The organism is Streptomyces sp. NPDC052107 (assembly GCF_040680215.1).
Lineage (GTDB): Bacteria > Actinomycetota > Actinomycetes > Streptomycetales > Streptomycetaceae > Streptomyces.
The window spans coordinates 1-52653 of the sequence record NZ_JBFAWG010000005.1 but is presented as its reverse complement, the minus strand read 5'-3'; the positions used below and the strand labels follow the sequence as shown (position 1 = coordinate 52653).

Annotated in this window: 30 protein-coding genes and 1 pseudogene; 6 read left to right on the top strand and 25 right to left on the bottom strand. The window is 71.5% G+C overall.

Annotation, left to right across the window (positions count from 1 at the left end):
• The coding region (locus tag AB0M27_RS07175) for an ROK family protein (RefSeq protein ID WP_365718811.1) at nucleotides 1–445 on the top strand (445 nt) is incomplete at its 5' end.
• 268 nt (nucleotides 446–713) lie between these two features.
• Here AB0M27_RS07175 and fusA read toward each other — a convergent pair.
• The 19 genes and pseudogenes from fusA to AB0M27_RS07080 form a co-directional block, all read right to left on the bottom strand.
• Nucleotides 714–2771 carry an elongation factor G gene (gene fusA, locus AB0M27_RS07170; RefSeq protein WP_365718809.1) on the bottom strand — a complete coding sequence of 686 codons (2058 nt, stop codon included), beginning with the start codon at nucleotides 2769–2771 and terminating at the stop codon, nucleotides 714–716.
• Nucleotides 2772–3087: 316 nt separating this feature from the next.
• Nucleotides 3088–4080: a nucleotidyl transferase AbiEii/AbiGii toxin family protein gene (locus tag AB0M27_RS07165; protein ID WP_365718807.1), complete on the bottom strand. Its 993-nt coding sequence runs from the start codon at nucleotides 4078–4080 to the stop codon at nucleotides 3088–3090.
• A 105-nt stretch (nucleotides 4081–4185) separates the two neighbouring features.
• Nucleotides 4186–4956 (bottom strand): annotated as a pseudogene (locus AB0M27_RS07160) (substrate-binding domain-containing protein).
• Between the two features lie 90 nt (nucleotides 4957–5046).
• Entirely contained in the window at nucleotides 5047–6054 is a 1008-nt protein-coding gene (locus AB0M27_RS07155; protein ID WP_365718805.1) for a sugar phosphate isomerase/epimerase family protein, read from the bottom strand.
• A 45-nt stretch (nucleotides 6055–6099) separates the two neighbouring features.
• Nucleotides 6100–7497, bottom strand: coding sequence for a nucleotide pyrophosphatase/phosphodiesterase family protein (locus AB0M27_RS07150; RefSeq protein WP_365718803.1), 1398 nt, complete (start codon nucleotides 7495–7497; stop codon nucleotides 6100–6102).
• Nucleotides 7494–8660 (bottom strand): metabolite traffic protein EboE, encoded by a 1167-nt coding sequence (gene eboE / locus AB0M27_RS07145; protein WP_365718801.1) that lies wholly within the window; start codon nucleotides 8658–8660, stop codon nucleotides 7494–7496. The genes AB0M27_RS07150 and eboE overlap by 4 nt, the downstream gene beginning before the upstream one ends.
• A gap of 2 nt (nucleotides 8661–8662) precedes the next feature.
• Nucleotides 8663–9529: a TatD family hydrolase gene (locus AB0M27_RS07140; protein ID WP_365718799.1), complete on the bottom strand. Its 867-nt coding sequence runs from the start codon at nucleotides 9527–9529 to the stop codon at nucleotides 8663–8665.
• A complete protein-coding gene (locus tag AB0M27_RS07135; RefSeq protein ID WP_365718797.1) occupies nucleotides 9529–10221 on the bottom strand; it encodes an EboA domain-containing protein in 693 nt (230 codons plus the stop codon). Before AB0M27_RS07135 ends, AB0M27_RS07140 begins: the two co-directional genes overlap by 1 nt.
• The gene (locus tag AB0M27_RS07130) at nucleotides 10218–11117 is read right to left on the bottom strand and encodes a sugar phosphate isomerase/epimerase family protein (RefSeq protein ID WP_365718795.1); all 900 of its coding nucleotides are present in this window, start codon (nucleotides 11115–11117) and stop codon (nucleotides 10218–10220) included. The genes AB0M27_RS07135 and AB0M27_RS07130 overlap by 4 nt, the downstream gene beginning before the upstream one ends.
• Nucleotides 11114–12028, bottom strand: coding sequence for an SCO3242 family prenyltransferase (locus tag AB0M27_RS07125; protein ID WP_365718793.1), 915 nt, complete (start codon nucleotides 12026–12028; stop codon nucleotides 11114–11116). Before AB0M27_RS07125 ends, AB0M27_RS07130 begins: the two co-directional genes overlap by 4 nt.
• Before the next feature lie 101 nt (nucleotides 12029–12129).
• Nucleotides 12130–13296, bottom strand: coding sequence for an inositol-3-phosphate synthase (locus AB0M27_RS07120; RefSeq protein ID WP_365718791.1), 1167 nt, complete (start codon nucleotides 13294–13296; stop codon nucleotides 12130–12132).
• A 74-nt stretch (nucleotides 13297–13370) separates the two neighbouring features.
• Nucleotides 13371–13934 carry a hypothetical protein gene (locus tag AB0M27_RS07115; RefSeq protein ID WP_365718789.1) on the bottom strand — a complete coding sequence of 188 codons (564 nt, stop codon included), beginning with the start codon at nucleotides 13932–13934 and terminating at the stop codon, nucleotides 13371–13373.
• A 103-nt stretch (nucleotides 13935–14037) separates the two neighbouring features.
• Nucleotides 14038–14841, bottom strand: a complete 804-nt coding sequence (locus tag AB0M27_RS07110) for a ThuA domain-containing protein (RefSeq protein ID WP_365718787.1) — start codon at nucleotides 14839–14841, stop codon at nucleotides 14038–14040.
• 41 nt (nucleotides 14842–14882) lie between these two features.
• The gene (locus AB0M27_RS07105; protein WP_365718785.1) at nucleotides 14883–15947 is read right to left on the bottom strand and encodes a substrate-binding domain-containing protein; all 1065 of its coding nucleotides are present in this window, start codon (nucleotides 15945–15947) and stop codon (nucleotides 14883–14885) included.
• A gap of 132 nt (nucleotides 15948–16079) precedes the next feature.
• Nucleotides 16080–17141, bottom strand: a complete 1062-nt coding sequence (locus AB0M27_RS07100) for an ABC transporter permease (protein ID WP_365718783.1) — start codon at nucleotides 17139–17141, stop codon at nucleotides 16080–16082.
• On the bottom strand, nucleotides 17138–18649 hold the full coding sequence (locus AB0M27_RS07095; RefSeq protein WP_365718781.1) for a sugar ABC transporter ATP-binding protein: 1512 nt from the start codon (nucleotides 18647–18649) through the stop codon (nucleotides 17138–17140). Before AB0M27_RS07095 ends, AB0M27_RS07100 begins: the two co-directional genes overlap by 4 nt.
• Nucleotides 18650–19370: 721 nt before the next feature.
• Nucleotides 19371–20627, bottom strand: a complete 1257-nt coding sequence (locus AB0M27_RS07090; RefSeq protein WP_365718779.1) for a Gfo/Idh/MocA family oxidoreductase — start codon at nucleotides 20625–20627, stop codon at nucleotides 19371–19373.
• A 92-nt stretch (nucleotides 20628–20719) separates the two neighbouring features.
• Nucleotides 20720–21901 carry an ROK family protein gene (locus AB0M27_RS07085; protein WP_365718777.1) on the bottom strand — a complete coding sequence of 394 codons (1182 nt, stop codon included), beginning with the start codon at nucleotides 21899–21901 and terminating at the stop codon, nucleotides 20720–20722.
• A gap of 234 nt (nucleotides 21902–22135) precedes the next feature.
• Nucleotides 22136–24049, bottom strand: a complete 1914-nt coding sequence (locus AB0M27_RS07080; RefSeq protein ID WP_365718775.1) for an Ig-like domain repeat protein — start codon at nucleotides 24047–24049, stop codon at nucleotides 22136–22138.
• A gap of 688 nt (nucleotides 24050–24737) precedes the next feature.
• Between AB0M27_RS07080 and AB0M27_RS07075 the strand changes: the two genes are divergently transcribed.
• From AB0M27_RS07075 to AB0M27_RS07065, 3 genes are all read left to right on the top strand, one after another.
• Entirely contained in the window at nucleotides 24738–25706 is a 969-nt protein-coding gene (locus AB0M27_RS07075; protein WP_365718773.1) for a multicopper oxidase domain-containing protein, read from the top strand.
• Between the two features lie 288 nt (nucleotides 25707–25994).
• Nucleotides 25995–30047, top strand: a complete 4053-nt coding sequence (locus AB0M27_RS07070) for a ThuA domain-containing protein (RefSeq protein WP_365718771.1) — start codon at nucleotides 25995–25997, stop codon at nucleotides 30045–30047.
• Nucleotides 30048–30308: 261 nt separating this feature from the next.
• The gene (locus tag AB0M27_RS07065) at nucleotides 30309–30542 is read left to right on the top strand and encodes a helix-turn-helix transcriptional regulator (protein WP_351807834.1); all 234 of its coding nucleotides are present in this window, start codon (nucleotides 30309–30311) and stop codon (nucleotides 30540–30542) included.
• Nucleotides 30543–30655: 113 nt separating this feature from the next.
• On the opposite strand, the gene AB0M27_RS07060 is transcribed toward AB0M27_RS07065, so the two are convergent.
• Complete coding sequence (locus tag AB0M27_RS07060) at nucleotides 30656–31648, bottom strand: TIM barrel protein (RefSeq protein ID WP_365718769.1); 993 nt, start codon at nucleotides 31646–31648, stop codon at nucleotides 30656–30658.
• Nucleotides 31649–32236: 588 nt separating this feature from the next.
• Between AB0M27_RS07060 and AB0M27_RS07055 the strand changes: the two genes are divergently transcribed.
• Both AB0M27_RS07055 and AB0M27_RS07050 read left to right on the top strand, forming a co-directional pair.
• Nucleotides 32237–34714 carry a PQQ-dependent sugar dehydrogenase gene (locus tag AB0M27_RS07055; RefSeq protein ID WP_365718767.1) on the top strand — a complete coding sequence of 826 codons (2478 nt, stop codon included), beginning with the start codon at nucleotides 32237–32239 and terminating at the stop codon, nucleotides 34712–34714.
• A gap of 305 nt (nucleotides 34715–35019) precedes the next feature.
• Nucleotides 35020–36015 (top strand): hypothetical protein, encoded by a 996-nt coding sequence (locus tag AB0M27_RS07050; protein WP_365718765.1) that lies wholly within the window; start codon nucleotides 35020–35022, stop codon nucleotides 36013–36015.
• Between the two features lie 88 nt (nucleotides 36016–36103).
• On the opposite strand, the gene AB0M27_RS07045 is transcribed toward AB0M27_RS07050, so the two are convergent.
• From AB0M27_RS07045 to AB0M27_RS07025, 5 genes are all read right to left on the bottom strand, one after another.
• Nucleotides 36104–36973, bottom strand: coding sequence for a GNAT family N-acetyltransferase (locus tag AB0M27_RS07045; RefSeq protein ID WP_365718763.1), 870 nt, complete (start codon nucleotides 36971–36973; stop codon nucleotides 36104–36106).
• A gap of 30 nt (nucleotides 36974–37003) precedes the next feature.
• On the bottom strand, nucleotides 37004–37843 hold the full coding sequence (locus AB0M27_RS07040) for a lipase (RefSeq protein WP_365718761.1): 840 nt from the start codon (nucleotides 37841–37843) through the stop codon (nucleotides 37004–37006).
• A gap of 379 nt (nucleotides 37844–38222) precedes the next feature.
• Nucleotides 38223–38996 carry an alpha/beta fold hydrolase gene (locus AB0M27_RS07035; RefSeq protein WP_365718759.1) on the bottom strand — a complete coding sequence of 258 codons (774 nt, stop codon included), beginning with the start codon at nucleotides 38994–38996 and terminating at the stop codon, nucleotides 38223–38225.
• A gap of 25 nt (nucleotides 38997–39021) precedes the next feature.
• Complete coding sequence (locus AB0M27_RS07030; protein WP_365718756.1) at nucleotides 39022–40254, bottom strand: cytochrome P450; 1233 nt, start codon at nucleotides 40252–40254, stop codon at nucleotides 39022–39024.
• A gap of 285 nt (nucleotides 40255–40539) precedes the next feature.
• Nucleotides 40540–52653, bottom strand: a 12114-nt coding sequence (locus AB0M27_RS07025; RefSeq protein ID WP_365718754.1) for an SDR family NAD(P)-dependent oxidoreductase, incomplete at its 5' end; no start/stop codon positions are given.

Below are 52653 nucleotides of genomic sequence, written 5' to 3'. Positions count from 1 at the left end.
AACCGACCCAACGACCACAACCGGCCCCGACCACGGCAACGCAGTCGGCCCAACGGCCACAACCGATCCGCACCGCAACCGAAAACCCGACCCGGTGGCCGCGGCCGTGCTCGCCGAGACCGCCGAGTACCTCGGCGCCGGCCTGTCCGACCTGATCAACCTCTTCCAGCCCGAGCGCGTTCTGATCGGAGGCTGGGCCGGACTGCAACTCGGCGGCGCCTTCCTGGAACAGGTCCGCACCCACGCCCTGGCCCGAGCACTGCGCCACCCCGCGGGCCGCGTCCGCATCGAACTGGGCCGGCTGGGCCCGGACGCGGTGACCGTGGGCGCGGCGGTCCTCCCTCTCGCCGCGTTCTTCTCGTCCGGCGGCCAACGCCCACGGCCGACGCCGGACGGAGAGACGGCACCGGCCTGGCGGGCGGCGGTGGAGGGGAGGTTGGTGTGAGGGTGGGCGCGTGAGGAGTTGGTGGTGGAGGAGGAGCCCGTCGGCATGCCGTTCAGTACCGGTACACGGTTCGGTATCCACCAGCCCGCGGTTCGAGCCCCAGCCGGTGTTCCGGCCCCGGCCCCGCCCATCCGCTTCCCGCACCTCCATGTCGTACCTCCGCCACCCCGAACGCCCCGCTCCCCCGCCACGACCGAGCGGAGCCGGAGCGCCGCCATGGGGCCCGCACCACCGGCCGACCCCGGCGGGTGGTGCGGGCCCCGGTCTGCTACCGGACCGGCATCGGTCGAGGTGCCGGGGCGTAGCCGGTGGACCGGGTCGTGAAGGTGCCGCGGCCCTGGGTGCGGCTGCGCAACCGGGTCGCGTAGCCGAACAGTTCGGCCAGCGGAACGGTCGCGGTCAGGACCGCCGCGCCGCCCCGGGTCTCGGAGCCGCCGACCCGGCCACGCCGGGCCGCCAGGTCGCCGAGGACCGAGCCGACGGCTTCCTCCGGCGCGGTCACCGTGACCTCGGCGACCGGTTCCAGCAGAGCCGTCGTACAGACGCGCAGGGCCGCGCGGAGCCCGAGCCGGCCGGCGGTGCGGAAGGCCGTGTCGGAGGAGTCCTTCACGTGGGTGGAGCCGTCGGTGAGCGTGACGCGGAGCCCGGTCACCGGGTGCCCGTCCCGCGGGCCCTCGGCGAGCGCGTCCCGGCATCCCGCCTCCACCGCGCGCACGTACTCCTGCGGCACCGCTCCGCCGACCACGGTGGAGCGGAACTCGAAGCCGGTGGCGCCGACTTCGGGCCCGAGTGGCTCCACGTCGAGCACGACGTGGGCGAACTGCCCGGCCCCACCGTCCTGTTTGACGTGCCGGAACACGAACCCGGTCACTCCCTCGACGACGGTCTCGCGGTAGGCGACCCGAGGCCGGCCCACGGCCACCTCCGGTCCCCCGTCGCGGCGGATCTTCTCCACCGCTACCTCCAGGTGCAGTTCGCCCATGCCGGACAGCACGGTCTGCCCGGTCTCGGCGTCGGTGCGCACCACCAGCGAGGGATCCTCCTCGGCCAGCCGTGCCAGCGCCGCCGCCAGCCGGCCGGTGTCCGTGGCGCGCCGGGCCTCGACCGCGACGGACACCACGGGCTCGGCGGCCACCGGCGGTTCCAGGAGCAGTGGGGCGCCGGGGTCGCACAGCGTGGAGCCGGCCCGCGCCGACTTCACCCCGGCGAGCGCGACGATGTCCCCGGCGACCGCCCGGTCGAGCCGGTCGTGCCGGTCCGCCATGACGCGCACGATGCGCGCCACGCGCTCGGTGCGACCAGTGCCCGGGTCCCACACGGTGTCTCCCTTCTCGATCGTGCCCGAGTACACGCGCACGTAGGCCAGCCGCCCGGTGGTGCTCGCGTTCACCTTGAACACGAGCCCCGCGAACGGCACTTCGGGATCGGCGGGGCGTTCCTGCCCGGTCCCCTCGTGGTCGCCGCGTACGGCGGGGACGTCCAGCGGCGAGGGCAGGTAGGCCACGACCGCGTCGAGCAACGGTTCGATGCCGCGGTCGCGGTAGGCGGAGCCGCACAGGACGACCACGCCGTCCCCGGTGCGGGTGAGGTCCCGCAGGGTGGCGGCGAGGGTGCCGGCGCTCAGCGTCTCCCGGTCGCAGAACTCCTCCAGGGCGGCCGGGTGCAGCTCCGCCACGGTCTCCTCCAGCGCCCGGCGCCGCCGTACCGCCTCCTCGCGCAGCGACTCGGGCACGGGCCCCTCCACGGCCGTACCCGCGCCGTCGGGCCAGACCAGCGAGCGCATCCGTACGAGGTCCACCACACCCGTGAACTCGTCCTCCGCGCCGATGGGAAGCTGGACGACGAGCGGTACGGGATGCAGTCGCTGCCGGATGGACGCGACGGCCCGGTCGAGGTCGGCGCCCGCCCGGTCCATCTTGTTGACGAACGCGATCCTCGGCACGCCGTGCCGGTCGGCCTGCCGCCACACCGACTCGCTCTGCGGCTCGACCCCGGCGACGGCGTCGAACACGGCGACCGCCCCGTCGAGGACGCGCAGGGAGCGCTCGACCTCGTCGGCGAAGTCGACGTGGCCCGGGGTGTCGATGAGGTTGATGCGGTGCCCGTCCCAGGCGCAGCTCACGGCGGCGGCGAAGATGGTGATGCCACGGTCGCGTTCCTGCGGGTCGAAGTCGGTGACGGTGGTGCCGTCGTGCACCTCGCCCCGCTTGTGGGTGGTGCCCGTCGCGAACAGGATCCGCTCGGTGACGGTGGTCTTGCCCGCGTCGACGTGGGCGAGGATGCCGAGGTTGCGGACGGCGGCGAGGGTGGTGGTGTTGGTGCGCACGGCCCAGGGCCTTTCTGGGGATCAGGCCTGACATTGAGGCCCGAATCGGGAAAAGGGCAGCGCGATTACCCGTGCGTCCGAGATCAGCGGGACGTCACGGGCGTCCGGTGCCGGCCGCGCAGCGGGCACCGGCACCACCGGGACACGAGGATCACCTCGTACCGGGAACGGGGAGCGACGACAGCGGTGCGTGCGCGCACGGCCGGGCTCCCCTCTGTGTCGGACGACAGGCGCCGCCGTACGGTCGTGGCGGCGCTCGGTACGGGACGACGGTACGAGAGGCAGGCGACCGGGGGCACGTGATTTTTGTGGCGCGTCAGCGAGCGTGACGTATCCCAGGCGTGCGGAAGGCCCGCTTCCCGGTGAGCGGTGCCAGCGCCTCCGACAGGCGACGGAGCCAGTCCTCCGCCGTCCCCCGCACGGTGGGGTGCCGCTCCTGGAACGCGGTCCAGTCCACGTCCCACCGGAGCACCGCGGCCGGGTCGAGGGCGTGTGGGTCCGCGGGTGTCGCCGCCCGGTCGAAGACCTTCCGCAGCAGGCGCGGCGGGAGCGGCAAGGTGCCCTCGGCCTCGGCGAGGAGGACGGCGTCGTACAGGTCCTTGCCCTGGGCGCGGCGTCCGTCCCGGCTGTCGGTGTGCAGCCACAGCAGTTTCCATGCCAGGGACAGCTCGCGGCTCGCCGTGCGCACCGGGACGGGACTTCCGCCGTCGCCGCGCGGTATCAGGGTCCACACCGGGGGTTCGGGCAGCCGTTCGTCGCGGGCGAAGTCCAGGCGCACCTCGCCGGGCGGCAGGCCGTCCGCACGCCAGGGGATGAGCAGACGCACGCCCGGGGTGTCGTAGTACGCGTACGTCCAGGTGCCGTCGACGCGCGCGGTCTCCGTGTCGAGGAAGAGACCCGGGGCGGCCTCCGGGTGCCGGGCCACGCGTTCGAGCAGGTCGGCGTACGGCGGTCCCATCTCCGTCGCGTTCTCCTCGTGCAGCCAGTGCAGCCCTTCGGGCGGGAGCAGCGGCCGCTGCCCGCCTGTGTCGAACTCCTCGTACGTCCACATCTCGTACTGCGCCGCGCCGTAGGCGGCCTCGGGCCACTGCTGCACGATCTCCAGCCGGTCGACGTACGGGTACGGGTCCAGCGCGTCGACCCCGACGGGGTCCTCCAGCACCACCCAGTCCAGATCGGCGGGTTGGCGCGCCGCATCCCCCACCCAGGCCGGCATGGCCATGCTGCCGCGCAGGACCAGGCTCGCGCTCCAGGGAGCGTCCGCGATGAGGCCCAGCACGTGATCGAGCGCCGCCCGTACTCCGTCCACGGGGCAGACCGTAGCGCCCGCCACCGACAACGGCGGCACGGCCGACGCCAAGAACCCATGGCCGGAGCCATAGGTTCTTGCCGCTGTCCCGGGGGACGGCCCGGGTCAGCCGAGGTTGGCCGACATGTCGTACAGCTTGTAGACGGCCGCGGCGTTGTCCTTGGTGATCTGGGTGGTCTGCAGGGTCTGCTTCTTGCCGACGGTCTTTCCGTGCACGATGGCCTCGGCGGTGGCCGCCGCCTGCTGGGCACCGGTCGGGTAGATGAAGGTGGTGTACATCTGGCCGAGCTGTACGGCGCGGATGCCTCCGGTCGGGATGGCGAGGCCGTCGATGCCGATGACCTTGATGCCGTCGGCCTTGCCGGCGCCGCGGGCGGCGAGGACGGCGCCGAGGGCCATGTCGTCGTTCTCGCCGTAGACGAGGTCGATCTTCTTGTCCTGGTCGAGCCAACGCTGCGTGATCGTGGTGGCGTTGGCCTTCAGCCACTTCGCCTACTGGTGGTACACGATGTTGATGTTGTGTCCGGCGATGGCGTCTCTGAAGCCCTTGTCGCGGTCGATCTGCGGCTGGTCGGACAGGGTGCCCTGCAGTTCGGCCACGTTGCCGCCGTGCGGCAAAGCCTGCACCGCCGCCTGACCCGCCATCTTGCCGATCTTGTAGTTGTCGCCGCCGATGAAGGACGTGTAGCGGTCCGTGTTCACGGTGCGGTCCAGGACGATGACCGGGATGCGCGCGTTGCACGCCTGCTGCACCGCGGCGGTCAGCGGGGCCGGCTCGTTGGGCGAGAGGATCAGGACGTCGACCTTCTGCTGGATGAAGTTCCGCACCTGGCTCACCTGGGTGGCGCTGTCCTGGTGGGCGTCGGTGATGGGCATGCAAGAGACCCCTGATGAACAGGGGTCTCCGCTGGTGCCCGAGGGGGTTGCGGCCACGACGGTACGGTCGTGGTGGCGTCGGGCCGGTCGTCAGTCGCCCGAGGAGAAGGCCGAGTCGAAGGACTGGGCCGACGGCTCGATCGCCACGAGCTTGCGGATGAACCGCAGGGCGTCCGGGGCGCCGACCAGGCGGTCCATGCCGGCGTCCTCCCACTCCACCGAGACGGGCCCGTCGTACCCGATCGAGTTGAGCATCCGGAAGCACGCCTCCCAGGGCACGTCCCCGTGCCCGGTGGAGACGAAGTCCCAGCCGCGGCGCGGGTCCGCCCACGGCAGATGGGAACCGAGGCGGCCGTTGCGGCCGTTGAACCGCTTGACCGACTCCTTGCAGTCCACGTGATAGATGCGGTCCCTGAAGTCCCAGAGGAAGCCGACCGGGTCCAGGTCCTGCCAGACGAAGTGCGACGGGTCGAAGTTGAGCCCGAACGCCTCCCGGTGGCCGATCGCCTCCAGGGTGCGCACCGTCGTCCAGTAGTCGTAGGCGATCTCCGAGGGGTGGACCTCGTGGGCGAAGCGCACGCCGACCTCGTCGAAGACGTCGAGGATGGGGTTCCACCGCTCGGCGAAGTCCACGTAGCCGCGCTCGATCATCTCCGGCGGAACCGGCGGGAACATCGCCACCGTGTGCCAGATCGAGGAACCCGTGAAGCCGACGACGGTCTTCACCCCGAAGGCGGCGGCGGCGCGCGCGGTGTCCTTGACCTCCTGCGCGGCGCGCTGCCGGACGCCCTCCGGCTCGCCGTCGCCCCAGATACGCGCGGGGAGGATGCCTTTGTGGCGCTCGTCGATGGGGTGGTCGCACACGGCCTGGCCCGTCAGGTGGCAGGAGAGCGTCCAGCAGCGCAAGTTGTACTTCTCCAGCAGGGCGCGGCGGCGCGGGATGTAGTCGTCGTCGGCCAGGGCCTTGTCGACCTCGAAGTGGTCGCCCCAGCAGGCGATCTCCAACCCGTCGTACCCCCACTTGGCGGCCAGCCGGCACACCTCCTCGAACGGCATGTCGGCCCACTGACCGGTGAACAGGGTGATCGGGCGTGGCATCGGTTCCTCCGGTGGTTCGGTAGCTCGGTTCGTCGGTCGGTGCGGTCAGGGGGTCGGGGATGCGCCCGGCGTGAGCCCGGCCAGGCGCAGTAGCAGGTCCTTGACCTCGGTGGCGTCGTAGTGGTCGCGGGCCTCGCCGGGCCGGGAGCACAGCAGTACGGGGCCGTCGGCGGGGTGGTCGGGCAGCCGGCCGTGGCTGCCGCGTACCGGGGACGGGTCGAGGGGGACGACGCTCATGCGGTAGCGCATGCCGAGCTTCTTGCGGGCGAGCGCGGCGGCGGCGCGCAGTTTGACCTTGGGGTCCTTGGGGTCCATGAACAGCTCGGCCGGGTCGTAGCCGGGCTTGCGGTGGATCTCGACGAGGCGGGCGAAGTCCGGGGCGCGGTCGTCGTCGAGCCAGTAGTAGTACGTGAACCACGCGTCGGGCTCGGCGACCGCGACCAGCTCCCCGGCACGCGGGTGGTCGATGCCGTACGCCTTCTTGCCTGCCTCGGTGAGCACCTCGGCCACGCCGTCGGTGCCGGCCAGCAGTTCGCGGACGCGCTCGGTGTCGGCCGGGTCGGCGACGTAGACGTGGGCGACCTGGTGGTCGGCGACGGCGAAGGCGGCCGACGTCCACGGGTCGAGGTATTCCATGCCGTCCTGGGTGTGGACGTGCAGCAGCCCGGCCCGGCGCAGTACGCGGTTGATGTCCACCGCCCTGGAGACGTGGGTGATGCCGTACTCGGAGAGGGCGACCACGGTGGTCGAGCGCGTGGCGGCGGCGTCGAGCAGCGGGGCGAGGACCCGGTCGACGTCGGCGGCCGCCGCGGCGGCGCGGGGATCGTCGGGACCGTAGCGCTGCAGGTCGTAGTCGAGGTGGGGGACGTAGACGAGCGTGAGGTCGGGGGCGTGGGTGGCCACGATGTGGCGGGCGGCTTCGACGATCCACCGTGAGGAGGTGAGGGAGGCGGTCGGCCCCCAGTAGGTGAACAGCGGGAACGTGCCCAGCCTTCCGGTGAGTTCGTCGTGCAGCTGCGGGGGGTGGGTGTAGCAGTCGGGCTCTTTGCGGCCGTCGGAGTAGTAGATGGGGCGTGGGGTGACGGTGAGGTCGACGTCGGCGCCCATCGCGTACCACCAGCAGATGTTGGCGACGCGGTAGCCGGGGTGGGAGCGCCGGGCCGCGTCCCACAGCTTCTCCCCGCCGACGAGGGCGTTGTGCTGCCGCCACAGCAGCACCTCGCCGAGCTCGCGGAAGTACCAGCCGTTGCCGACGATGCCGTGGCCGGTGGCGGGCTGCCCGGTGAGCAGGGTGGACTGCACGGTGCAGGTGACGGCGGGGAACGCGGTGTCGAGGCGTGCGGTGAAGCCCGCCTCGCCCAGGGCGCGCAGTCGGGGCATGTGGGCGAGCAGCCGGGGGGTGAGGCCCACCACGTCCAGGACGAGCAGGGGTGTGGGGCTCATGGGGCGACCTCCTTCAGGCCGAGCGCGATCAGATGGTCGCGGGTGAAGGCGAGTTCGGCGGCGATGCCGTCGGCGAGGGCCTCGGGGCCCTGCGGGCGGCCAGCCTCGGGGAGCACCCCCCAGGTGTAGGTCTCGGCCTCCACGTGTGCGGTTCGGGCGGTGTCTCCGCCGAGCAGGGCGGCGAGGCTCGCCTCCAGTTCGGGGCGGGTCGTGGTCAGCGGGGGCTCCGGGTCGGCGTGCAGCGGCACGTGGAAGTGGACACGCCAGGGATCGCGGCCGGGCAGCCCCCCGGCGAGGGCGGCGTCGAGGTCGTCCACGGCCCTGGGCGGGGTGCCTTGCTCGCGGACCTGGTGCAGGAAGCGCGGCTCGGTGAAGGCGGCCAGAGCCGCTCGCGTCGCCGGATCGGACGGGTCGTCGGCCTGCAGGGCGCAGGACGCCTGGGTCTTGACCACCGTGAGCCCGGCCGTGTCCAGGCGGGCGAGTGCGGCGCTCGGCTCCTCGAAGCCGACCGCCAGATGGCAGGCGTCCAGGCAGATGCCGATGCGGTCGGTGTCCACGTGGGCCAGGTGCCGGGCGGCCTCGGCGGAGGTCTCGACGACACAGCCCGGCTCGGGTTCCAGGCCGACCTTGATCGTGCGGCCCGTGTCGGCGGCGAGGGCGGCCAGGCCGCCGGCCAGTGCGTCGAGCGTACGGGCGGCCTCGTCGGCCTGCCGGGCCGTCCACGGGGTCCGCCAGGCCAGCGGCACGGTGGAGACACTGCCGTACGCGGCGTCGTCGGGCAGCAGCGCCCCGAGCACGCGGGCGAGGTCGAGGGTGTAGTGCAGCCGGTCGGACGTGGTCCAGTCCGGCCGGTAGACGGCGTGCTTGACGACGGGGTCGTGAAAGCCTCGGTAGGGAAAGCCGTTGAGCGTGACGACCTCAAGACCGCGGGCGGTCAGCTCCCGGCGGAGCATGCCGACCGCGCCGTCGTCCGCGGCGAGGGCCGCCGCGGCGTCGCGGGCCAGCCACAGGCCCAGGCCGAGGACGGGCACAGCCAGCCGCTCGCGTACCGGCTCGGCGTGCCGGGCCAGTTGGGCGAGCACCCCGTCGAGGTCCTCGGCGGGGTGGACGTTGGTGCAGTACGCGAGATGCACGACCGTGCCGTCGGGGTGGAGCAGACGCACGGTTACACCTCCGCCCGGGCGCCGCGCAACACGGAGTTGCCCTCGTAGGTGGCGTCGGCGCCCGGCGCCTCCGACTCGGCCGGCTCCAGCTTGCCGCTCTGACCGTAGAAGGCGACGGGGTTGCGCCACAGGACGGTGTCCACGTCGTCGGCGGTGAAGCCCGCCGCGAGCATGGCGTCCCCGGTCTTCCGGGTCTTCAGCGGGTCGCTCCTCCCCCAGTCCGCGGCCGAGTTGACGAGGATCCGCTCGGTGCCGAACTCGCGCAGCACGGCGACCATGCGACGCTCGTCCATCTTGGTGTCGGGATAGATGGAGAACCCCATCCAGCAGCCGGTACCGATGACTTGACGTACCGTCACCTCGTTGAGGTGGTCGACGAGTACCCGTTCCGGGGCGATCCCCGATTCCTTCACCACCGCGAGGGTGCGGTCGACGCCCGCGGCCTTGTCACGGTGCGGTGTGTGGACCAGCGCCGGCAGATCGTGGGCGACCGCGAGCTGCAGCTGGGCGGCGAACGCCTCGTCCTCCTCCGGCGTCATCGAGTCGTAGCCGATCTCGCCGACGGCGACCACGCCGTCCTTGAGCAGATAGCGCGGGAGGTGCTGGAGCACCTCCGCACAGCGCGAGTCGTTGGCCTCCTTGGGGTTGAGGGCGATGGTGCAGTGGTGGCGGATGCCGAACTGGGCGGCGCGGAACGGCTCCCAGCCGATGAGGGAGTCGAAGTAGTCCAGGAAACTGCCGACGGAGGTGCGCGGCTGGCCGAGCCAGAAGGCGGGCTCCACCAGGGCGCGTACGCCGGCCGCGTGCATCGCCTCGTAGTCGTCGGTGGTGCGCGAGGTCATGTGGATGTGCGGGTCGAAGATGCGCATCACGCCTCCCGGGGGCTGGGACGGTCGGTGGTCGCGGTGGGGACGGGTTCCAGGTCCCCGTGGCCGGGTACCGGTACGTCCGGGAAGAGCGCGAGGATCGGCCCGATGTCGGCGGGCACCTCGCGGCCCGCCGCGGTCCGCTCGTGGGCGTACGCGGCCATCATGCGGGCCATTTCCGCGTCCGCCCGGCCGGGCAGGCCCGGCAGCGCGGTCAGCGGGATGCCGGTGAAGACGCACTTGAGCACGCCCTGGCGGTAGGTTTCCGCGTCCAGGTGGTCGGTCGCGTAGTCGCCGAGGGCCGCCGCGATCAGCCGTGTGTCGTTGGTGCGCAGGGCGTCGCGCACGAGGGGCAGCGCGCCGTCGCCGACGGGGAGCAACGGCAGGGCGCGCAGCACGGCACGCCGTTCGGCCGCGTCACCGGTCCGGTAGAGCGCCCCGATCTGCTCCAGCAACGGGGTGCCGGTCAAGGGCAGCGCGGCCAGCAGGAGGCAGCGGGCCGCGTCGTCCACCGTCCAGCCGTACGGGTCGCCGGGATCCAGCCGAACCCGTCCGCATCGGCGTCCGGCCAGCGGGAACAGGCCGCCGACGACCGCGGGGTCGGCGGCCACCGAGGCGCACGCACCGGTGAGCCACTTCCAGCCCTTCTGGGTGATCCGGTCGGTCAGGGCGGTTCCGAGGTGGTCGGGTGTCATGCCATCTCCTCCTCGCGACGGACCGCGGGGTCGCACGACCGCAGGAAGTCCAGGGAGCGGCGGGCCACTCCCGGGGCGTCGTGGCTGTGCCGGGGCAGCTCGACGGCGACCAGCCCGCGGTAGCCGACCTCGTCGAGGGCGCTTAGCACCGGCGGGAAGTCGATCTCGCCGCTGCCGAACTCCAGGTGCTCGTGGGTGCCCCGGCGCATGTCGTCGATCTGCACGTTGACCAGCCGGTTCCCGGCCCGGCGCACGCACTCGGGCACCGGGTACGGCTCCAGGCAGCGGCAGTGGCCGATGTCGAGGGTCAGGCCGAACGGGGCCGGGTCGCCGAGCGCCGCGGCCAGCCTCGTGTACTCGTCGAGGGTCTCCACGAGCATCCCCGGTTCCGGTTCGAAGCCCAGCGGGACGCCCGCCCTCTCCGCCGCCTCGACGACCTCGGCGCATCCGGCGACCAGCCGGTCCCAGGCCGACCGCGGGTCGAGCTGCGCGGGCCTGACACCCGCCCAGAAGGACACGGCCTGCGCGCCGAGGTCGGCGCCGACGGCCACCGCCCGGCGCAGGAAATCGACCCTGCGTTCGCGTCCTTCGGTCGCGAGCAGGGTGGGCTCGTGCTTGTGCCAGGGGTCGAGCAGGTAGCGTGCTCCGGTCTCGATCACCACGCTGAGCCCGAGACGGTCCAGCCGCCGGGCGAGGGCCGTCGTCCGCGCGGCCAGGCCGGGCGCGAAGGGATCGAGGTGGTGGTGGTCGAGGGTGAGGGCCACTCCGTCGTAGCCGAGTTCGGCGATGACGGTGAGCGCGTCCTCCAGTCGGTGGTTGGCGAAGCCGTTGGTGCCGAACCCGTAGCGCAGGACGGGCTCAGCGAACGTGGTGTCGACGTGGCGGGATGCGGTCATGTCGGGGACACCCTCCTTGCGAGGGCCCGCGCGAGCGGAAAGGCCGCGGCGAGCGGGAGTGCGGAGCGCACCGCGCCCGTGCCCGCGGTGAGCGCGGCCTGCAGCGGGATCAGGCCGAGGATCCCCGCGCCGACGGCCCTGCGGACCTTTGCCGGTGAAGGATCGGCGACGGCGTGCGCCTGGGCGCGGCCGGCCGTCGCGCCGTAGACGGCGAGCCCGCCCGCGACGGCAAGTTGGCTCCGGCGGCCCGTGCCCTGCCGGACCGCGCGGGCGCGGAGTGCCGTCGCGGCCGCGACGGCAGCGGTGGCGGCGAGTGTCACCCCGGGCAGGCGTGGTTCCGCGCCCGTGACCTCGGCGCGGCTGAGCGTGGTGACGGCGAGGGTGTGCCCGGCGACGGTCACGGCCGCCGGGAGGGCGGGCCGCAGCCGGCCCGTGCGGGCCCCGAGCAGGACGTCGAGTCCGCGGGCGGCCGCCATCACCGCGGGGCCCACAGGACGGGACTTGGCCCACAGGTCGTAGCCCCAGACGGTCGCCGCGAGCGGCACGGCGACCGTCAGCGCGCGACGGCCGTCGGCGACCGCGGCCAGGCCGAGGGCGGCCGCGGTCAGGGCCGCGGCGGTGCCCAGGGCGAAGGGTGCGGCCACCCGGCCGGAGGGTATCGGCCGCTCGGGGCGTTCCACCGCGTCGAGATCGCGGTCGGCCCAGTCGTTGAGCGCCATCCCGGCCCAGTACAGGCAGACCGAGGAGGCGGCCAGACCGGCCACAGCCAGGTCGGGGCGGCGGCCCGCGGCGGCAGCCCCGGCCAGGACGTCTCCCGGCACGGTGAACGCGGCCGGAGCGCGCACGAGTTCGGCTAGGTCCCGCAGGCGGCGGCCCGGCGACGTCGCGGCCCTGGCGGGCGCCGAGGCCACTGATCCGGGGTGCGGAATCCCGGCAGGCCCGGCGCCCGCCCCTGTGTCCCCGCCTCCCCTCCGGGCGGGGCCCCGGCCGGGCCGGAGCATGGGCGGGCGGGTCACCGCCGGTCCCCCAGCCCGGCGGCGAAGGTCCGCAGCGTCTCGTACTGGGTCATCACGGCGTGCTCATCGGTGCCGACGGGGTCCTTGAAGAAGAAGGCCAGCTCGCCGAGGGGACCGGAGATGCCCCGCTCATGCGCCCGGCCCGCCAGCCGGGCGAGGTCGAGCACCAGGGGCGCGGCCAGGGCCGAGTCGCAACCGGCCCAGGTGAACTGCAGATTCATCCGCACGCCCAGGAACCCCTCGAACATCACGTGGTCCCAGGCGGTCTTCCAGTCGCCGAGCGAGGGCACGTAGTCGATGTGGACCTCGCCCTCGACCGCGTGTCCCAGTGTCTTGCCGAGCACGTGCTGCTTGGACGCCGCCTTGCTGGCCGTCGCGGCCGGGTCGGCGAGCGTCTCGCCGTCGCCGCCGCCGAGCAGGTTGGTGCCGGACCAGGTCCGCACCCGCAGGCCCCGGGCGGCGAACATCGGCCCGAGGGTCGCTTTGAGCAGGGTCTCCCCGGTCTTGCCGTCGTTCCCGGCGTACGGCAGTCCTGCCTCCTCGGCCAGTTCCCGCAGTGCCGGGATCCTCATGCCGGTGGACGGCGTGAAGTCGACGTGGGCGCATCCGGCCTCGATCGCCGCCAGGGCGTACTGGGAGCTGGGCGGCAGCACGTTCTCGCCGGCGGCGAGCGCGGCACGCAGGGCTCCGGCCGAGGCGTGCGCCGGGTGCGCCGTCAGCACCGGTTCGGTCGAGGACACGTTGACGACGACCACCCGTGCGAGGCCGTGCCGCTCGCGGAAGGCGTCGATGTCGGCCCGAATCGCTTCCACGGCGTCCAGCCGGCTCATGTCCGCGTCCGGGAGGGGGGCCGGGCGTATCTCGGCGTCGGCGGCGGCCAGGTCGTCGTGGACGAGAGCGGGCAGCCCGTGGGGCAGCACGCCGGCCGCGACCAGCTGCTCGGCCCGCTTCGGCAGCGGCGTGCAGGCCACGTCGTGCCCGCCGAAGACCAGGTCGGACACGGCGGGCAGGCCGGCGTCGGGGAACCCCGGCTGCTCGGTGACGCACCCGGTCGGCCCGGCCAGCCCCGCCCGTAGAGCGGCCGTGCCGGCGATGACCGTGGTGGCCACCGATCCGCGCGCCCCCGCCAGCCATATGCCCGTACGACTGCGTTGATCTGACATGTCGTCACCTCCGTCGGTCGGGCGCGGTCGCGCCCGGCCGCCTCGTTCCTCGCTGTCGATGTCGCCGTCCCCTGTCACCCGCTTCCGCTCCCCTCCGGCCGGTCGTCCGGGGTCAGGGCCTGGCCGTCGGGGGTCATCCGCAGGAAGACGTGCTGGTGGCCCAGCCCGGCGTCGATGTCGATCGCGTCGGGTTCGGTGGCCTCGATCGACCGGACGTCGACGGCGTGATGCCTCTGCGAGGCCGCCGCGGCGGCGAGCGGCTTCGCCGGGGAGTCGGGCGCCCCGAGGGCCGGCCGGTAGGAGTCCTCGGCGCTGTCGAGCGCGCGCACGGCTGCGGCGGCCATCTGTCGCAGCGCCGGAGCCGGCCGCCTGGCGAGGCCCCTCGCCTGCACGGTGAGCGCCTTGACCTGCCGGGTGTCGCGGGCGCCGGCCTGGGTGCGGATACGGTCGGCGAGTCGCCGGGTCGGGTCGGTGGAGGCCGTACGCCCCGCCGTCACCAGAACTGCCACCATGCCCGCCGGTTGGACGAGCCCGAGGTCGGCGCCGGTGCCGGTGAGCAGCCCGCGGCAGGAGGATCCGCGGGCGGCGTCCGGGTTCACCGGTGCCGTGCGGCGGCGGGCGGTCGTTGACGACGGCAAGGTGGGTCCTTTCGCTGTGCTGTGCCGACGTGCGGGTGGGCGGAAACCGCGTCTCCGGCGCGCCCGCTCGGACGGCGGGCGCGCCGGGGTGCGTCGGCGCCGGTCAGTCGGTGCTGTCCGGGGCGCAGTTGAACTTCGCCGCACCGGCCGTCATCTCGATGCCGCCGAGGATGTGCGACAGGAACCGCGGCTCGGTGTAGCTCTCCGAGGTGTGGCCCATGCCGGTGTAGAAGGAGCGGCCGCCGTCGTAGGGGTGGCACCAGGAGATGGGATGGTCCGCGCCCATCGAGCCGCCGGAGTAGCCGACCGGGTCGTACGTCCGCTCGTCCAGGGTGGCCAGGACGCGCACGTCGGAGCGGGGATTGGAGCGGTAGTTGTACCACTCGTCGGTGCGGGTCCAGCGGTTCGGCAGGTCCCTGGTGGCCGCGGTGCCCTGGCCCGCGACGTTCACCGTCGCCTGCTGGATCGCCGGGTGGTCCCTGAAGTAGGCGCCGACCAGGCCGCCGTACCAGGCCCAGGTGTAGCCGGAGTCGGCGGCGGCGTGGATGCCGACGTAGCCGCCGCCGTGCTCGATGTAGCGCTGGAAGGCGTCCTTCTCGGACTGCTGGTCCAAGGGGTCGCCCGTGGTGGAGAGGAAGACGACCGTCTGGTACTTGGCCAGGTTGGCGTCGTTGAACTGGGTGGCGTCCTCGGTCGCGTCGACCGCGAAGCCGTTGTCCTGGCCGAGCTTCTCGATCGCCGTGACGCCATCGGGGATGGAGGCGTGCCGGTAACCGGTGGTCCTGGAGAACACCAGCACCTTGAACGCCGGTGTCGCTGCGTGTGCGGTGGCGGCGCTCGTGGCGGCGAGCGGCAGGGCCAGAGCGGCTGCCGAGAGCAGCGCGACGATACCTCTGCGGGACATCATCAACCTTTCGTGACCGGGTTGCGGGGACGGTGGGTGCCGGGTCAGCTGAAGGCGCCGGGAAGGTACTCGTCGACGTTCTCCTTGGTCACGGTGGCGGAGAACAGGGTCAGCGAGGACGGCAGGTCCTGCCCGACGAGGTCGCTCATGCCCTTGTGCTGGGCGATGAGCCGGGCGAGCTTGACGGCCGAGGCGGACATGTTCGACGGGTAGACGACCGTGGCCTTGAGTACGGAGCTGTCGGCCTTGATCTCCTGCATGGCGTGCTTGGAGCCCGCGCCGCCGACCATGAAGAACTCGCTTCGGCCGGCCTGCTTGATGGCTGCCTCGACGCCGATGCCCTGGTCGTCGTCGTGGTTCCACACCGCGTCGAGGTGCGAGCGTGCCTGCAGTACGTTGCTCATCACCTGCTGACCGGAGTCCGCGGTGAAGTTGGCGGCCTGCCGGATGCCCACGCGGAAGCCGTACTTGGCCAGGCCCTGCTTGAATCCGGCGCTGCGCTGCTTGGTGAGTTCGAGGTTGTCGATCCCGGCGATCTCGCCGATCACGGGCGAGGAGACACCCTTGGCCTTGAGGGCCTTGCCGATGTAGAGGCCGGCGTTGAGACCCATGCCGAAGTTGTCGCCGCCGACCCACGTCCGATAGGCCAGAGGGGAGTCGAAGACACGGTCGAGGTTGATCACGGGGATGCCCGCGTCCATCGCCTGCTGGGCCACGGCGGTCAGCGCCTTGCCGTCGAAGGGCAGGATCACCAGGGCGTCGACCTTCTTGCCGATCAGCGTCTGGACCTGGCTGATCTGCGCGTTGACGTCGTTGGTGCCCTCGACGGCCTCGAAGTGCACGTCGGAGTACTGCTTCGCCTGCGCCATGGCGTTCTTGGTGATGGCCGCCATCCAGCCGTGGTCGGCGGCCGGGGCCGAGAACCCGATCGACACGGTCTTGCCCGGCTTGTCGTTGTCGGTGCCGGCCTTGGTCGCCGCCTTGACGTCGTCGGTGGAGGCGTCGCTCTTGTTGCTGGTGCAGCCGGCGACCAGGGCTCCGCCGCCGAGTACCGCGCCGCTGAAAAGGAGCCTTCTACGGTCCAGTCCGCCGAGTCCGCGCTTGTCCATCTCGCTGAGTCCTTCCAGTGACGGGGTCCTGCCTGGGTTGTGCCTGCCGTGGTCGATGCGGACGTGCCGCGCGGCTGGGCCTGGGGCGGCGCGGGCGGCGACAGCGGGACGGAGCCGCCGTCCGCGCCGCTGCTACGGGGTGACGGTGCTGCGGCCGCGTCGCTGGACCAGCACGGCGGCGACGATGATCAGGCCCTTGGCGATCTGCTGGATGTCGGTCGTGAGGTTGTTCAGCACGAAGATGTTGGTGATCGTGGTGAACACGAGGACGCCCAGGATCGAGCCGACGAGCGAGCCGCGGCCGCCCGTCAGCAGGGTGCCGCCGATGATCACGGCGGCGATCGAGTCCAGTTCGTACAGGTCGCCGAGGTTGCTGGCCCCGGAAGTGGTCCGCGCGGTCAGCATGATGGCGGCGATGCCGCAGCACAGCCCGGACAGGACGTACAGCACCACGGTGTGACGGCGCACGTCGAGGCCTGCGAGGCGGGCTGCCTCCTGGTTGCCGCCGATGGCGAACGTCCGGCGGCCGAAGGTGGTGCGGTTGAGCAGCACCCAGCCGACGAGCACGGCCACCGCCAGGATGTAGACCAGCAGCGGAATGCCGAGCCATTTAGTGGAGGCGATGGAGTTGAACGACTCGACCGTGACCACCTGGGACTGCCGGTCGGAGATCCGCTCGGCCAGTCCGCGGGCGCTCGCCATCATGGCGATGGTGGTGATGAACGCCACGATGTTGCCGTAGGCGATGATCAGGCCATTGACGAGGCCGACGACCGCGCCCACGGCGAGCGCGCAGAAGACCATGCCGCCGAGTCCGTAGGACTGGGTGGCCACGGTGGTGCACCACACGGATGCGAGCGCCACGATCGCGCCGACGGACAGGTCGATGCCACCGCCGATGATGATGAAGGTCTGCCCGATCGTGATGACCCCGATGACGGCCGCGCTGGTGAGGATGACCAGGGCGTTCTGCCTGGTCGCGAAGTTGCCCGAGCTCAGCGCACCGATGACGCACAGCAGCACGAGGACGACGAACAGGCCGAGGTTGCGCACCCTGCCCATGTGCCCGAGGAAGGACGGCCTGCTGCCCTTGCCCGGGGATGTGCCGGTCTGCCGGACGGATCCGGTCGGGGATCCCTGGCCGGTGGCGGGCAGCGGACCGCTCCCGCCGGGGGGACTGGTCTGCTGGCTCACGCGGAGCTCCCTTCCATGACGAGGTCGAGCACTTTCGATTCGTCGAGGTCCAGGGCGGCGGCCTCGCGGACCACCCGCCCTTCGCGCATCACGAGGACGCGGTCGGCGAGGCCGAGGACCTCGGGCACCTCGCTGGAGACGAGGAGCACACCGACTCCCGAGTCCGCGAGCCGCCGGATGAGCGTGTAGAGCTCCGCCCGCGCTCCGACGTCCACGCCGCGGGTGGGCTCGTCCAGCAGCAGCAGCCGGCAGTCCTTGAGCAACCAGCGGGCGACGACGGCCTTCTGCTGGTTACCGCCGGAGAGGGTGCGCACCGGCCGGGTCGGGTCGGGGGGCCGCAGGTCGAGGCTGCGGACCGCTTCCGTCGTGGCGGCCAGTTCGCCGCGGGAGTCGAGGAACCCGGCGCGGGCGAACCGTCGCAGCGAGGACATGGACACGTTGTGGGCGATGGAGGACTGCATGAAGAGCGCCTGGCTCTTGCGTTCCTCCGGGGCGAGTCCGAGGCCCGCCCGTACGGCGGCGGTGACGCTGCCGGGCCGCAGGGCGGATCCCGCGACGCTGATGCGCCCGGAGGCCGGTCGCCGGGCTCCGTAGACGGTTTCGAGGATCTCCGAGCGGCCGGAGCCGACCAGACCCGCCAGCCCGACGATCTCGCCGGCCCGGACGGTGAAGGAGATGTCGTCGAACTCCCCCGGGCGGCTGATGTGTTCGACCTCCAGGAGCACCGGCCGCTCGTCCGAGCCGGGGCTTTCGGGCCTCGGCGGGAAGACGTACTCGACGGTGCGGCCGGTCATCAGCGAGACCAGTTCGGAGGTGGGGGTGGTGCGCGCGGGCAGCCCCCGGGCGACCGTGCGGCCGTCCTTGAGGACGGTGACGCGGTCCCCGATCCGGCGGATCTCCTCCATGCGATGGGAGATGTAGACGACCGCCACACCGGCGGCGGTGAGGTCGCCGATGATGCGGAAGAGGTTGTCCACCTCGTCATGGGCGAGGACGGCGGAGGGCTCGTCCATGATGATGAGCCGCGCGTCGTGCGAGAGGGCGCGTGCCATGGACACCAGCTGCTTGCCGGCCGCCGACAGCTGGCCCACCTCACGCGTGACGGGGATCTCCGGGTGCCCCAGCCTGCGCAGGAGTTGCCGGGCGGCGTCGTGCATCCGCGAGCGCTGGGTGAACCCCAGTCGGGACCGCTCGTGTCCCAGGTAGATGTTCTCCGCCACCGACAGGCCGTCGGCCAGGTCGAGTTCCTGGTAGATGGTGGCGATCCCGTGGCGCATGGCGGCCGTCGGGGTGGGGAGGGTCACCGGTTCGCCCTCCCAGGCGATGTGTCCCTCGTCGGGCTGGTGGGCGCCGGCGAGGACCTTGATGAGTGTCGATTTGCCGGCGCCGTTCTGGCCCAGCAGGCAGTGCACTTCTCCGGCGACCACGTCGAGGTCGACACCGTCGAGGGCCCGGACGCCGGGGAACTCCTTGACGACGCCTTGCATCTCGAGCAGCGGGGCACTCATGGGTCTCCCTCTGGTGCGGTGTCCGCCGGCCCGCACAGGGCCTGTGGCGGTTCGTCAGCTTCTCGTCACCGAGCCCTCGCGGACGGCCTCGGTGAGGAGGCTCGTGAGGGGCCCGACGTGTCGTGGAGGCAGGTGATCCGGGACCCGGGACGGGACCGTCGTGGATCCTTGGCGATTTCCATTTCGGTGGACTTCGGTGGTCCGGGTCAGGGTGTTTCCCTTTGGCGCCGAGCGTGCGTCCCGGTTTTCCGGAACAGACCGCCCCCTGTCGCCCGGCGGGCTGAGAGGAAGGTAGTTCTCCTCGCCCGGTTTGAAAAGGGTCCGCGAACCGTTCGGGTCCATCGTGGCCGGATGCGGCAACTGGTGTAACACTTTTGGGCATTCGACATCAGGGAGACCAAGCACCCCTCCCCGCCTGCCCGTTACCCCGAGAACCCGGAATAGGTGGCGCGAGTGGTGTGCGGACCTTGAACCGAGGCAGACAGGTATTTCCGGAGCACACGCGTCGAATATGCCCCGGCTTTTGCCGACACCTGTCTTACCGGCACCTGTCGTACGGTGATTGACCCCGGTGCGTCACATCCAGCCTTGTCGACCGGCGTGAAGAATGTTGTGCCATTGTGCGATTCCCGTCAGGAGTTTCCCTGAAATCCTCCTTTTCATCGACGGAGCGAGGGGGGCGTCGTCGGGACCATGGAGTCGGCCGGCTTCGCGAGTACGGTCAGGGAGCGACCGCGACGGGGTCGCCGGTGCCGGACGGCAGCGGTGGGCTCCCCTGCGCACCTCCCGCGTGCGCGACGGGCGTCCAGACGCTGCCGTTCGCGGCGCTGTGCTCCACCGCTGCCAGCACCCGCTGCACCTGCAGTCCGTCGGCGAAGGACGGCTCGGGGTCCCGGCCCTCGACGATGGCGTGCATCAGGTCGCGCACCTGGTGCACGAAGGTGTGGTCGTAGCCGAGTCCGTGCCCCGGCGGCCACCACCCTTCGAGATAGGGGTGTTCGGGTTCGGTGACCAGGATCCGCCGGAAGCCCGCCGTCGCGGCCGGCTCGGTGTGGTCGTGGAAATCCAGTTCGTTGAGGCGCTCCAGATCGAAGGCGATGCTCCCGCGGTCGCCGTTGATCTCGATGCGCAGGGCGTTCTTCCGGCCGGCGGCGACCCGCGTGGCCTCGAAGGACGCGACGGCGCCCCCGGGAAACCGGCCGGTGAACAGGGCGGCGTCGTCCACCGTCACGGGTCCGCGCCGCGCGGCCCCGGCGGCGACGGCCGCGAGCCCTGACGATGCGGTGGGCAGCGGCCGTTCGCGGATGAACGTCTCGGTCAGGGCGGAGACTCCCGACAGCGGCTCCCCGACCAGGAACTGGGCGAGGTCGACGATGTGGGCGCCGATGTCGCCCAGCGCGCCGGAACCGGCGTACTCCCGCTGCAGCCGCCATACCAGCGGGAACTCCGGATCCACGATCCAGTCCTGGAGATACTGCGCCCGTACGTGCCGCAGGGCGCCGAGACGGCCCTCGGCGACGAGCCGGCGGGCGAGCGCGAGCGCCGGTGTGCGTCGATAGCTGAACCCCACCATGGAGCGCACACCGCGCCGCGAGGCCGCGGCAGCGGCGGCGGCCATCGCCTCCGCCTCCTCGACGGTGTTGGCGAGCGGCTTCTCGCACAACACGTGCTTGCCGGCCTCCAGCGCCGCGATCGCGATCTCGGCGTGACTGGAACCGGGAGTGCAGATGTCCACCAACTGCACGTCGGGGCGGGCGATCAGGGCCCGCCAGTCGGTCTCGGTCGCCGCCCAGGCCTGACGTCGGGCAGCCTCCTCCAAGGCAGCTCGCTCACGTCCGGCCAAGGCGGCCATGACCGGGCGCATGGGCAGATCGAAGGCGCGGGCGGCGGTACGCCAGGCATGCGAGTGCGCGCGGCCCATGAAGGCGTATCCGACCATGCCCACCCCGATCGCGGGCGAGCCGTGCTGACTGTCCATAGGCGCTCCTGAGGAATGCTTGTGGGCGCGGGCAACGGACGCGGGCAACGCGTCCGTTCGCGGGGAACGGATTCCGGCCGCGCGCGGGTGCGTCAGGCCGGTGAGAAGACGTGGTCGCTGATCAGCCGGGTGGCGCCGACGACGCCGGCGGCCTGGCCGAGTTCGCCGAGAACGATCGGCAGGTTGCCGGTCGCCAACGGCAGGGACTGCCGGTAGACCTGGGTGCGGATGCTGGCCAGGAGGGTGTGCCCCAGCCCGGTGAGCCCTCCCCCGATGACCACCAGGCCGGGGTTGAAGAAGCTGACCAGGCCCGCGATGACCTGGCCGATGCGGCTTCCACCCGTGCGGATCAGTTCGAGGGCGGCGGCGTCCCCGGCGCCGGCGGCTGCCGACACGTCCTCGGGGGTCAGCCGTCCGGTCCCCTCCAGCCGCCCGGCCAACTCCACCGAGCGGCCCGACTCGGCGAGCGCGGTCGCGTCGCGCGCCAGGGCGTTGCCGCCGAAGTACGCCTCCAGGCAACCGATGTTGCCGCAGGCGCACGGCGGCCCGTCCGGGTCCACCTGGATGTGCCCGATGTCGCCGGCGCTGCCGGTGACACCCCGGTGGACCTCGCCGCGCACCACGATGCCGCAGCCGATGCCGGTCCCGATCTTGACCCACAGGAAGTCACGTACGGATCGGGCGACACCGGCCTGCTGCTCCCCCAGGGCCATCAGGTTCACGTCGTTGTCGACGAGGACGGGGCAGCCGAGCTCCTGACTCAGCGCCTCGCGGACGGGGAAGCCGTCCCAACCGGGCATGATCGGCGGTGCGACGGGGACGCCCTCGGGGAACCTGACGGGTCCCGGCACGCCGATCCCGGCGCCGTCGAAGTGCTCCGCCAGGCCCGCCTCGCGCAGCTTGGCGGCCAGGGCGAGCACCCGCTCGAACACGGCCACCGGACCGTCACGCACGTCCAGCGGCTCGGCCAGATGGCCGAGGACCTCCAACTCCGCGTTGGTGACCGCGACATCCACCGAGGTGGCGCCGATGTCCACGCCGAGGAACCGCAGGCTGGGGGCGATCCGGACGTTGTGCGAGCGGCGACCGCCGCGGGAAGCGGCGAGACCGTCCTGGACGACGAGGCCCGTCTCCAGCAGCCGGTCGATCTCCACCGCGAGCTTGGAGCGCGACAGCTCGACCCGGTCACCCAGGGCGACCCGGGACTGCGGACCGAGGTCGCGCAGCAGGCGGAGCAGCCCGGCCTGGTGGACATTGGCCGGTCGAGCCGTCATACGCCTCACGCCGCCCCTCCCGTCGTCGCCGAAGTCGTGCACACGCCCGGCACTTTGGGGCGCGACTTTCAAAAAAACCGTAGCACCGTCGTGCTGAACACGAAAGAACTTGTGCAGCATTCCGATGCACTTTCATCTCGTAGTGGACAAAGGTCGGTTGAAGTCGCGCAGGCCTGACGGGGTGTGGGGCGGTCGGCCGGTGCCACCCCCATCAGGCCTGTTGCGGCCGTCAGCTCACGGTTCCGTACGCGCGGTGTGCGGCTTGCCGACGTCGGACCGGCCGGCGGCCTTCTTGATGTCGCCCGCTTCCCGCTGGTCGACGACGCCCTCGTGGCGGAGGTCCGCGACGAGCTTTTCGACGTACGACACGAACACGCCGTGGCTGGCCCAGGCCTGGTGGTCCTCGATCAGCTCGTTGATCGTGCAGCCGTTCGTCGTGACGCGGTTCGGGATGCCCGTGTTGACCGTGCCGACGAACACCGTCGAACGGTCGTCCGTCTCAGGGCAGTCGGTGGGCGGCTTGCTGTCGACGACGGTCAGGGTCAGCGACTTGGCCGTGGACGTGTTGCCGGCCTTGTCGGTGGCCCGGTACAGGAAGGTGTGGCTCCCCGCTCTGTTCACCGCCACCGGCGCGGAGTACGGCAGGTAGGGGCCGCCGTCCAGGGAGTACTCGGTCGCGGCCACGCCCGACCCCGAGTCCGAAGCCGTCACCGTGATCGTCGCGCTGCCGACGTAGTTCCCGGAGGCGTCCTTCGTGCCCGAGACGGAGGCCGACACGTCCGGCGGAGTGGTGTCCTGCGGCGGAGCGGTCACGACCGTGAACGACACGGACTGCTCCGCGGACGTGTTGCCCGCCTTGTCCGTCGCCCGGAACGCCACCGTGTGCTGACCCACGCCACTCACCTGCACCGGCGCGCTGTAGTCCTTGTAGGCCCCGCTGTCGAGCGAGTACTCGATCTTGGCCACGCCCGACTCCGCGTCCGAGGCCGTCACGGTCACCGTCGCGCTGGAGACGTAGTTCCCGGAGGCGTCCTTCGTCCCCGACACCGTCGCCGACGTCTCCGGCGCCGTCGTGTCCTCGGGCGGAGCCGCCACCACCGTGAACGACACCGACTTCACCGCCGACGTGTTGCCCGCCTTGTCCGTCGCCCGGAACGCCACCGTGTGCTGACCCACGCCACTCACCTGCACCGGCGCGCTGTAGTCCTTGTAGGCCCCGCTGTCGAGCGAGTACTCGATCTTGGCCACGCCCGACTCCGCGTCCGAGGCCGTCACAGTCACCGTCGCGCTGGAGACGTAGTTCCCGGAGGCGTCCTTCGTCCCCGACACCGTCGCCGACGTCTCCGGCGCCGTCGTGTCCTCGGGCGGAGCCGCCACCACCGTGAACGACACCGACTTCACCGCCGACGTGTTGCCCGCCTTGTCCGTCGCCCGGAACGCCACCGTGTGCTGACCCACACCGCTCACCTGCACCGGCGCGCCGTAATCCGCATAAGCCCCGCTGTCGAGCGAGTACTCGACCTTCGAGACACCCGACTCCGCATCCGAAGCCGACACCGTCACCGTCGCACTGCCGACGTAGTTCCCGGAGGCGTCCTTCGTGCCCGAGACGGAGGCCGATGTGTCCGGCGCGGTGGTGTCGTTACCGGGGGCAGCGGTGACGGTCAGTTCGCCCGACATCATGTGACCCGGCATCGCGCAGTAGTAGTGGTAGACACCGGGGGTCAGGGTGACCTCCGCCGTGTGACGGCCTCCGCCGGAGTCCGACGGGCTCGCCTGGATGTTGAGACTGACGTCGGTGTTGTAGTCGGGGTTGGAGGTGTCGAACGTCAGCGTGTGCGGCATCCCCGTCGTGTTGCCGGTGGCCGCGCTGTTCTCGAACACGATCGTCGCCGGGCCGGCCACCGCGGTGGTGGGGGCGGACGTATAGCCCATGTAACCGTCCCCAGCCGTCCAGGTGAGCACCTGGGCCGGTGCCGCGGCGGCGTCCCGGCTCATCGCCGCGTACGCGGCCGGCGCGGCCAACGAGAACGCCGTGAGCACCAGGGCCACCAGGGCCACCAACGCCGGGTGGGGGCTGAACCGGCCCCGTGGCGCGGATCTGGCGGGGGGCGGATCCGTCTGGGCATGGAGCAGTCTTCTGAACACCGCTGCACCTTTCGCGAATCGCTTGTTGCGGTACCGCGCACGGTTCGGCGGTCCCGCCGGGTGGACGGCCGGCCGCCAGGACGACCGTGTCGTGGCCCGTCCGGCCGGGTGCCGCGCGGAGCTCGGTCCGGGCGGCGACGGCGCACGGTCCGTCACCTGACCGACGCCCTGAACTCAACGGCACGGTGAGTCAGTTGCGGGTGATCACCGGGGCGTGACGACGGCGACCGGCCGCGGTCACGCGAACGAGCGAGCGGCGTTCGCTCCGCCCCGTGCCGGAGCGGCGCTGCCGCGGGCCCGTTGCGCGGGGCTCACCCAGCTCTCTCGGATTGCGCCAATGCTGGGAAGCTAACCGTCTTTTGACGACCCGCCAAGGTCTATGACCGCAACCCGACCAACTTTGACCTGAGTCTGGAAAAACTGGAGAAGCCCCGTTACGGTGAGGCCGTTCCGAGGCGCAGTTCGCCTCGCCTTGCCGAGCCGGTCTCGGCCGTACCGCCGCACCCGCCGGACGGACGGCACCGGATCGGCGCCACCCACCGACGAGTCCTCTGCCGGCCCCCGCGGGGCCCAACGCCCGGCGCACCACCGCAAACCGCCGCGTCCGGATGCTGTGTTGCCTGGGGCGGCGCACCTCACGACCACGAAACGCCTGCAGGCACCCACGCCTGTCGCGGATTGGAGAGCGATGACCGACTCAGGCGCAGGCACGCGACGCCTCTTCTCCCGCCGATCGTTCGCCACCTCGGCCGTGGCGGCGGCCGTCGCCCCCGCGGTGCTCGGCGGCACCGCCGCCGCCGCGCCCTCGGACAAACCCGCTGCGGACGACAAGGGCGGCGAGGTCCGCAATCTGACGCTGTACATGGAGAGGCTGCCGAACGGGGAGATGGGCTACGGCCTCCACCCCGGTCAGGCGACGATTCCGGGCCCGCTCATCGAACTGACCGAGGGCGACACCATGAACATCGAGGTGGTCAACAACCTCGACGTCGCCGCCAGCCTGCACGTGCACGGCCTGGACTACGACACCGCCAGCGACGGCACCAAGATGAACGACAGCGTCGTCCAGCCGGGCGACCGGCGCACCTACGTCTGGCGCAGCCACGCCCCGGGCAGACGCCACGACGGCACCTGGGAGGCCGGAAGCGCCGGCTACTGGCACTACCACGACCACAACGTGGGCACCGAGCACGGCACCGGCGGGATCAAGAAGGGGCTGTACGGCCCCGTGGTGGTGCGGCGCAAGGGCGATGTGCTGCCCGACAAGCAGTTCACGGTCGTCTTCAACGACATGACGATCAACAACAAGACCGCTCCCGACACCCCCACCTTCAAGGCCGTCCGCGGCGAGCGGGTGGAGTTCGTCGTGATCACCCACGGCGACTTCTTCCACACCTTCCACGTGCACGGCCACCGCTGGGTGGACAACCGCACCGGGATCCTGGACGGTCCGCAGGACGTCAGCCGCGTCATCGACACCAGGACGACCGGCCCCGCGGACTCCTTCGGGTTCCAGGTGATCGCCGGCGAACGGGTCGGCGCGGGCGCCTGGATGTACCACTGCCACGTCCAGAGCCACTCGGACATGGGGATGTCCGGTGTCTTCCTGGTGACCGAGGCCGACGGCACGGTCCCCGGCGGCGGCATGCCCATGTAGCCCGGGCCCCCGTGCCCGTCCCGTTCTCAGCCCCCGAATCCACGCCCGTCCGACCTGACCGGACGGTCCGACGGGCGTGAACCACCCTGCCGCCGGTCGGTCGGCCCCGGGTCGTGAGGTGCCGGGACGTCCGCGACCTCACCGGCTCCGGCGCCCCGGCCGTCTCCGGATGTCCCGACGGCCGATCCGAATCCGCCTCGCCCGGCGCCCGCCGTGCGAGGCCCGTGCGGCAGCCCGGCTCCACCCCCTGACCACTCTTCCGTTGTCGGATCGAGTCAAGGAGCAACAATGGGCCGAAGAGACCGGTTCACCCTGTCCCGACGAAGTGGAGCACCACCGTCGCCTTCCGCGCGGACCCCCCGCCAGGCGCCGGCCTGGCGCCGCGCGGTCGTCCTGCTGTCCGGCTCGGCGCTGGCACTGGGACTGTCCGCGCTGCCGGCCGTACAGGCACAGGCGCAGGCGCCGTCCGCAAGCAACCAGGACCAGGACGCCGGGGCTGAAGCCTCGGTGAACGTCCTGGTCTTCCACGGACCGGCCGATCAGCAGGACGACCCCGTCACGACCGCCGTGTCGACGGTCAAGGAACTGGGTCAGAAGAACGGCTTCTCCGTGGACGAGTCGGACGATCCGTCCGTCTTCACCCCCGACCGCCTGGCCCACTACCGGGGCGTGGTCTTCCTGTCGGCCAAGGGGGTGTCCCTCACCTCCGACGAGGAGTCCGCGTTCCAGGCCTACGTCAAGGGCGGCGGCGGATTCGTCGGCGTCCACGACGCCGCGCGCGCGGACGCCGGCTCCGACTGGTTCACCGGCCTGATCGGTACGCGTCCGGCCGCCAGCCTGCCCGCCTCCGAGAAGGTCTCGGACGTCACGGCGAGCGACGACAACCCGCCGAACGAGACGAAGGCCAAGCTGTTCGACGGCAGCAACACCACCAAGTGGCTGGCGCACCAGAACACCGCGTGGGTCACGGCGAAGATGGACCATCCGGTCGCCGTGGCCCAGTACGCGCTGACGTCGGCCAACGACTACCCGGGCCGGGACCCCAAGGACTGGACCCTGCAGGGCTCTCAGGACGGGGACTCCTGGAAGACGCTGGACACCCAGACCGGCCAGAACTTCCCGGACCGGTTCCAGACCAAGCAGTACAAGTTCTCCAACACCACGGCCTACCAGTACTACCGGCTGAACGTCACCGCCAACTCCGGTGAGCCGCTGACCCAGTTGGCCGAGCTGCGGCTGTTCGGCGCCGACCCGGCGCCCGCGCCGGAGACCAAGGTGCAGCAGGCGGTCGTGGACGTCACCGACCGCCAGCACCCGGCGAACAAGGGCCTGCCGCTGAAGTGGACCCGGTCCGACCAGTGGATGAACTGGGACCCGAACCCGAACGGCAAGGTGCAGACGGTCGCCCAGGTCGAGGAGAACTCCTACGACGCGGGGCCGGCGGGCAACGGTGCCTTCCACCCGGTCTCCTGGTGCCGGGACTACGACGGCGGCCGGTCGTTCTACACCGGTATGGGCCGCACCGAGGACAGCTACACCTCGGACTCCAAGTTCCAGAGTCATCTGCTCGGCGCCATCGAGTGGACGACCGGCATGGTGCGCGGCGACTGCCAGGCGACCATCGCGTCGAACTACTCGGTGGAACGGCTCACGGGCAAGAACCAGCAGGGCCAGCTCGACCAGATCGGTGAGCCGCACGGTCTGACGATCGCGCCCGACGGCAAGGTCTTCTACATCGGCAAGGCGGCCTGCCCGAGCGGCCCGATCCCGGACTGGAACGACCCGAAGGTGGGCCTGGGCTGCGGCACCATCCACCAGTGGGACCCCAAGACCAAGCAGGTCAAGCTACTCACCACGCTCGACGTGATGGGCAACCGGGGCAGCGGCGACGAGCTGGTCAAGAACGAGGAGGGTCTGGTCGGCATCACGCTCGACCCCGAGTTCGAGCAGAACGGCTGGATCTACGTCTACTGGATGCCGCACGAATCGGTCGACCGGGACAAGCAGACGGGCCAGCGCACCATCTCGCGGCTGACCTACGACTTCAAGAACCAGTCGATCGACAAGAGCTCCCGCAAGGACCTGCTGCACTGGACCGCCCAGATCCACAGCTGCTGCCACACGGGCGGCGGCATGACCTTCGACAACGATGGCAACCTCTACGTCGGCGTCGGTGACGACAACTCCTCCCAGGGAGCCGGGGCCGGCTACTCCGGGAACAACTGGACCAAGGACTACAAGGGCCTGTCCTTCCAGGACGCCCGCCGTACGGCCGGCAACACCAACGACCTCAACGGCAAGATCCTGCGGATCCACCCCGAGCCCGACGGCACGTACACCATCCCCAAGGGCAACCTGTTCACCGGCCAGGAGGAGGGCGGCGGCAAGACCCGTCCGGAGATCTACGTCATGGGTGTCCGCAACATCGCGCGGATCGCCTGGGACAAGACCAACAACTGGCTGACCGCGGGCTGGGTCGGCCCCGACGCGCCGACGCCCGACCCGGAGCTCGGCCCGGCCAAATACGAGACCGCGACCATCATCACCTCGGCGGGCAACCAGGGCTGGCCGTACTGCATGGGCGACAAGCAGCCGTACCGCGACCGCAGCAACACCGACGCGAGCGTGCTGACCGGCTGGTACGACTGCGACCACCCGAAGAACACCTCGCCCCGCAACACCGGTCTGGTGGACCTCCCGCCGATCCGCAACAACATGATCTGGTACTCGCCGCAGGGCGGCGGCGTGGTCTACCCGAAGCGCGGCGACGGCAGCGGGCTGCCCACGTACGTGCAGAGCGACGAGAAGTACACCGAGCCCTACCTCAAGGGCGGCGGCCAGGCCATCATGGACGGCCCGACCTACCACCGCTCCGAGGTCGACACCGACAGCGGTGTCGCCTGGCCCGCGTACTGGGACAACAAGTGGTTCATCGGTGACGAGTCCAACGCCAACAACCGCGTCGCGGTGACCGTCGACCCGGCGAGCGTCAAGGACCAGAGCCCGCCGGCCTTCGGCGAGGACCTGCGCCAGATCCTCCCGGGCGGCACCGGGGACAACAAGGTCCAGAGCTGGATGGACGCCAAGTTCGGCCCGGACGGCGCGCTCTACATGCTCGACTACGCAGGCGGCTTCTTCAGCCTGGACCCGAACCAGAAGCTGGTCCGCGTCACCTACCACGGTGGCCCGGCCACGCCGAACCCGAGCGACGCCTCGGGTCGCGCCGTCGCCCAGAGCAAGCCGCGGACGATCCAGTTCTCGGCCGCGAAGGCGGGCGGCGTCTCCTGGGAGTGGGACTTCGGTGACGGCAGCCAGCCGTCGCACGAGGCCAACCCCACGCACACCTACGCCTCTTACGGCACCTACCACGCCACCCTGAAGGCGACCTACGCCAACGGCGAGCACGCCACCGGGAAGATCGACGTGACGGCGGGCTGCACGGCGCCCGACGCCCGTTCCACGGTCCGGCTGCTCGACACCGACACCGGTGTGGCCAACCGCAAGGTCGGCGGCGGATGCACCATCAACGACCTGATCGACGACGAGGGCACCTGGCCCAACCACGGCGCGTTCGTCAGCAACCTCAACGACCTGGTCAACCAGTTCCGCAAGGACGGTGTCATCGACAGCCACGAGGCGGCGACGCTCAGCAAGGCAGGTGCCCAGTCGCCCATCGGCAAGACCCCCGGGTACAAGTCCCTCTTCGACGGATCGGCGACCAGCCTCGCCGGATGGAGCCAGGCGGGCGCGGGCCGGTTCTCGCTCCTGCCGGACGGCACCATGCGCAGTTCCGGCGGCCTGGGCATGCTCTGGTACAGCAAGCAGCAGTTCGGGGACTACTCGATCCGGTTGCAGTTCCGGGATGCCGCACCGGACGGCCACCGGGCCAACAGCGGTGTGTTCGTGCGGTTCCCCGATCCGCGGACGCCGCTGGACCAGCGGCCCGAGGGCTGCAGCACGACGGGAGCGGCCCGCACCGCCCCGGAGTGGGTGGCGATCTACTGCGGCAACGAGATCCAGATCTACGACGGTGACACCGGTGAGCCCCAGAAGACCGGCTCGGTGTACAACTTCGATCCACTCGACCTGGACCATGCGAAGGTCACCCCGAAGGGCCAGTGGAACGACTACGAGATCCGGGTCGTCGGGCAGCACTACACGATCATCCGCAACGGCGTGGTGATCAACGAGTTCGACAACACGCCCGGCAAGTCGTCGTCGCGTGCGGGCGATCCGCCCACGGACCTGCGTCAGTTCGTCAGTGGTTACGTGGGGCTGCAGAACCACAGTGACAACGACCTGATCGAGTTCCGCAACATCCGGGTACGGGACCTGTCGTAAGGAGCGGCGGTCCACGCCGGGCTCGGGGCGCGCCCCGAGCCCGGCTCTGGCGCGAACCGAGGTGAAACCTTTCATGTAGATCACATCAATGCGGCGGCGCACCTCTTGACCGTGCGCATGTGATCAGTTACCCAAGCTACTTGACACGTGAAAGCGATTGACGACCCCGCGGTCGATCACGGGTTCTGGCCGCCGATCCGGGCGGCGGCCTTCCCCGCGTTCCCTGCCGACCGCACTCGGCGAAGGAGGACGAAAGTGTCCATGCTCAGCTACGAGACGGACCGGCGGCCCCAGCCCGACAACCCTTGTCTGCGCAGCGACGAGGTCCACCTGCTGTCGCTTCTGGCAACCGGCCTGCCGGTCGAGTCCGTCGCCCGGCGACTCCACGTCTGTCCCCGCACAGTGCGACGGCGTTACCGAGGCGTGTGCGACAAGATAGGCGTCAGCAGCGTCATCGAGGCCGTCGCCTGGGCCGCGCGACGCGGACTGATCTGAACCCGCCCTGAGACCCTGAAATCCCGCACCGCACACGTCCGCGCCCTGCCGCGCCTTCTGGGCTGCGGCAGGGCGCGGACGTGCAGGGCCCTGGGCGTGGATGTCTCGGTGGGTCAGGAGAGCAGGTCCGCGAGCGCCGTGTAACTGCGCTGGGCGGCGCCGAAGGAGCCGGGCGGGTTGGGCTGGGTGTCGGGGGCGGTGTCCTGCTCCCAGATGCCGTGGTGGTTGCCGAACGGACCGATCGCGTGGATGAAGCGCTGGTAGGGCATGTCACCGGCGCCGAATTCCGTCATGTCGTAGCCGTCACCGGCGTTGGGGTCGGACTTGCCGTCCTTCATGTGGAACAGCGTGTAGCGGTAGGGGTGGTTGCGCACGTACGCGGCGGGGTCGAAGCCGGGGTAGCGGAACTGGCCGACGAAGGCCCAGTACACGTCCATCTCGAGGTAGACGTGGGCGGGGTCGGTGTTCTGCAGGAACACGTCGTACAGGCGCACCGCCGGCTGGTCGGTGGCGAAGGCGAACTCGGCCCAGTGGTTGTGCTGGTAGAGCTTGAGACCGCGCGCCGACGCGGCCGCGCCCCAGCGGTTGAAGTCCTCCGCGGCCGCCTGGTACCCGGCGACCGTCTGGGTGTCCGAGGGGGCGTTCGGGGTCCCGATGTTGGGCATACCGAGGATCTCGGCGTTGTCGAGCTCCTGCTGCAGGTTGCTGCGGAAGCTGCCGATGCCGATGTGGCTGCCGATGGCTCGCAGACCGTTGTCGTCGAGCAGCGTGCGGATCTCCTGGAGGGTGATCTGCCGGCCGAGGATGGAGGGGTCCTGGGTGTAGCCGGCGAACTCCACCTCCTTGAAGCCCATCCGCGACAGCTCCTCGAAGACGGCGCGGAAGCCGAGTTGGTAGACCTTGTCGCGGACGCTGTAGAGCTGGATGCCGATGGCGTTCTTGGGGATGCTCAGGCCGGCGCCGTTGGGCGGGGCGTCCGGGGCGGGCGTCCGGGCGGCGGCGGGGACCGCTCCGGCGAGGGTTGCCGCACCGATGGCTACGGTGCCTGCGGCTGCCGCACGCAGGAAGCCTCTGCGGTCGAAGTCATGGGCGAACTGACCCATCATCACTCCTTCGTTGTGAAGCACCTGGCCGCGGGGGGCTGCGGCGAGGGGCCGTCAAGGGGAGCCGCCTCGCCCGGTGTCCGGGCGGCGTGGTGGTACGGGGCGTTCATCGGCCTGAACGTCCGGCGGACATGCGGTCGGCGGAACTGGTGGCGGGGCGACCGGAGTCGCGCCCGGTGAGCGAGGGCGGTGCGGGCTGCCGAGGCACAACTCCCCGCGGCCCGCGCGGTGGCAGCAGGAGCGCCTCGACACATACCTGGAGGACGATGAACGCCTGAAGCCGTCGATAGTTGAGCACAAGTCGGCGCTACTTTTCACTGGATGAGCAAAAGATGTGTCCACTTCAGGGCGCAAAACGCTGCTACTGAGCAGTACCTCCTTGACGCGCCATGGTCATGGAGCCACGCTCATGACGCTTCCCCAGGGGGCCGCGAACCCGCCGAGCCCTCCCTTCCTCCCACGGCCACCCGCCCGCTCCACCGATCGACCGGCTGGCGCAGGCCCGGGCATCCGAACCCGGCCGGCCGCCCTCGCGCGACGTGACCGCTCGCGCCATGTCCATCGCAGCGCCCCCAGAGAGGTAGGCAGTACGTGCGTAAACCAGTAAGCCGGCTCCTCACCGCCACGTTGAGCACCATGCTCGGCGTGGGGGTCGCGGTGGCCGGAGCTACGACGTCCGCGCATGCGCGTATCCAGGCACCGGACAGAACGGCCGCGGCCGCCTCCACCGCCGCGACGTCCGACTTCCAACAGGTCACCCTGGCCAAGGGACCGGACCAGGTGGGCGAGCCGATGGGGCTCGCGGTGCTCCCCGACGGCAGCGCACTGCACAGCTCCCGTGACGGCACCGTCTACTACACGACCCTCGACGGCCTCACCGACGTGGCGGCGAAACTCCCGGTCTACACCCATGACGAGGACGGGTTGCAGACCCTCGCGCTCGACCCGCACTTCGCCAAGAACCACTGGGTCTACGCGTACTACGCGCCGAAGCTCGACACCCCCATGGCCAACGCCCCGGAGAACGGAACGGCCGCCGACTTCGCGCCGTACAAGGGCTACAACCAGCTGTCCCGGTTCACGTTCGCCGACGGCAGGCTGGACCTGTCCAGCGAGAAGAAGATCATGCGGGTCGACACCGACCGCGGGCAGTGCTGCCACGTCGCGGGCGACATGCACTTCGACGGCGACGGCAACCTGCTGCTGAGCACCGGCGACGACTCCAACCCGTTCGAATCCGACGGCTACGCCCCCATCGACCGGCGACCGGACCGCAACCCCGTCTTCGACAACGAGCGCTCCACGGCCAACACCAACGACCTGCGCGGCAAGCTGCTGCGGATCAAGGTGCACGACAACGGCACCTACACGGTCCCGGACGGCAACCTGTTCCCGAAGGGCACCCCCAAGACCCGTCCCGAGATCTACGCGATGGGCTTCCGCAACCCCTTCCGGTTCAACGTCGACAAGAAGACCGGCGTGATCTACCTGGCCGACTACGGCCCGGACGCCAGCAGCGCGAACCCCAAGCGGGGGCCTGAGAACACCGTCGAGTACAACCGGATCACCAAGCCCGGTTTCTTCGGATGGCCGTACTGCATCGGCGACAACACGCCGTACGTCCAGTACGACTTCGCCACCGGAGAGTCCGGGCAGCCCTTCGACTGTGCCCACCCGGTGAACGACGCTCCCCTGAACACCGGTCTGAAGAACCTGCCCCCGGCCCAGCCGGCCTGGATCTGGAACCACTACGCGGGCAACCCGCTGTTCCCCCAACTCGGCGGTGAGGGCGCTCCCATGGGCGGCCCCGTGTACCACTACGACTCCACGCTGAAGTCCCAGGTCAAGTTCCCCGAGAGCTATGACGGGAAGTTCTTCGCCTACGAGTTCGGCGCCCACTGGATCAAGCCGATCTCCTCGGACGGCAGCGGAAAGATCCAGTCGATCGACACCTTGACCAACGGCAACGACTGGGCCCGTCTGGTAGAGCCCATCGACACCGAGTTCGGTCCGGACGGCTCGCTGTACGTGCTCGACTACGGCAGCGCGTGGTTCGGCGGCTCCCTGGACGCCGGGCTCTACAAGATCGAGTACGCGCCGGGCAACAAGGCGCCGACCGCGGCGATCACGACGGACACCACGTCGGGCAAGAACCCGCTGACGGTCAAGTTCGACGGCACGGGCTCGACCGACCCCGAGAACGACACTCTCACCTACGCGTGGGACTTCGACAACGACGGCAAGACCGACTCCACGAGTGCCACGCCGTCGTTCACCTACACCGCGAACGGGCAGTACCACGCCAGGCTCACGGTCAGCGACCCGAGCGGCAGGACGGGTGTCGCCGCCGTCCTGGTCACGGTGGGCAACTCCGCGCCGGTACTGAAGTTCTCCGAGCCGCCGAACGGGCTGACGTTCAAGGACGGGGACCAGGTCGCGTGGAAGATCGACGCGACCGACCCGGACGGCACCCCGGTGGACTGCTCCAAGGTCCAGGTCAGCTACTCGCTCGGTCATGACATGCACTCCCACAACCTCTCGCAGGCCACGGGGTGCAGCGGGACGTTCTCCATGACCACCGCGGGCCACACCGACGCCGACGACTTCTACGGCATCTTCTCCGCGAGCTACACCGACACCTCCCCGACCGCCGGGGTCCCCGACCTCACCGGCACGACACAGATAGTCCTGCAGCCCAAGGGCAGGCAGGCCGAGTTCTACCGCACGCAGTCCGGCGTGCAGACGAGCTCCGTCGCCGGCGCCCAGGGCGGCGAGGCCGTCACGTCGATCGGCAACGGTGACTGGATCGAGTTCGACCCGTACGACCTCCAGGGTGTGAGCAAGATCGACTTCAGGGCCGCGTCGAGCGGTACGGGCGGCACCATCGAGGTCCGCACCGACGCCCCCGACGGCCCGCTGGCCGGCACGGCGACGGTGGGCGACACCTCAGGCGCCTTCACGACGGTCGGCGCACCGGTGACCGACCCGGGCGGGACGCACAAGCTGTACTTCGTCTTCAAGGGCGGCAGCGGCGACCTGTTCAGCCTGGACTCCTTCACGATGAGCTGAGACGCACGATGAGCTGACACGACACCAGCCCGTCCCTGCCCCGCCGAGCCGCCACCGACGGCCCGGCGGGGCAGTCCTGTCCCACGGGATCCGGGCAACCCGGACGGCGAGACCGCCGCCCTTCTCATGAGCGCCGCCACTCGTTCGGCGGATACCACGGATGGCGCTCGTATGCGGCTCAACGGGGGTACGGGGTAGCGGGAACGGCGGACGGGAAGATGCGGGGGCTGCTGTTTCGGGGCACGGTGGGTGTGGGCCGGGGCCGGGTTCCGGCTATTTCTTCCCGAGCATCCGAAGGAACCGTGATGTCCGTAGCCACAGATCTGCTCGTTCCGGCGCTGCGCGAGGTCCGTGAGGCCAAGTCGGCGCTCGCCGACCGCTTCAGGGCCCACCTCGCCGCCACGCCACCCGGTGAACACCGGGATGTCCTGGAGCGCCGCATGGGCGACGCCCGCGGGCACGTGTACCGCATCGACGAACGCCTGGGAACGTTGCAGCCCCGTGGGCTGGTGCAGAGCGTCCTCGGCGGTGCCTGGCAACTCACCGGGCAGGCCGCCCGGCTGCCCATCGACATGGCCATCTCCGTCCCGGGCGTCGTGTTCCGGAACCGGGGGATGACCACGGAGTACCAGCTGCTGAAGAACGCCGAGGACGAGTACGCGGTCACCGCGCTGGCCCTGGCCCTGTGCCGGGCCGCCGAGCGTATCGCCCAGGAGGCCGAGGACGACGTCAGCGCGGAACTGCTCGGCTCCATCCGCCGGGACGACGAGGAGGCGCTGGAGGAGTTCGCCGGAGCCCTCGAACAGCATGCCGACAACGCCGTGGCGGCATCCGCCGAGACCACCGACACCAGCGTCGGCGGCGCGGCGCAGGCGGTCCGCGAGTGGAGCAGCTGGTTGCGGGAGACGGCCGAACGCATGCCGGGCGCGGACCGGCTCCAGGCCGCACCACGGGGAGCCCTCATCAGCGAGGAGGAGCTGCCGATCCCCGACTACCGGCGCCTCAGCACCAAGATGATCAAGGACCGCCTGCCGCAGCTGCCGCAGACGGACCTGGCCGTCATCGGCGCCTACGAACGCTGCCACGCGCGCCGCCCGGCCGTCCTGAGCCGGGTCGCCGATCTGCTCGGACCGGTGCCCTGGCCCGGCTACGACAGCATGACGGCGGACGACATCCTCAAACGGCTGGGGGACGCCGAACCCGGTCACAGCCGTCGGGTGCTGGAGTACGAGCGCCGCCATCAGGCACGTACCACCATCCTCCGGGCCGCGGAACGGGCCGCCGAACGCGTCCCCGCCTGACCGCTCCGGCTGCGGCGGGGCGACCCGGTGCCGGACCCGGGTCAGCCGTGCGGTCGTGCCGCCGCACCAGCGCGGCCGGCCGCAGGGCTCAGGGGTGCCGCCACAAATAGGTCCACAGCTCGTCGACGAGAGTGAAGCCGAAGGAGTCGAAGAGCCGGGAAGCGGCCTCGCTCTCCGAGGTGCGGGGCGGGAAGTCGTCGATGACGAGCGCGGCCTCGACGGCACCCTGCTCGGCCAGCAGGGCAAGGGCCTGGCCGAGCAGCTTGCGGCCCAGGCCCCTGCCGCGGTGGGTGCGACGGGTCTCGATCCAGTAGACGGTCGCGATGCGGTCCGGTCCGACGCTCACCACGGCCTCCGCGACCGGCTCGGCCCCGTCACGGATGATCAGCCGATGCCCCGGGGGAAAGTCGCAGGGAAAGACGTCGGCGACCAGCTTCGCCGGCGACGGCTCGCCCGAGAGCGCGCAGTGCAGGTAGGCGCCCTGGCGGCGGCCTGTGAACCCGGCTTTGATCAGCGCGTCATGGGTGGCGGCGCGGCGGATGCGCGGCAGACCGCCCGGCCCCAGGGGACCCGGCGGAGCGCCGACGAACGCCTCGATCTGCCGGCACCATGCGAGCTCGGCACGTGCGTGACCGAGCAGGGCACGCAGGGCAGGAGGATCCTCCCGGGCGTACAGCCAGCAGATCACGCCGCTGTGGACATCGGCCCACGAGAGGAACGCGAGGACACCACAGGGGCGGTCTGCGGCGTCGGCCAGCACGCTGATCCTCGGCCGGGCCGGCACAGCCCAGCCGGCCAGGACCGGCGCGCCGCGCCTGGCCGCGGCCAGCTGCTCCGGCGCGCACCGCTGCTGACCCGGCAGCCGGTCGGCATCGATCAGCCCCCGCACTCCCCCTTCGTCCTGGGGGCGATACGGGCGTACGGTCGCGCTGCTGTAGGAACTGGGTGAAAAAGCCATACTGTCGGTCCGCACGGATGTTCTTACCGGCTAGGTTTCAGCGTCCTCCGTTTTGCCCCGACTGTCACGGCCGGGCCGATACAGGGCGAAGCCGGTCTCCCCGACCGCCGTCAGCAGTGCCCGTACCTCGTCGATGACCGGCTGGTGAAGAGGAAGCGTCAGGTGGCCCACTCCCGGCACGAGCACGTTGCGGACCTTCAGGTCGGGGTGATCGATACGCCCCCTGGCCGCGGGCACGACGGCCTCGTCCAGGTCGCTGTAGAAGGCCACGAACCGGCTCCGGCAGCCCGCGGCCGGCTCGGCGAGCTCGGTCAGCACCTCGCTGCCGGGCCGCAGCTGGCGCAGGAGCGGATGCGGCGGGGCCAGGAGGGCCGTGGCCGTCCCACCGTGCGGTGTGGCCAGGGTGATCACGAGGGGTACGTGCGCATGCCCGTCGAGGCGCTGCACGTAGTAGCGGGCGACCAGCCCGCCCAGGCTGTACCCGATCAGGACCACCGGCCGCCCGGCACACCGGCCGACCGTCAGCTCCACCTGTTCACCGAGCACCCTGGCTGCCGTACGGATGTCCGGACTGAGCCCGTTGTACGTCACGGGCACGAACGGGCCCGCCCCGCAGCCGCCCAGTCCACGCTGCAGGGACGACACGACCCATTCCCGGTCGGCCAGGCCGTGCACCAGCAGTACCGGGACCCCCGACTCGGCGTGTGCCGGTTCGCCGTCGACCGTGGACCGCGAAGGCTGGGCGTGTCCGAGCAACCCGGTCAGCTGCGCCACGCCCTCCACCGCGAGGTCGAACGGGAGCCGGGCCAGCCGTACGGCCGCCCTGCCGGCCTCGGCGCCGACGCCACGCACCGGAGAGAGCCCCGGCACCGACAATTGCGTCCTGAAGGGAGTACCCGTGGCAGCTCACCTGCCCTTCCGTCCCCCTCTTTGTTCCCTCGAGGTTAACGCTCCATGTCCCGACCCGATTCCCCACCGGAAGTCCCAGAACGGCGCAGTGAGGACCGCGACCGTAATGCTGATGCCCTTGACCTGCGGAAACATGCCTTGTAAGCCCCGTTTGAGGTCATCGCGGGTCGGTCATCCCCACTTGCTGTTTCCGCCCGTTCCAGGCCGCTGTTGGTCACGTGGCCAATCGTTCGGGAACCACGCTCACTCAGTCCAGGGCCCCCGAACAGGTGGCCCAACCCGTGCACACCGTGCCGCCGCCGGTCCGGGGCTGCCCGGACCGGCGGCGGCACGGTGACGGTCACAGCGGTATACGGCCGGTGCCCGCCAGTTTGCCCGCCAGCACCTCGGTCAGCGTCGGCCACTGGTCGACCAGGTAGAAGTGCCCGCCCGGCAGCACGTGCAGGTCGAAGTCACCGGCCGTGACCTCTCCCCACTTCCCGGCGTCGTCGACCGGGGTCCGCGGGTCGCTGTCGCCGACGACGGCCGTGACCGGGATCGCCAGCCTGCGTGACGGGCGGTAACGGTAGGTTTCCAGCGCCTGGTAGTCGGCCCGCAGCGGAGGCAGGATCATGGCCCGCACGTCCGGGTCGTCCAGCATCGAGGCGCCGGTGCCGTCCAGGGCACGCACCTCTCGCAGCAGCCCCTGCTCGTCGCGCAGGTGCACGTTCTCCGTCGTGGGGCTGCTGGGCGAGCGCCGGCCGGAGACGAACAGCCGGTCGGCCTGGAGCGCCGCCCGCTCCCGCAGCTGCAGGGCCACCTCGAACGCCAGCAGGGCGCCCATGCTGTGACCGAACAGGGACACCGGGCGGCCGTCGTCGGTGACGAGCACGGCCTCCGCGACACAGCGCGCCAGTTCCTGAAGGTCGGTCAGGAACGGCTCCCGGTGACGGTCCTGGCGCCCCGGGTACTGCACCACGCTCACCTCGGCGGCGCCGGTGTCGGCCACCGCGCGGGAGAACGGGAAGTAGTAGCTCGCCGACCCGCCCGCGTGCGGACAGCAGATCAGCCGTGACACCGGGGCGTCGACCGGGTGGTACCGCCGAAGCCACACGGCGGGGTCGAGCGATGACATCGGGTCCCCTTCCGGAACGCGGACTTCAGGCCAGCACCAGCTGGAGCTCTTCGTAGCCGTTCAGCCCGATGGCGTCCCGTCGCACCGGCGTCCCCACCACCTCGATGCTGCCGAAGCGCTCGAGGAAGGCCGGGAACAGCACCGCGGCCTCCAGGCGGGCCAGGTTGCCGCCCATGCAGAAGTGCGGGCCGGCGCTGAAGGCGAGGTTGGCGCCCTCGCTGCGGGTGAGGTCCAGCCTGCCCGGATCGGTGAACTGCCGCGGGTCGCGGTTGGCCGCGGCGAGCAGCGCAACGACCAGGCTGCCCGCCGGGACCGTCTGGTCGCCGAGCGGCGTGTCCTCCTTCATCACCCGGCTGGCGGCGGTGATCGGCGTGTTGAAGCGCAGCAGCTCCTCGACCGCCGTCTGCGTGACGGAGGAGTCCCGGCGCCACAGCTCCAGCTGGTCCGGGTGCTCCAGGAGGGAGATCAGACCCGCGCTGATCAGCGAGGTGGTGGTCTCGAAGCCGGCGACGAACAGGAACGTCGCCAGCGACATCGTCTCCTCCGGCGACAGGCGCGCGTTGTCACCCTCCCGCACGAGGGTCGACAGCAGGTCCTCGCGCGGGCTCCTGCGGCGTGCGTCGAGGATGCCCTCGAAGTACTCGCGCAGCTCGGCCGCCGCCTCGTCGGCGCGCTCCAGGTCCTCCTCCGAGTAGTAGCCGCCCGCCCACACCCGGGACCAGTTGTTGGCCACGTGGTAGAAGTGCATGCCGTCCTCGTCCGGCACGCCCAGCATCTCGCTGATCACGGCCACCGGGAACGGACTGGCCAGGGCCTTGATCAGATCCACGGGAGCGCCGCCGGCCGACTGCTCGACGATGTCGTCCAGGTGACGGCGCATCAGTCGCTCGATGCTGGGACCCAGCGCGCGCACCGCGGCCGGAGTGAACACCCGGCCGGCCAGACCCCGCACCCGGGTGTGGTCCGGCGGGTCCAGGGTGATCAGCGCGTCGAGGTACATGCGCAGCGCCTCGTGCTCCGCCCAGTCGGTCCGCATGGTGCTCGCGGCGCGCGGCCCGTTACGGGTGGTGTTGGCACGCAGGATCGCCGAGGCCTCGGCATAACCGGTCACGGCCCACAGACCGAGGGAGGGGCTTCGATAGACGCGGTTGGTGTCCATCAGCACGTCGTAGAGGGGGAACGGGTTCGCCGGCTGCGGTGGACTGAACAGCTCGATCACCGCGTCGTCCGGCGTCACGGTGTTCAGCTCGGTCGTCATCGTGGATCTCCCATGGCGTCTCGGCGCGATGGAGCAGGCGCGCGTCGGGGGCGGGTCTGCGCGGTTCCGCGCGGGCGAGGCCCACGCTAGGGCGGGCGTGCCGAGCCGAAATACCCCTACCTTCCCCTGAGTCGGGGCCACTCCCCGTGCCGGGGAAGCGGCCCCGCCCCACGGCCGGGACCACAGGGATGCCGACCGGTCGGGAATCGCACGGTCGGGGCCGGCTCAGGCCTGGAGGGACTCGGTCCGGCGCATCGGCCCGCACCGCCCGCACCCCCTAGCCGGTCACCCGCCGCTGAGTTCCGCGTCGAGCACCGCGAACAGCTCGTCGTCGCTCGCGTCGTCCAATGTGGCCGCCGCCGCATCACCGTCCTCGTCCGGCGCAGTGCGCGACCGCCACCGCTGCACCAGCGACTCCAGGGCTGCCTGGATCGCCGCCTGCTCCTGCGGGGTCGGCGAGGCGCTCGCCAGCAGTGCCTCGAGCCGGCTCATCCGGGCCAGCAGGGCGTCCGCGCCGTCCTCCTGCGCCGGCCGCAACTCCGCGTCGAGCCGGTCCGCGGCGCTCCGCGCGGTCGGATGGTCGAAGACCAGCGTGCTCGGCAGCGACAGCCCGGTACGCCGGCTCAGCCGGTTGCGCACCTCGACGGCGGCCATCGAGTCGAAACCCAGCTCGGAGAACGCCTTGTCGGGGTCGACGGACCCGGCGTCGGCGTGCCCCAGCACCTGCGCCACCTGCTCGCGCACCAGCTCAAGGAGCAGTCGGATCCGGGTCTCGTCGTCCTGCTCGCGCAGTTCGCGAACAAACCGCTCCGGATCGCCGTGCCGGGCGCGCCTGCGCCGCTCCGACGATCGTCCTTCGCCGCCGTCCTCCGCCTGAGGGAGCGGTTCCCCGGCCACCGGGGCCTCCGGGAGCGGTACGGGCTGCAGGGTCACCGAGTCGGCGGACGCCACCGGCCGCCCGGAAGCGGTCGACACGCTGAGACCTTGCGCCGTGAAGGCCATCCGCAGCGCGGACGGCGACTCGTCCGACTCCCACCGCAGGCCACGCCACGTGGCACCGACCGACGCACTTCCCGGCTCGGCCTCCACATCCACGGCCAGCAACTGGCACAGGCCGTCCAGCAGCGCCGGGTGGATCCGGTGGCCGTCGCTGTCGACATCGTCCGGCAGGGCGACCTCGACGAACAACTCACCCTCGCGCTGCCAGGCCGCCTGGACGGTCTGGAACTGCGGTGCGATGCGGTGGCCCTGCCGCGCGAGGCGGTCGTAGAGCTCGTCCGGTTCCAGTGCTTCGGTTTCCTGTGGGGGCCAGGTGGTGAGGTCGGGGGTGGAGGGTGCGGTGCCGGCTGGGGTGGGGGTTGGGGTGACTGTGGTGGTGCTTGGGGTGGCTGTGGTGGTGAGGGTGCCGGTGGCGTGGGTGGTCCAGGACGTATCCGGGCCCGGCGCCTGCGTTGCCGCCTCGGCGGGGCGGGAGTGGATGCTCACCTCCGCCCGCTCACCAGCGGCGGTCACCTGCACCTGCACATCCACCTCCCCCACTTCCGGCAACACCAACGGCCGGCCCACCACCAACTCCCCGATCCCGCCATAACCGGCCACGTCCGCCGCGTGCAACGCCATGTCCACCAACGCAGCCCCCGGCACCAACACCCGCCCGGCCACCCGATGCCCCGCCAGCCACGCCTGACGCCCCACACCCAGCCGCCCGGTCAACACCGTCGCCACACCATCCGCCGTGGACACCGCCGCCACCAACAACCCATGCCCGGCCTCCCGCAGACCAGCCGCACCCACCCCCGCCACACCAGAACCCACCGGAGCCGACAGCCAGTAGCGATCGCGCTGGAAGGCATACGTCGGCAGGTCGAGGTGACGGCCGGGGGCGGGGGTGGGCAAGCGCCAGTCGACGGGCACGCCGGTGGTGTGGAGGGTGGCTGCCGCGGTGAGCAGTGTGGTGGCGGCCGAGGCCTCCTGCGGCTTTCGGGGGCGGCGCATCAGGGGGGCGAAGACCAGCTCGCCGGCCTCCTCGTCCAGGCACTGGCGGGCCAGGGCGGTCAGCACCGCCTGCGGACCCACCTCGACGAAACGCGTCACACCCAGGTCGCGGGCGGTGCGAACACCGTCGGCGAATCGGACCGGCCGGCGAACGTGCCCCACCCAGTACGCCGGGTCGGTCAACTCCTCCGATACGACCTGGCCGGTCACGTTGGAGACGACCGGGACAGCCGGCTCGCGGTAGGTGAGGGAGGCGGCAACCTCGGTGAAGGGCTCCAGCATCGGCTCCATCAGCCGCGAGTGGAAGGCATGCGAGACCGACAACCGGGTCGCCCGCACCCCCTGCTCCTCGGCGCGCGATGCCACCGTCTCCAGATCCTCCACCGCTGCGGAAACCACGACTGCGGCCGGCGCGTTGACCGCGGCGACGTCCACCGCCAGACCGGCGATCAACTCCTCGGTCTGCTCGGAGCTGGCGGCCAGGGCGAGCATGCCCCCACCCGCGGGAAGGGCCTGCATCAACGCCCCCCGCGCCGCCACCAGACGCGCCGCATCCTCCAACGACAACACCCCAGCCGCATACGCGGCGGAAACCTCACCGATCGAATGCCCCAGCAGCACATCCGCCGGGACGCCCCAGTGACGCAACACCGCCACCAACGCCGCCTGCACCGCGAACAACCCGGCCTGCGTGAACACCGTCGCATCCACCAACGACGCGTCCTGGCCCCAGATCACCTCACGCAGCGGCCGCTCCAAATGCACATCCAACGCCGCACACGCCAGGTCGAACGCCTCGGCGAACACCGGATCGGCGGCATACAGCTCCCGGCCCATGCCCAGCCACTGCGAACCCTGACCCGTGAACAACCACGCCGTCCGACCCGACGACACCCGCCCGACAACGGCGGCCGTACCATCCACTGCGAAAGCAGACAGGGACCCGATCGCCTCCTCACGCGAGGACGCCACCACCACGACCCGGTACTCAAGTTGAGCCCGGCCATACGCCAACGCCGAAGCCACCTCGGCGACTTCAACGTCCTCCCGCCCCGACCACCAGGCAGCCAGACGTCCGGCCGACTCGGCCAGCGCCTCAGGCGAGCGCGCCGACAACGCCACCGCCACCGGACCCACCACCGGCTCCGACGCACCAGCGGACTGATCGGGCTCAGCCGCCTGTTCCAGGATCACGTGCGCGTTGGTGCCCGAGATCCCGAACGAGGACACCGCCGCCCTGCGCGGCCGATCCCCCACCCCCGGCCACTCCCGCGCCTCCCTCAGCAACTCCACCGCACCCGCCGACCAATCCACCTGAGACGACGGCGCATCCACATGCAACGTCCGCGGCATCACCCCATACCGCATCGCCTCCACCAACTTGATCACACCAGCCACACCCGCAGCCGCCTGCGTGTGGCCGACGTTGGACTTCACCGACCCGACGTACAGGGGCTCGTGCCCCCTCCGTGCCTGTCCGTAAGTGGCCAGCAGGGCCTGTGCTTCGATCGGGTCTCCGAGGCGCGTGCCGGTTCCGTGCGCCTCGACCACATCCACGTCTGCGGCCGACAGACCGGCGTTGGCGAGGGCGGCGCGGATCACCCGCTGCTGCGAGGGCCCGTTCGGCGCCGTCAGACCATTGGACGCACCGTCCTGATTGACCGCCGAACCCCGCACCACGGCCAGCACCGGATGCCCCAGCCGCCGCGCGTCGGACAACCGCTCGACGAGGAGCAGACCGACGCCCTCGCCCCAGCCGGTTCCGTCGGCGGCCTCGGCGAACGCCTTGCACCGGCCGTCCGGGGACAGCCCCCGCTGGCGGCTGAACTCCACGAAGGTCTCCGGCGTCGACATCACCGTCGCGCCGCCGGCCAGTGCCAGCGTGCACTCACCGGAGCGCAGGGCCTGCGCGGCCAGGTGCAGGGCGACCAGGGACGACGAGCAGGCCGTGTCCACCGTCACCGCCGGGCCCTCGAAACCGAAGACGTACGACACCCTGCCGGAAAGGACACTGCCGAGAGTGCCGTTGCCGACGTAACCGGCGACCTCGTCGGGGATGTGCGGGAGGCGGGAGCCGTAGTCCTGGTACGAGGTCCCGGTGAACACACCGGTGTCGCTGCCGACCAGAGTGGCGGGGTCGATCCCGGCGCGTTCCAGGACCTCCCAGGTCGTCTCCAGGAACAGGCGCTGCTGCGGGTCCATGGCGAGCGCCTCGACCGGGCTGATGTTGAAGAAGGCGGGGTCGAAGCGGTCGGCGCCGGTCAGGAACGCTCCCCCGCGGGCGTAGGTGCGGCCGGGTTTGCCCGGCTCGGGGTCGTAGAGGCCGTCGAGGTCCCAGCCGCGGTCGGTGGGGAAGCCGGAGACCGCGTCGACACCGTCGGCGACCAGCCGCCACAGGTCCTCCGGCGAGCCCACGCCGCCGGGGAAGCGGCAGGCCATCGCGACGATGGCGATGGGCTCGTCGGCCGCGACGGTCCGGCGGGCGACGGCCGCCGAGGCGGGTGCGGTGCCGGAGACCTCCGCGACCAGGTGGCGCGCCAGCGCACGGCAGGTCGGGTGGTCGAACAGCAGCCCGACGGGCAGGCGTAGACCCGTTGCCGCGCCGAGTCGGTTGCGCATCTCGATCGTGGTGAGCGAGTCGAAGCCGAACTCCGTGAAAGGCCGGTCGGGTTCGAGGACCGTACCCTCCGGATGCCCCAGCACCAGGGCGGCCTGCTCCTGGACGGCACGGAGCGCGAGGTCGAGCCGCTCGGCCTCGGTCGCATCCGCAAGCTGCCGGGCCAGCCGGCCGCCCCCGGCGCGCCGTGCGACGGCGCGCGCCGTCGCGGCGCGGAACAGACCGGACAGCAGCGGAGCCCGCTGGCCCGCGTGGTCGACCACCGCGGGCAGCAGCGGAGTGGCGACGACGGCCGCTTCGTCCCCGGCGACCGCGGCGTCAAACAGCGCGAGGCCCTGTTCGGTGCCGAGGGCGGGCATGCCGACGCTCGCCGCGCGGGCCTGCTCGACCGGGTCGAGGGCCGTACCCATGCCGGCGTCCTGCCACAGGCCGTACGCGATCGACAGCGCGGACAGGCCCTCGGCGCGCCGGAGTCGGGCCAGGCCGTCCAGGAAGCCGTTGGCGGCGGCGTAGTTGGTCTGCCCGGCGGAGCCGAGGACACCCGCGACAGAGGAGAACAGGACGAACGCGCGCAGCGGCAACCGCTCGGTCAGTTCGTGCAGAAGCCAGGCCGCCCCGGCCTTCGGCATCCACACGTCGTCGAGACGCTCCTCGGTCTGCTCGGTCAGTACGGCATCGTGCAGTACGCCGGCCGCGTGCACGACACCGGTCAGGTCGTCGATGTCCGCCAGCAACCCGGTGAGGGCCTCCCGATCGGTGATGTCGCACGCCACGGCCCGGACCTCGGCGCCCGCGGCGCGCAGTTCGGTCACGAGTTCCGGCGCGCCCGGCGCCGTTTCGCCGCGCCGGGAGACGAGGACGAGCCTGCGCACTCCGTGCTCCGTCACCAGACGACGGGCGACCAGCGCGCCCAGGCCTCCGGTTCCGCCGGTGATCAGCACTGCGCCGTCGCCCCAGTGCGGGACGGACTCGGCGCGCGAGGCGCGGGCCAGCCGGGGCACCTGCCAGTCACCGTCCCGTTGCCGCCATTCCGGCTCGCCGGCGGTAGCCAGGGCGGTCCAGGTCGCCGCGTCGACGGAGGCCGGGCCGGCTTCCGTACCGACGAGGACGAAACGTCCGGGATGCTCCGCCTGGGCGGCCCGTACGAGTCCCGCCACGGCCGCGGCGGCGGGTGCCAAGACGTCCGACGCGTCCTCGCCTGTCGTCGCGATGACCAGCGTGCCGCCGTCCCTGACGGGGTCGGCCACCCAGTCCCGCAGAGCGGCGAGCACCTCAGCCGTCAGGGTCCGGACCGTCTCCGCGTCCGCCGTCGCCGGGAGCGGGCAGTCGCACACCACGACCTCGGCTTCCTCGGCGTCGGCGACCTCCGCGAGGCCGACGACCGGGACCGTGCCCGTCGCCTGGGAGTCGGGCAACGGCGTCGCCACCCAGCGCAGCAGATACAACGAGTCGGCAGCCGCCGTGGCCGCGGTCAGCTCGGCTCGGCTCATCGGCCGCAGCGTGAGCGAGTCGACCGCGCCGACCGCCACGCCCTCCGCGTCCAGCAGCGTCAGCCGGCCGCCGCGGAACACCGCCCGTACGGGCTCCGCAGCGCCCGGCACGACCGAGATGCCGCGCCAAGATGCCGCGAGCAGCGGAGTGCCCGCCGCGTCCACAGAGTCACCCGTCGCGACGAGCACCTGGCAGACGCCCTCCAGCAGGCGCGGATCCAGGGTGAAGGCGGGCGAGGCGGCCCGGCCGTCGGCCCGCTCGGGCAGCCCCAACTCGACGTACACATCGCATCCGTCCCGCCAGGCGGCCCGTACGGTACGGAAGGCCGGACCGTGGTGCTGTCCACGGGCAGCCAGCGCGTCGTCCACGGCATCGAGGTCCAGCGATACGGCGCCCGGCGGCAGCCACGCCGTCGGCAGGAGGGCCGGGCCCTCGCCGCTCAGCGTCCCGGAGGCACACCGCACCCACTCGGCCCCGCCCGCGGGCAGAACGTGCACACTGAGACCGCGCCTGCCGGAGTCGTCGGCCGCACCCACACTCACCTGCGCCGGCACGCCCTCGATGCCGGTGAGTACGAGCGGGGTCCCTACGGTGAACTCCTCTACGGCCGCGCAGTCCACCTCCTCGGCGGCCCTCAGCGCGAAGTCGACGAACACCGAGGCGGGCACCACCACCGAGCCGTTGATCTCATGGTCGGCGAGCCAGGACTGGCTGTCCGCCGACAGCCGCCCGGTGAGCACTACGCCACCGCTGTCCGCCACCGTGACCGCCGCGCCGAGCAACGGATGCCCGGTGGGCGACTGGCCCACCTGCCGGGGATCGCCGCCGGTGGGCATGGAGTCCTGCCAGTAGCGGTCGCGTTGGAAGGGGTAGGTGGGGAGGTCGAGGGGGCGGGCGGGGGTGAAGGTGGGCAGGTGCCAGTCGACGGGCACGCCGGTGATGTGGAGGGTGGCCGCCGCGGTGAGCAGTGTGGTGGCGGCGGTGTCCTCGTGGGGCTGCTGGGACTGCTGGGGGCGGTGCATGAGGGGGGCGAAGACCAGCTCCGTGGTTTCGTCGGTCAGGGACTGGCGGGCCAGGGCGGTCAGCACCGCCTGCGGACCCACCTCGACGAAACGCGTCACACCCAGGTCGCGGGCAGCCCGGACACCGTCGGCGAAACGCACCGGCCGGCGAACATGCCCCACCCAGTACGCCGGATCCGTCAACTCCTCCGACACCACCTGACCGGTCACGTTGGAGACGACCGGGACAGCCGGCTCGCGGTAGGTGAGGGAGGCGGCGACCCCGGCGAAGGGCTCCAGCATCGGCTCCATCAACCGGGAGTGGAAAGCGTGCGAGACCGACAGCCTCGTCGCCCGCACCCCCTGCTCCTCGGCGCGCGATGCCACCGTCTCCAGATCCTCCACCGCTGCGGAAACCACCACCGCGGCCGGCGCGTTGACCGCGGCGACGTCCACCGCCAGACCGGCGATCAACTCCTCGGCCTGCTCGGAGCTGGCGGCCAGGGCGAGCATGCCCCCACCCGCGGGCAGGGCCTGCATCAACGCCCCCCGCGCCGCCACCAGACGCGCCGCATCCTCCAACGACAACACCCCAGCCGCATACGCGGCAGAGATTTCCCCGATCGAATGCCCCAGCAGCACATCCGCCAGGACGCCCCAATGACGCAACACCGCCACCAACGCCGCCTGCACCGCGAACAACCCGGCCTGCGTGAACACCGTCGCATCCACCAACGACGCGTCCTGGCCCCAGATCACCTCACGCAGCGGCCGCTCCAAATGCACATCCAACGCCGCACACGCCTGATCGAACGCCTCGGCGAACACCGGATCGGCCGCGTGCAGATCCCGGCCCATGCCGAGCCACTGCGAACCCTGACCCGTGAACAACCACCCTGTCCGACCCGAGCCCACCCGCCCGGTCACCGCACCGGAACCGTCCGACGCAAAGGACGCCAGGGACCCGATCGCCTCCTCACGCGAGGACGCCACCACCACAGCCCGATGCTCAAGTTGAGCCCGGCCATGCACCAACGCCGAAGCCACCTCAGCGACTTCAACGTCCTCCCGCCCCGACCACCAATCCGCAAGCCGTCCCGCCGACTCGGACAAGGCCTCGGGAGTACGTGCCGACAACGCCACCGCCACCGGACCCACCACCGGCTCCGAGGCGACAACCTCCTCCGCCTCCGCAGCCTGCTCCACGATCACATGCGCATTGGTGCCAGAGATCCCGAACGACGACACCGCAGCCCTGCGCGGCCGGTCCCCCACCCCCGGCCACTCCCGCGCCTCGGTCAGCAACTCCACCGCACCCGCCGACCAATCCACCTGCGACGACGGCGCATCCACATGCAACGTCCACGGCATCACCCCATGCCGCATCGCCTCCACCAACTTGATCACACCAGCCACACCCGCAGCCGCCTGCGTGTGCCCCAGATTCGACTTGACAGAGCCCAGATACAGCGGCACCCCATCCCCACGGCCGCGCCCGTACGTGGCCAGCAGCGCCTGAGCCTCGATCGGATCCCCCAGCCGCGTCCCCGTCCCATGCGCCTCGACCAGGTCGACATCCGCCGCCGACAGACCGGCGTTGGCGAGCGCAGCCCGGATCACCCGCTGCTGCGAAGGACCGTTCGGCGCCGTCAGACCATTGGACGCACCGTCCTGATTCACCGCCGAACCCCGCACCACCGTCAACACCGGATGCCCCAGCCGCCGCGCATCCGACAACCGCTCCAGCAACAACAGACCCGCACCCTCACCCCAGCCGGTCCCGTCCGCCGCCTCCGCGAACGCCTTGCACCGGCCGTCCGGCGACAGCCCCCGCTGGCGGCTGAACTCCACGAACGTCTCCGGCGTCGACATCACCGTCACACCACCGGCCAACGCCAACGAACACTCACCCGAACGCAGCGCCTGGACCGCCAGATGCAGGGCAACCAGCGATGACGAGCACGCCGTGTCGATGGTCAGGGCCGGGCCCTCGAAACCGAAGACGTACGACACGCGGCCGGAGACGATGGCTCCGCTGCTGGTTCCCGGTCCGTAATCGTGGTACATGACGCCCGCGAAGACGCCCGTGCGGCTGCCCCTGAGGGCGACCGGGTCGATGCCGGCGCGTTCGAAGGCCTCCCAGGACGTCTCCAGCAGCAGTCGCTGCTGCGGGTCCATGGTCACGGCCTCGGTCGGGCTGATGTTGAAGAAGGCCGCGTCGAAGCGGTCGGCGTCGTGCAGGAAGGCACCGTACCGGGAGTAGGTCTTCCCCTCCACGCCCGGCTCGGGGTCGTACAGGCCGTCGAGGTCCCAGCCCCGGTCGGTGGGGAAGCCGGAGACGGCGTCGCGGCCCTCCGCGACCAGCCGCCAGAGCTGTTCCGGTGTGGTGATGTCACCGGGGTAGCGGCATGCCATGGACACGATGGCGATCGGCTCGTCGTCCTGGACGGTGGTGGTGGGGACGGCCTCCGTAGTCGCCTGGACCCGCCCGCCGATCTCGTCCAGCACGTGCCGTGCCAGGACCTGGGGGGTGGGGTAGTCGAACAGGAGGGTGGCGGGCAGTCGGAGTTCGGTGGCGGCGGACAGCCGGTTGCGCATCTCGATCGTGGTGAGCGAGTCGAAGCCGAGTTCCGAGAAGGGCCGCTCGGGATCGACGGCGGCTGCGTTGTCGTATCCGAGCAGAGTGGCGGCCTGGGTACGGACCAGGTCGAGCACGGCGCCGAGCCGCTCGGCGGGGGCGACCTCGGCGAGCCGGCGGGCGAGCGCACGGGAGTCACCGGCTGCCGCCCGGGCGGTCCGGCGGCCGGTGCCGCCGAAAAGCTCGGCGAGCAACGGCGCTCGCTGTCCGGCGTGCTGCGCCAGCTGGGGCAGCAGCCGGGCGGCGAGAACGGCGCCGCTTGCGCCCGCGACCGCCTGGTCGAGGGCCTCCAGGGCCTCTGCTCGGGTCAGCGCCGGCAGTCCCGCCTGCTCGGTGCGGCGGACCTCGGCCTCGTCGAGCGACGCGCCCATGCCGACCTCGCGCCAAAGCCCGAAGGCGACGGAGGTGGCGGGACGTCCGTCCTGCCGCAGCTGTTCGGCCAGCCCGTCGAGGTAGGCGTTGGCCGCCGCGTAGTTGGCCTGTCCCGCCGCGCCGAGCACACCGGCCACGGATGACACCAGAACGAACGCGGGCAGGTCCCGTTCCCGGGTGAGCTCGGCGAGATGTTCGGCCGCCGTCGCCTTCGGACGGCGGACGCGTTCGTGCCGCTGAGGCGTCAGTTCGGTGAGTACCGCGTCGTCGAGGACGCCCGCCGCGTGCACCACCGCGCCGAGGTCGGGAATGCCCTCCAGGATCTCCGCCAGCCGGGCTCGGTCGGCCACGTCGCCCGCGAGGGCCCGTGCGCGGGCTCCGGCCGCGGTCAGCTCCGCGACCAGTTCGGCCGCGCCCGGCGCGTCGGCACCCGAACGGGACAGCAGGACGATCTCGGTGACGCCGTGGTCGGCGACGAGGTGCCGGGCGATCTCGGCCCCGACCCCGCCCGTGCCGCCGGTGACGAGCACCGCACCCGTGCCCCAGTCCGGCCGCTCGGCGGCCGGCGGTGTCGCGCGCACCAGCCGCGGCACCGACCAGACGCCGTCCCGAAGCCGCCACTCGGGTTCACCGGAAGCCGCGAGGGCGCGCCACGCCGCGTCGTCCACCGCGTCCGCGTCGTCCACGTCGGCCAGCACGAAGCGTCCCGGGTGCTCGGCCTGTGCCGCCCTGACCAGGCCCGCCACGGCGGCTCGCAGCGGTGCGTCCGCCGTGCCGCCGTCGGCCGCCACGACGAGTACGGCATCCTCCCGTCCGTCTTCGGCCAGCCACTGCTGCAGGGCGGTGGTGACGGTGACGACCGGGTCGGTCGTCCCGGTACGGAGTACGACCGGTGAGCCGCTCACGTCCGCGAGGGCGTCCGCCGTGACCACGGCCACGGCCCCCGGAACGGCCTCCGCTCCCTCCGCGGGCCGGAGCAGCGGGGTCGGTCGCCACTCTAGCCGGTGCAGCAGGTCGGCACCGACGAGATCGGCGGTCGCGACCGGGCGTACGACGAGTTCCTCCACCGCACCGACCGGACGGCCGTCCGCGTCCGCGAGGCGCAGGCCCCCGGCGGCGTCCACGGCCACCCGCAGCCGGGACGCGCCCGCCGCCCACAGGGTGACTCCCCGCCAGGAGAACGGAAGGGCGGGCCCGTCCGCCGGCTCGGGGCGGCCGAGGTGCACACCGTGCAGCGCCGCGTCGAGCAGCGCCGGGTGCAGGCCGAACGCACCACCGTCCGCCTCTTCGGGGAGTACGACGTCGACGAACAGCTCGTCGCCGCGCCGCCACACCTGCCGCAGTCCCTGGAACACGGGTCCGTAGTCGTAGCCGTCGGCCGCGAGGGCCGCATAGGCATCTCCCGTGTCCACCGGTTCGGCGCCGGCGGGCGGCCAGACCGCGAAGTCGAAGTCCGGTGGCGTGGTGTCCCCAGCCGACACGAATCCCTGAGCATGACACAGCCAGTCCGCCGCGTCCCGGCGCGAGTGGACGGACAGCTCCCGCCGCCCCTCCTCATCGGCCGCGCCCACGACGACCTGGATCTGGACCCCGCCCCGCTCGGGCAGGACAAGGGGCGCGACCATGTTGACCTCGTCCACACGGTCGCAGCCCACCTCCTCCCCGACCCGCAGTGCGAGCTCCACGAAGGCCGTGCCAGGGAAGAGGACGGTGCCGTTCACCGCATGGTCGGCGAGCCAGGGCTGCGCTTCGAGCGACAGGCGCCCGGTGACGATCATCCCCCCGGTGTCGGCCACCGACACGGCCGCACCCAACAGGGGGTGGATCACCGCGATCAGACCACGACTGACCGCGTCGATCCCACGCTCCGCCGCGGGCAGCCAGTAGCGGTGGCGTTGGAAGGGGTAGGTGGGAAGGCCGAGGTGACGGGTGGGTGTGGGCAGGTGCCAGTCGACCGGGACGCCGGTGGTGTGGAGGGTGGCCGCCGCCGTGAGCAGTGTGACGGGGGCGGTTTCGTCCTGGGGCTTACGGGGGCGGCGCATGAGCGGCGCGAAGACCAGCTCACCGGCCTCCTCGTCGAGGGTCTGGCGGGCCAGGGCGGTCAGCACCGCCTGCGGGCCCACCTCCACAAAACGCGTCACACCCAGCTCACGGGCAGCCCGGACGCCGTCGGTGAAACGCACCGGCTGGCGCACATGCCGTACCCAGTAGGCCGGGTCGGTGAGCTCCTCCGATACGACCTGGCCGGTCACGTTGGAGACGACAGCGGTGTTCGGTTGACGGTA

Coding starts and splice junctions, on each gene's coding strand:
- AB0M27_RS07140 (WP_365718799.1), bottom strand. CDS start 9,529: ATGCGCATCTTCGACCCGCACATCCACATGACCTCGCGCACCACCGAC.
- AB0M27_RS07070 (WP_365718771.1), top strand. CDS start 25,995: ATGGGCCGAAGAGACCGGTTCACCCTGTCCCGACGAAGTGGAGCACCA.
- AB0M27_RS07130 (WP_365718795.1), bottom strand. CDS start 11,117: ATGACCGCATCCCGCCACGTCGACACCACGTTCGCTGAGCCCGTCCTG.
- AB0M27_RS07150 (WP_365718803.1), bottom strand. CDS start 7,497: ATGAGCCCCACACCCCTGCTCGTCCTGGACGTGGTGGGCCTCACCCCC.
- AB0M27_RS07075 (WP_365718773.1), top strand. CDS start 24,738: ATGACCGACTCAGGCGCAGGCACGCGACGCCTCTTCTCCCGCCGATCG.
- AB0M27_RS07065 (WP_351807834.1), top strand. CDS start 30,309: ATGCTCAGCTACGAGACGGACCGGCGGCCCCAGCCCGACAACCCTTGT.
- AB0M27_RS07095 (WP_365718781.1), bottom strand. CDS start 18,649: ATGAGTGCCCCGCTGCTCGAGATGCAAGGCGTCGTCAAGGAGTTCCCC.
- AB0M27_RS07085 (WP_365718777.1), bottom strand. CDS start 21,901: ATGACGGCTCGACCGGCCAATGTCCACCAGGCCGGGCTGCTCCGCCTG.
- AB0M27_RS07090 (WP_365718779.1), bottom strand. CDS start 20,627: ATGGACAGTCAGCACGGCTCGCCCGCGATCGGGGTGGGCATGGTCGGA.
- AB0M27_RS07035 (WP_365718759.1), bottom strand. CDS start 38,996: ATGTCATCGCTCGACCCCGCCGTGTGGCTTCGGCGGTACCACCCGGTC.
- AB0M27_RS07045 (WP_365718763.1), bottom strand. CDS start 36,973: ATGGCTTTTTCACCCAGTTCCTACAGCAGCGCGACCGTACGCCCGTAT.
- AB0M27_RS07050 (WP_365718765.1), top strand. CDS start 35,020: ATGTCCGTAGCCACAGATCTGCTCGTTCCGGCGCTGCGCGAGGTCCGT.
- AB0M27_RS07155 (WP_365718805.1), bottom strand. CDS start 6,054: ATGCCACGCCCGATCACCCTGTTCACCGGTCAGTGGGCCGACATGCCG.
- AB0M27_RS07060 (WP_365718769.1), bottom strand. CDS start 31,648: ATGATGGGTCAGTTCGCCCATGACTTCGACCGCAGAGGCTTCCTGCGT.
- AB0M27_RS07030 (WP_365718756.1), bottom strand. CDS start 40,254: ATGACGACCGAGCTGAACACCGTGACGCCGGACGACGCGGTGATCGAG.
- AB0M27_RS07135 (WP_365718797.1), bottom strand. CDS start 10,221: ATGACACCCGACCACCTCGGAACCGCCCTGACCGACCGGATCACCCAG.
- AB0M27_RS07120 (WP_365718791.1), bottom strand. CDS start 13,296: ATGTCAGATCAACGCAGTCGTACGGGCATATGGCTGGCGGGGGCGCGC.
- AB0M27_RS07105 (WP_365718785.1), bottom strand. CDS start 15,947: ATGGACAAGCGCGGACTCGGCGGACTGGACCGTAGAAGGCTCCTTTTC.
- AB0M27_RS07110 (WP_365718787.1), bottom strand. CDS start 14,841: ATGATGTCCCGCAGAGGTATCGTCGCGCTGCTCTCGGCAGCCGCTCTG.